Genomic DNA, 57,435 nt, shown 5'->3' on the forward strand with positions numbered 1-57,435 from the left:
ATTATAGGGAGTTATTTCAGGCTGACAAGGGGAAATTTAAAATAATTTTTCGAGTGATTATTTTTTATTCTTTGCGCTTATTTTGGCAACGTTTTGTGGGTTAATTGGGCAATTTCCCGCGCAAAACCCGCGACCTGCTCCCAATCGGTATACACCACTTCTTTATGCGTATCCGTTTCACCGCCAGACATCTTCATTATCAGTTGGATCATCACGCGGTCATACCAGCGATAGCGGGGATACAGCAAAGCGCCGGCAATAACCGCACTGCGATCCGGCCGCCACGGCGAACTCATCAGGAACTTACGCGCATAGCTGTTGGTTTGCGGCGTACGCTTCTCCGGTTTACGGGCAACCAGGTTAACGGAGTAGAACGCACTCGGCATCGCGTTCAGCCGCGTGGCATGCTTTTTCACAAACTCCTGAAAAGCGGCATGGTAATGACCATAGCGAATCGAGGCGCCAATCACCACGCTGTCATAATTTTGCCAGTCAGGCTCCGCGGTACGATGCAAATTAACAACATCCGTCCAAACGCCCAGCTCTTTGAGTTCAGAAGCCAGATACTCGGCGATTTCACGCGTTTGCCCGTCCCGGGAAGAAAAAAGAATCAGTGTTTTCACGTGTTACTCCATTATTCACGCCAGAAAGTAGGGGTAAAGAGTACCAGCAGAGTAAAGACCTCCAGACGACCAAACAGCATATTGGCAATCAGGATCCACTTCGCCACGGGATTCATACTGGCAAAGTTGTCGGCGACAACGCCCAGCCCTGGCCCGAGGTTATTCAGCGTCGCCACCACGGAGGCAAACGCGGAAAAGTCATCAACACCGGTCGCAATAATCGCCAGCATACTGATAATAAAGACCAGTGCATAGGCAGAAAAGAACCCCCATACGGCTTCAAGAATTCGCTCCGGCAGCGCACGGTTACCCAGTTTGATACTGTAAACAGCATTCGGGTGAACCAGACGTTTCAACTCGCGGTTACCTTGCTTAAACAGCAACAGGATACGAATCACCTTCAAGCCACCGCCCGTAGACCCGGCACAGCCGCCGATAAAGGCAGAACACAACAACAGCACTGGCAGGAACAGCGGCCAGCGGGCAATGCTGTCGGTGGTAAATCCGGCGGTCGTCGCCATTGATACCACCTGGAAAAAGGCCTGGTTGATGGTCGTGAGCGCTGAACCGTAGGTATTGTGTATCCACAGTACCAGCGTACAGACAGCCACCAGCGTCAACTGCACGCCGATGAACATGCGAAATTCCGGATCGCGCCAGTAGACCTTCAGACTACGGCCGCTTAATAAAGAGAAGTGCAGGCCATAGTTACAGCCGGAGATCAGCAAGAAGATAGCAATGATGGTGTTGATCGTGGGACTGTCGAAATATCCCACGCTGGCATCGTGCGTGGAAAAGCCGCCAATCGCAATCGTGGCAAAGCTGTGCCCAATGGCGTCAAACGCTGGCATCCCGGCAAACCATAGCGCCAGTGCACATGCCACCGTCAGCAATACATAGATAAGCCACAGGGTTTTCGCCGTTTCGGCAATACGCGGGCGCATTTTATTATCTTTCAGCGGCCCCGGCATTTCTGCCCGGTAGAGCTGCATCCCCCCGACGCCAAGAATAGGCAGAATAGCCACCGCCAGCACGATGATCCCCATCCCGCCGAACCATTGCAGCATCTGCCGATAAAAGAGGATAGCGTGTGGCAATGAATCCAGCCCCACCAGCGTTGTTGCCCCGGTGGTGGTCAATCCGGAAAAGGATTCAAAAAATGCATCGGTAATCGTCAGGTTAGGGCTTTCCGCAAAGATGAACGGCAGCGCACCCACGCTACCCAGCACGGTCCAGAACAAGACGACAATCAGAAAACCTTCGCGAGATTTCAGCTCGCCTTTCTCTTTGCGGTTCGGCCACCACAGCATGGAGCCGATCGCCAGAGCAACGAAGAAAGTTTGGGTAAATGCACGCCCTGCCCCATCGCGATAGATGAGAGCCACCAGTCCGGGGATAATCATTGTTCCCGAGAATAAGATGACCAGTAGTCCAACGATTCGGGTAATGGCGCGAAAATGCATCTCTACCGCTTCCTTAGTTCTTTAAAATGAGGTGGGGATTATTCTTCAATCGCTAACAATTGCAATGAACCACGACTAAAATCCGCCAGTTTTGCCGAAAATTCATCCACTTTGGCATAAGGAAGCGCCACCCTGAGCCGAACAAAAGCCAGGTAATCACTGGCAACGACTTTACCGTCAAACTGACCCAGCAAAGCTTCTATGCCTGCCAGCTGACCGTACTCACACTGCAAAGTATATTCGGTTAATGGCGTCTTGCGCTGTGTCGTTAACTGACGCAACGCCTGATTCACACCGCCACCGTAGGCTTTTACCAGCCCACCCGTACCGAGAAGGATACCGCCGTAGTAGCGCACCACCACCGCGGTAATCTCACCGACACCGCTGCCCATCAACTGCGCGAGCATCGGTTTGCCTGCCGTTCCCGCCGGTTCACCATCGTCTGAAAAGCCCAACTGCTGCGAGTCATTCGGCGCACCCGCCACCCATGCCACACAATGGTGGCGGGCGTCCGGGTATTCCGCTTTGACGGACTCAACGAATGCTTTCGCCGCTTCTACGCCGTCCGTATGAGCGAGCAGCGTAATGAAGCGGCTTTTTTTGATCTCTTCAACGACGCTAACCGGCGCCGCAGGGATTAACCAACTGTCCATTACGCCAGTTTTAAATCCCGCGTCATGTTCTCGATATTGTTCTCGTGGACCACCACGTTGTCTTCAATACGAATACCGCCGAACGGTTTCAGAGCTTCAATTTTCTGCCAGTTGAAGTGTTTACTGAACTGCCCTTCACGCCACGGCGCCAGCAGTGATTCAATAAAGTAGATGCCCGGTTCGATGGTCAGAACCATACCCGGCTGCAGAACACGGGTGCAGCGCAGGTAAGGATACTTCGACGGGGCAGCAAGGTGGGTACCGCTGTCATCCTGCATAAAGCCAGCGACATCATGCACCTGCAGACCCAACGGGTGACCAATACCGTGCGGCATAAACGGTCCAGTAAGATCGTTTTCCACCATCGCCTCTTCACTCATATCAGTGATGATTTGATGCTTACGCAGCAGCTTCGCGATGCGCTGATGGAACTGAATGTGGTAATCCACGTAGCTGGTGCCCGCTTTCATGGTAGCGATAAGCGCCAGCTCTTCGTCGTTAACATCTTTCACCAGATGCGCATAGTCATTGTCGCTTTTCGCCGACCAGGTACGCGTCAGGTCTGCCGCATAGCCGTTATATTCCGCACCAGCGTCCAGCAGGAAGCTACGGATTTCAGACGGGGCCTGATGATCCAGTTTGGTGTAATGAAGAACCGACGCATGCTCATTAAGCGCAACAATGTTGCTGTATGGCACGTCGGTATCGCGGTGACCGGTTGCGGTCAGATATGCCAGGTTGATGTCAAACTCGCTCATCCCGGAACGGAATGCTTCTTCCGCGGCACGGTGTCCATTCACCGCCATTTTCTGCGCTTCGCGCATACAGGCCAGTTCGTAATCCGTTTTAAAGGCGCGGTAATAATGCAGGTAGTCAATCACCCCTTTCGGGTTGATGTTGCTGGCCGCGATGTCCAGTTGCAGCGCACGTTCCGGAACCGGACCGATATAACCGATATTGCTGCGAGCAGCAGGCAGCTGGCTACCGATACCGTCCGCTTTTGGCAGCGCGATGATCTCGATTTCTTCCGTCCAGAATGAGGTCGGCAGCGGCTCAACGTTATGCCAGTAATCGACCGGCAGATAGAACCACAATTTTGGCTTATTCACACCATCCACCAGCAACCAACAGTTAGGAACCTGCGTCACAGGTACCCAGGCTTTGAATTGCGGATTGACCTTAAACGGGTACGGATGGTCGTCAAGAAAGACGTTAACAAGTTCGCCAGAGTGAATAAGTAACGCATCCAGCTTGAAGCGTTCCAGCGCGTCGCGCGCCCGCTCTTGTAAGGTAACAATATGATTTTTATAGAGTGCGGCCAGTGATTCCATTTTCTATCCTTCTGTTTTTGACCTCAAGACTTCGCATCTTAGCACATCGCTTTGTGAGTGCGTGATTTCTGCCGAGCGTGATCGAATCGTCATTTCTTTAATCATTCATTTGCATTTTTTTAACATAAAACACACACTTCGATTCATCTGGTATGACCAGATCACCTTGCGGATTCAGGAGACTGACATGCTTTACAAAGGCGACACCCTGTACCTCGACTGGCTGGAAGATGGCATCGCCGAACTGGTGTTCGATGCCCCTGGTTCGGTCAATAAACTCGACACGGCCACCGTTGCCAGCCTGGGCCATGCGCTTGACGTGCTGGAAAAACAACCGAATTTAAAAGGGTTGCTGCTGCGCTCTAACAAAGCAGCCTTTATTGTCGGTGCCGATATCACCGAATTCCTTTCACTGTTCCTCGTGCCTGAAGAACAGTTGAGCCAGTGGCTGCACTTTGCCAATAGCGTCTTTAATCGTCTGGAAGATCTGCCTGTTCCGACCCTCTCAGCGGTAAATGGCTATGCGCTAGGCGGCGGCTGCGAGTGTGTGCTGGCGACCGATTACCGTCTGGCAACGCCGGACCTGCGCATCGGTCTGCCGGAAACTAAGCTGGGCATTATGCCAGGCTTTGGCGGATCCGTGCGTATGCCACGTATGCTGGGTGCGGACAGCGCGCTGGAAATCATTGCTGCAGGTAAAGATGTTGGTGCTGAGCAGGCGCTGAAAATCGGCCTGGTCGATGGCGTCGTGAAACACGAGAAACTGCTTGATGGCGCAATCGCGATATTACGTCAGGCGATTAACGGCGATCTCGACTGGAGAGCCAAACGCCAGCCGAAACTGGAACCGTTGAAACTCAGCAAAATTGAAGCGGCGATGAGCTTTACTATCGCCAAAGGAATGGTGGCGCAGACGGCCGGGAAGCATTATCCCGCACCAATGACTGCCGTGAAAACGATTGAGGCGGCAGCCCGCTTTGGCCGTGAAGAAGCGCTGAACCTGGAAAACAAAAGTTTTGTTCCACTGGCGCACACCAGTGAAGCTCGCGCATTGGTTGGGATCTTCCTTAATGATCAGTTCGTGAAAGCCAAAGCCAAAAAGCTCACCAAAAATATTGAGACGCCAAAGCAAGCGGCGGTGCTGGGCGCGGGCATTATGGGCGGCGGTATCGCTTACCAGTCGGCCTGGAAAGGCGTGCCGGTTGTCATGAAAGATATCAACGACAAATCATTAACGCTGGGCATGACCGAAGCCGCCAAGCTGCTGAACAAACAGCTTGAGCGCGGCAAAATTGACGGTCTGAAAATGGCGGGAGTGATTTCCACTATTCATCCAAGCCTCGACTATAGCGGTTTCGAGCGTGTGGACGTGGTAGTCGAAGCGGTCGTGGAAAACCCGAAAGTGAAAAAAGCGGTACTGGCGGAAACCGAAGATAAGGTACGCCCGGACACCGTACTGGCTTCGAATACCTCTACCATTCCAATCAACGAACTGGCCAGCGTGCTTAAACGCCCGGAAAATTTCTGTGGTATGCACTTCTTTAACCCGGTGCACCGCATGCCGTTGGTTGAGATCATTCGCGGCGAGAAAAGCTCAGATGAAACCATCGCTAAGGTTGTCGCCTGGGCAAGCCAGATGGGCAAAACGCCAATTGTGGTCAATGACTGCCCTGGCTTCTTCGTCAACCGCGTGCTGTTCCCCTATTTTTCCGGTTTCAGCCAGTTGCTGCGCGACGGAGCGGATTTCCGCAAAGTCGACAAAGTGATGGAAAAACAGTTTGGCTGGCCGATGGGTCCGGCTTATCTGCTGGACGTGGTGGGGATTGATACCGCGCATCACGCACAGGCGGTGATGTCTGCGGGCTTCCCACAGCGTATGCAGAAAGATTATCGCGATGCGATAGACGCCCTGTTTGATGCTAACCGTTTCGGACAGAAAAATGGTCTCGGGTTCTGGCGCTATAAAGAAGATAACAAGGGCAAGCCGAAGAAAGAAGAAGATGCCGCCGTTGATGGTCTGCTGGCAGAGGTCAGCCAGCCGAAACGCGACTTCAGCGATGAAGAGATTATCGCCCGCATGATGATCCCAATGGTCAACGAAGTGGTGCGTTGTCTGGAAGAAGGCATTATCGCCAGCCCGGCAGAAGCCGATATGGCGCTGGTGTATGGCCTGGGCTTCCCTCCGTTCCACGGCGGCGCGTTCCGCTGGCTGGATACGCTCGGCAGCGCGAAGTATCTCGATATGGCTCAGCAGTACCAGCACCTTGGCCCACTGTATGAAGTTCCGGCCGGTCTGCGTGATAAAGCGCGCCATAACGAACCGTATTATCCCCAGGTTGAGCCTGCCCGCCCGGTTGGCAGCCTGAAAACGGCTTAAGGAGTCACAATGGAACAGGTTGTAATTGTTGATGCGATCCGTACCCCGATGGGCCGTTCGAAAGGGGGCGCATTTCGTAACGTGCGGGCAGAAGATCTCTCCGCACATTTAATGCGTAGCCTGCTGGCGCGTAATCCAGCGCTGGAGCCATCCGCACTTGATGATATTTACTGGGGCTGTGTGCAGCAAACGCTGGAGCAGGGCTTCAACATCGCTCGTAACGCGTCACTACTGGCGGAAATCCCGCATTCAGTACCGGCAGTGACCGTTAACCGTCTGTGTGGTTCATCCATGCAGGCGCTGCATGATGCAGCACGGATGATCATGACCGGTGATGCTCAGGCGTGTCTGATTGGCGGCGTAGAACATATGGGCCATGTGCCGATGAGTCACGGCGTTGATTTCCACCCGGGTATGAGCCGCAACGTGGCGAAAGCCGCGGGGATGATGGGCTTGACGGCGGAAATGCTCTCCCGCATGCACGGTATTAGCCGTGAAATGCAGGACGCCTTCGCCGCACGTTCACACGCTCGCGCCTGGGCCGCGACCCAGTCTGGCGCATTTAAAAATGAAATCATCCCGACTGGCGGTCATGATGCAGACGGCGTGCTGAAGCAGTTTAACTACGATGAAGTTATCCGCCCGGAGACCACGGTTGAAGCGCTTTCTACTCTGCGCCCGGCATTCGATCCGGTTAGTGGCACAGTGACGGCCGGTACCTCCTCCGCGCTTTCCGATGGTGCTGCCGCGATGCTGGTCATGAGCGAAAGCCGTGCCCGTGAGCTGGGTCTGACGCCGCGTGCCCGAATTCGTTCAATGGCCGTTGTCGGCTGCGACCCTTCCATCATGGGCTACGGTCCGGTTCCGGCTTCAAAGCTGGCACTGAAAAAAGCGGGACTCTCCACCAGCGACATCGGCTTGTTTGAGATGAATGAAGCTTTTGCCGCCCAGATCCTGCCGTGTATTAAAGATCTGGGGCTGATGGAGCAGATCGACGAGAAGATCAACCTCAACGGCGGGGCGATCGCATTGGGTCACCCGCTGGGCTGTTCCGGTGCGCGTATCAGCACTACCCTGCTCAACCTGATGGAACGCAAAGACGTACAGTTTGGTCTGGCGACGATGTGTATCGGGTTAGGTCAGGGTATCGCGACGGTATTTGAGCGAGTTTAATCAAAGATAAATTCCCCTAAATAATTCGCGCTGCATCGCGGCGGCAACTGAGCGAATCCCCGGGAGCATAGATAACTATGTGACCGGGGTGAGCAAAGGCAGCCAACAAAGAAGCAGTGTGAATTATGACGGGGAAAGGTTTAGTTGCCGTTCTTCCCGCCTGTCAGGGGCGGGTTTTTTATTTCCCTGAACTACCACGTACCACTAACTGCACCGGCAGCAGCAGATTCTCTTCCTGTTTCTCTTCCAGCAGTAAACGCAGCGCTTCCCGACCCAGTTGTTGCTTATCAACCGCGATAGTGCTCAGCGGCGGATGTGACCAGGCTGCGGCATCGATATCATCAAACCCTACCAGCGCAAGATCTTCCGGGATACGTATACCCTGCTGCGCACACACTCTTTGAACAACCATCGCTGCCGCATCGTTATAGGCAAAAATGGCGTCGGGTGGCTCCGGCAACTTGAGCAGCTCATTAACCGCCTCTACCAAAGATTGCTCAGTATCCAGCAACGGCGGCGCGATGGCTTCGTACTCTGGTGGCATCAGCAACCGGGCTTCATACAATGCCTGACGATAGCCCTTCTCACGCTGGCGAATACTGTAGTGAGAAAGTGTACTGGCAAGAAAAGCGATGCGGTTGCGACCTTGTGCAATCAGGTGTTGCGTGGCCAGATAGCCGCCCTGGGTGTTGTCCGGATTGACGCAGGGCAGGCCAGGCGCCCAGAGATCCACCAGCACCAACGGCAGTTTCATCTGTTGCAGCAGCCCAAGCAATTCAGGCTCAAAAAATCCGGCGCAGATCAGCGCATCCGGCTGGTGCAGCAGCACCTGCTCACTCACTGCATCACCCGGACCAATAGACAGAAAGCTCAGCGCAATGCCGTTCTCACGACAAAGATCTTCTATGCCTAACAGCAACTGAGAGTAAAACGGCAATGCGTGGCTGATATTGTGCTGACGATGCAGCAAAAACAGGACACGTTTGATCTTGTCGCTGCGCAGGCGGGAAAAATCATAACCTTGCTGCTGAGCCACAGAAATAATGCGCAACCGGGTATCTTCACGCAGCCCCGGCTGCCCTTTTAACGCACGGGAAACAGCGCCAACTGAGACCCCACACGCTTCGGCAATGTCTCTGATACGTACAGGTTTCGTCATTTCACTCTCATTGATTCTACGCTGGCTTGTTGTGCCCCCAGCCAGGCGGCACCGCGGACGCCGCTACTGTCACCGTGTCGGGCCTGAACGATCGGTGTACGGCACTGTTTACCAAATACGTACTGTGCTACTCGCGCCTGCAAGCCAGAATACAGTAAATCGATATTAGATACCCCGCCCCCCAACACAATGACATCGGGATCGAGCGTATTCACCACGCTTGCCAACGCACGCGCCAGTTGATCGCAATAGCGTTCCCATAACAAACAGGCATCTGCATCACCCGATTCTACCTGTCGCATAATTTGTGGCACACCCGCATGTTGCGCGGTGTGATTCAAATACTGGCGTTCCAGGCCGCTGCCGGAAATAAAGCTCTCGATGCAGTTCAACTGCCCACAATAGCATGTCACTGCGGCCCCATCCCGGGATTCATGATAACGCGGCAAGGCATTATGCCCCCACTCGCCTGCACAGGCGTTAGGACCGGAAATCAGACGGTTATCGATACACACACCGCCGCCACAACCGGTACCGAGGATGACGCCAAAAACGACGCTGTGTCCATACCCGCTGCCGTCCATCGCCTCTGACAGCGTAAAGCAATTAGCATCGTTGGTGACGGGCACATCCATCCCTAACGCTTGCTCAAGATCTTGCGCAAAGGCCTGCTGATTCAGCACCAGAATGTTGGAGTTTTTGATTAACCCTTCGCTATCCACCGCACCGGGCACCCCAACGCCAACCGAGAAAGGCTGATTAACGGCCTGCCTGGCCTTGGCAATCATCTCCGTTACGGCCTGGAAAAAATCGCCATAGCTCTGCTTTGGGGTTGCGCATCGCTCGCGATAAACAATTTCACCCGTATTATCAATCACTACCGCTTCGATTTTAGTCCCGCCAATATCCAGGCCAAGCCTCATGGTTTCCCTCGTTTGCGCCTTGTAATGTGATACTGCATAGCTTGCCCATTTTGTTTACTAAACAAAAAGAGTTCCGTCACAAAAGCTTATTTTTATGATTAATAGATAGCGAGAAATGTTTACTAAAAAACAGTGAGAAAAGAGAGGCGACGAGACCGGGCTTGCACCCTGTTAGTAGAAGTAAAGTGAGTGATGGATGCGCCGGAAAGGCTCCGGCGCACAGCGCTTAAATAAATGCGAACGCGTCACCAAACAGGCGATCTTCACGCGCACTGCGTTCATTGCAGAACAGATCGCGCGCGATTTTAGCCATTTCAAAACGTCCGGCAATGTAGATATCGTGTTCCGCCAGGGTACCGTAATCCTGTAATACTGCCGTTAATACGGTGCCCGTACGGCCACGCCAGCCTTCTTCAGGCTGTTCCACCACTGGCTCAACGCGCAGGTTCGGGTGATTTACTGACAGTGCTTCCAGCTCAGAGAGATCGTAGAGATGCTTCTCTTCGCGCCCGCCCCAGTAAATGGTGATATCGCGGTTTGGATTACGCGCCAGCGCGGTAAGCAGAATGGAACGCGCATAAGAGAATCCCGTCCCGCCGGCAATCAGGATCAGCGGGCGATCGTCCTCATCACGCAGCCAGGCTTCGCCATGCGGAATGTCGACCTTAATTTCCCGGTCTTTCAGAATGCGATCCATTACGGCCATGGCATACAGATTTAGCTCAGAAGCGCCAACGTGCAGTTCAATGAACCCCTGCTCGTCCGGCGTAGATGCCATGGAGAACGGACGCTTATCTCGTTCGTCCATTACGACCATTAAATACTGGCCGGCACGAAAGGAAAACGCCGCGTCTGGCACTAAACGAACGCGATATACGGTGTCAGTGATAGCTTCTACCGAGGTCACTTTACAGCTTAAGGTTGTCATGCGCTCTCTCTGTCGGATCAATAGGCAAAACGATCGCGCCTCAGGCGCTTTTGCCGTCATTAAAGATGGCCAGTTCATCCCAAATTGCGTCAATGCGCGCAGTGACTTCAGGATCTTTTTTTATCGGACGTCCCCATTCGCGCTGGGTTTCGCCCGGCCATTTATTGGTGGCATCCAGCCCCATTTTTGAACCAAGACCGGAAACCGGCGAGGCAAAGTCCAGGTAATCAATGGGTGTATTCTCTACCAGTACAGTATCCCGGGCCGGGTCCATACGAGTCGTAATCGCCCAAATCACATCATTCCAGTCGCGTGCGTTGACGTCATCATCACAGACAATAACAAATTTGGTGTACATAAACTGACGCAAAAACGACCAGACCCCCATCATGACGCGTTTGGCATGACCGGCGTACTGTTTTTTTATCGTCACTACGGCCAGACGATATGAACAACCTTCCGGCGGCAGGTAAAAGTCGACGATTTCCGGAAACTGCTTTTGCAGAATAGGCACGAAGACTTCATTCAGCGCTACGCCAAGCACTGCGGGCTCATCCGGTGGGCGTCCGGTATAAGTAGAGTGATAAATTGCATCTTCGCGCTGGGTAATGTGCGTGACGGTAAAGACCGGGAAGCTATCTACTTCATTGTAATAACCGGTATGATCGCCATACGGTCCTTCCGGGGCCATTTCACCCGGTTCGATATAGCCTTCCAGCACAATTTCAGCACTGGCAGGCACTTCCAGATCGTTGGAAATACATTTGACCACTTCAGTTTTGGTGCCACGCAACAGCCCGGCAAATGCGTATTCAGATAACGTATCCGGGACAGGGGTAACAGCACCCAGAATTGTCGCCGGGTCTGCTCCCAAGGCCACAGAAACCGGGAACCGTTCACCAGGATGCGCCGCGCGCCACTCCTGGTAATCAAGCGCGCCGCCTCGATGGGAAAGCCAGCGCATAATAAGCTTGTTTTTGCCAATCAGTTGCTGACGATAGATACCGAGATTCTGCCGCTCTTTGTGCGGGCCGCGCGTAACGGTCAGCCCCCAGGTAATCAGCGGCGCAGCATCCTCTGGCCAGCAGGTCATAATCGGAATACGGTTTAAGTCGACTTCATCGCCTGAATAGATTTTTTGCTGGCACGGTGCGCCGCGTAACCGCTTAGTCGGCATGTTCAACACCTGCTTAAACTGCGGCAGCTTATCAAACAGATCGCGAAATCCTTTCGGTGGCTCAGGCTCTTTCAAAAACGCCAACAGCTTACCGACTTCCCGTAGCGCCGAGACATCTTCTTGCCCCATCCCCATCGCCACACGCTTCGGTGTGCCAAACAGGTTACACAGCACCGGCATTGAATAGCCTTTAGGATTTTCAAACAGTAACGCAGGCCCACCAGCACGCAGAGTGCGATCGGCAATTTCAGTGATCTCCAGGTGGGGATCCACCTCAAGCGAAATGCGTTTGAGCTCGCCTTGCTGTTCAAGCAGCGTCAGGAAGTCGCGTAAATCGTGATATTTCATGGCGTCCATTGTGGCCTCTTCGTAAGCGCTTCATTATACGGCGTTCATCATTGTGATGCTGTATTTTTGTTAAATTAGCGTGAACTCTGGCGATACATATAAGCCCCAGGAGTATATACCCATTGGGTTTCAGCCTGCTTTGCGGCGGGTATAATTAACTTAACTCATGGCTTTTGCTATGCTGGCGCTCAGAACAAGCGGATAAGAGTTATTATGCAAGCCTGGTATTTACTGTACTGCAAACGTGGGCAACTTCAGCGAGCCCAGGAACACCTGGAAAGACAGGCGGTGAACTGCCTGACGCCTATGATCACCCTGGAAAAAATGGTGCGCGGTAAACGTACCACAGTCAGTGAACCCCTATTCCCTAATTACATGTTTGTCGAGTTCGACCCGGAAGTGATCCACACCACCACCATCAATGCCACGCGTGGTGTCAGCCATTTCGTCCGTTTCGGTGCGACGCCGGCGACCGTTCCTTCTCCCGTCATTCATCAACTTTCTGTCTACAAACCTGAAGGTATTGTTGACCCTGAAACCCCTCATCCGGGGGACAGTGTAATTATTACTGAAGGTGCGTTTGAGGGGTTGAAAGCGATCTTTACCGAACCCGATGGCGAAGCGCGTTCCATGCTGCTGCTTAACCTGTTGAATAAAGAGGTTAAGCAGAGCGTGAAAAATACCGGCTTTCGAAAAATTTAAATAGCCTTAGAAGGTCACTTCAAACAGCGTTCTGACGTTAGCATCAATGGTTGCTGACAACCATTGCGGATCCTCGCCGCGCCAGTGGGCAATACGCTCAAGAATATGTGGGAGGTGCGCAGGTTCATTGCGCCGTGACGCTGGTTTAGGCGTTAAATCCCGGGGAAGTAAGTAAGGCGCATCGGTTTCGATCAGCAATCTCTCAACCGGGATAAAGGGCAGCAGCTCACGCAGTTCCATGCCCCGGCGCTCATCACAGACCCACCCGGTGATACCAATATAAAGCCCGCGGTCTACACAATCCTGCATCTCCTGGCGCGTGCCGGTAAAGCAGTGCAGCACCGCACCGGGCAGGCTATCCAGCCACGGATCCAGCAACGTCAGAAAACGCTCATGGGCATCCCGACAATGCATGAAAACCGGCATCTGCAGTTCAGCAGCAATGCGCAGTTGCGCCTCAAAAGCACGCTCCTGCTCCTGCGGCGTGGAGAAATTGCGATTGAAATCCAGGCCGCACTCACCAATAGCGACCACCTGCGAATGGTTTGCCAGTGCGATAATCTCTGCTTCTGTTGAGGACTGCCATTGGCTGCTGTCATGCGGGTGCACGCCAGCCGTGGACCAGCAATGTGGATAATGCTGCGCCAACGTTAAAGCCTGCTGGCTTTCGTGCAGGTTTGTTCCGGTCAGAAGCATACCGTTTACGCCCGCAGCAAAGGCGCGCGCCACGACCTCATCCCGGTCTTTCGTAAATTGTGAACTGGTTAAATTAACGCCAATATCAAACATGCTTCCTCCCATATGACAACCGCCCTGACGGGCGGTTGCGTTTATTCTTCAGTTTTCTCGGCGGCTTCGGCTTCTTTTGCTTCTTCAGCCTCGTTATCCTCATCTCGCGTACGTCGCTTACCGACATAGAATCGAGAGAAGAACACACCCACCTCGAACAGGCAGTACATCGGTATCGCCAACAGCGTTTGCGAGAAGACATCTGGCGGGGTCAATAGCATCCCGACGACAAATGCGCCGACTACAACGTAAGGACGTTTCTTACGTAAGTCTTCAGGCGTCGTAATGCCCATCCAGCATAGCAGCACAATGGCGACAGGAACCTCAAAAGAGACACCGAAAGCCATAAACAACGCCATTACGAAGCTGAGATAGCTGGCAATGTCTGTCGATACCTGTACGCCTTGCGGAGCCGTGTTGGCAAGGAAACCAAACGCCAGCGGGAAGACGACAAAATAGGCGAATGCCATACCGATGTAGAACAATAACGAACTGGAGACCAGCAGCGGCACAACCAGGCGACGTTCATGTTTGTACAAAGCAGGCGCAATGAATGCCCAGACCTGGTAGAGGATCACTGGCGCTGACAGAATCAGCGACACCATGAAGGTTAACTTTATCGGGGTAAAGAACGGCGAGGCCACATCGGTGGCGATCATCGTTGCGCCCTGCGGCATCTGTTTGATCAACGGCGCCGCAACCATATGGTAAATGTCGTTGGCAAAGTACACCAATGCCAGAAAGATCACGAATACCGCAATAATGCAGTTCAGGAGTCGCTTACGCAGCTCAATAAGATGCGTGATGAGCGGTTGGGTATCTTCTACAGCCATGTTTACGGTTTATCACTCGACGAGGGGGAGGATTCGACAACAGGTGCGGCAGCTTTCTTTTCTGCATCCATCAACGTGGCGGAAGCGTTTTCCGTCGGCTCTGGCTTTTTAGCACCCGTGGATTCCGGTTTTTGCTCCGGCGAACTGGCCTGGTTTTCAGCGGCAGCTGGGGTGACCCCTTCTCGCTGTGCTTCACCGTCTTTCACCACCGGATTATGGATAGTGTGCGCTTCATCGCTGGCTTTCTCAGGATCGTGCACGCTATAAGAACGCTTCATCGACTCCGCCGCTTCACGCAGCTCATCCATTGATGCTTTCAGCTCCGGGGTCAGATTTGTCAGGCTCGCTTTTTCTACTTTCTTCAGGCTGTCCTGGAATTCCTGAAGCTTAAGCTCCTGGGTCAGTTCGTTCTGAACAGTAGTCGCAAGGGAACGCAAAGCGCGAACCCAGCCAGCAACCGTTTTTACCGCTACGGGTAAACGCTGCGGCCCCAAGACAATGAGGCCGATAACGAACACCAATAACAGCTCGCTAAAACCGATATCAAACACGGATTATACCTGCTCTTTATCTTGGCTTTTGGCGTCTTCCTTTTTCACTTCGCCCTGCTTATCGGTGATGGATTTAGCAGTAAAATCAGCATCCTGGCTGGTTTTATCTTGCTTAGGTTCATCATCACCCATCGCTTTTTTGAAGCCTTTAATAGACGCGCCAAGATCGGAACCGATGGAGCCGAGTTTCTTGGTGCCAAATAGCAGTACAACGATGACGGCAATGATCAACAACTGCCAAATACTGATACCACCCATACATGTTCCTCTGTCATAGATGATGAATTAATAAGGCCGTAGTATACGTTACACGGCCTGCCTTGGGCGATGAAAAATTCAGCGCATTTTGCGCCAGCCGATTAGCCAGGCTATGACGCCTCCCGCCATTAACCAGCCTGGCATAAGCCCCCACTCAGGACGGCTTACCAGCAGGAATGTTCCACTTAGCAACAATGTTGCGCCAATGCCCAATAAATAACGGGATTGTCCCTGACGCACATGATTAGCGTGAAGCTCGCGGGCAATCTTATCAACACTGTGCTGTAAATATTTGCCCTGGCGCAAACTGTCATACACCAGTTCAGGTATTTCTGGCATTTTTTCGACCCAGAACGGAGCTTTTTCTTTAAATGCCCTGACGAGCGCCGGAATACCGACCTGATCTTTAATCCAGGATTCGAGAAACGGCTTAGCCGTTTTCCACAAATCTAACTGTGGGTAGAGCTGTCGTCCGACACCTTCAACATACAGCAGCGTCTTCTGGAGCAAAACCAGCTGGGGCTGGACTTCCATGTTGAATCGACGCGCGGTGTTAAACAGATTCAACAGCACGTGACCAAAGGAAATCTCCGCCAGCGGTTTTTCGAATATCGGTTCGCACACGGTACGAATGGCGAATTCAAACTCTTCAACGTTGGTATCGGGCGGAACCCAACCTGAATCCACGTGCAATTCGGCAACTTTGCGGTAGTCTCGGTTAAAGAACGCGATGAAGTTTTCAGCCAGATAGCGCTTATCTTCTTTATTTAAAGAACCCACAATCCCGCAATCAATACCAATGTACTTCGGGTTTTCAGGGTGCTCATAACTGACGAAAATATTCCCAGGATGCATGTCCGCATGAAAAAAACTATCGCGAAAGACCTGAGTAAAGAAGACCTGCACACCGCGTTCAGCCAACAACTTCATGTTGGTGCCATTCTTCTCAAGCGTTGCGACATCCGATACGGGGATACCATATATGCGCTCCATCACCATCATGTTCTGACTGCAATAGTCGGAATACACTTCCGGGATGTACAGCATCGGGCTATCTTCAAAATTACGTCGCAGCTGAATTGCGTTCGCCGATTCGCGCAGCAGGTTCAGCTCATCAATCAACGTTTTTTCATACTCGCGGACCACTTCTGTTGGTCGCAGGCGACGGCCATCCGGCAGCAGGCGAGGAACCCAGCGCGCAAGGCGGTAGATCAGTTTTAAATCCGCTTTAATCACCGGAAGTATGTCCGGGCGGATAACTTTGATCACCACCTCTTTACCATTGGATTTCAATCGCGCGGTATGGACCTGGGCAATAGACGCAGATGCCAGCGGCGTGATCTCAAAATCATCAAACCACTCCTCGACGGACAGCCCGCCCATGGCTTCTTCGATTTGTTCTTTCGCTCGCTGCCCATCGAATGGGGCAACGCGATCCTGCAATAGCGCAAGCTGATCGGCGATGTGCGGTGGGAAAAGGTCACGGCGAGTGGAGAGCATTTGCCCAAATTTAATCCACACCGGGCCGAGTTCCTGTAAAGCCAGTCTCAGCCTTTCTCCCAGCGGTTTGTCTTTATGCTGATTGGGCATCCAGAACAACGAGTAACGCCACAACCGAAGCGGCAGCGTAATACGCATTTTGGGGATGAGTTCATCAAGACCGTAGCTTAAAAAAGTGCGAATGATGAAATAAAGGCGCCGTACTTCACCTGGCGTCATTTGGCCTCCAGTTTTTCCAGCCGTTTGGCCAGAGATTCGACCGCGCGTTCAATGGCTGCCGTTTCTTCTGCAAACCATGCAACCTCAAGCGGACCGGGAGCCATACGCCACTCTTCGGTGATCGCTTCGGCTACATAGCGCTGCTGGCGCTGAATGTTATGGCGCAAGAACTTCGCGCCACCACGCAAGACTTTGCTGACCCCCTCCGCGACGATATCGCCGGTATAGGGCGCTAACAATTCTGCGGGATCAAACTCAGCCAGATCGGCCAGAGCAACAAAATTCTGCACCACCTGGATATCACCCTGAACTTCCAGCTCACCGCTGCGAATAAGCGTGGTAAGTTGCTGGCGGTCGCGTAATTTCGGCAACACGCTGGCATGTGTGATTACTGTGCAATCGGCTTCGCCTTCCCATGCCCCCAGCACATCGACCTGGCGTTCACTAAACACCAGGACTAAAGGTGTTGAAAATCCTTTAAGATCAACACGCAGCACCTTGCTCTGTAAACGTGTTCTGGCTGACTTCAGCGCAGGAGAACGATACAGAAAGGTATTGAGCAGATTTTCAACGCCTGCGGTCACTAAGGGTTTTAAAGGCATCCCCAATCTCCTGTCAGAACTTGTAACCACGATGCAGCGCAACGACACCAGCCGTCAGGTTGTAGTAATCAACGCTTTCGAACCCGGCATCTTGCATCATTGCTTTTAGCGTGTCCTGATCGGGATGCATGCGAATGGACTCCGCCAAATAGCGGTAACTGTCCGCATCGCTTGCGACCATGGAACCTATGCGCGGCAGAACATGGAAAGAATAAGCATCGTAGGCCTTGCTCAGCGGTTCGATAATCGGTTTGGAGAACTCCAGCACCAGTAAACGTCCGCCCGGCTTCAACACGCGATACATGGATCGTAAAGCTTTGTCTTTATCCGTTACGTTGCGCAGACCGAAAGAAATGGTAATGCAGTCAAACGTGTTGTCAGGGAAAGGCAGTGCTTCCGCGTTCGCCTGAACGTACTCAACGTTACCCACTACGCCGATATTACGCAGCTTTTCGCGACCCATTTTGAGCATTGAGTCATTGATATCCGCCAGTACGACTTTACCGGTTTCACCCACCATGCGAGAGAATTTCGCCGTCAGGTCGCCCGTACCGCCTGCCAAATCCAGAACGGTTTGACCGCGACGCACGCCACTGCAATCAATGGTGAAGCGCTTCCACAAACGATGAATGCCAAATGACATTAAGTCATTCATAACGTCATATTTCGAGGCCACAGAATGAAAAACGTGGGCCACCATGTCAGCTTTCTGCTCTTTAGCGACGGTCTGAAAGCCAAAGTGCGTCGTTTCTTGTGAATTATCCACCATCTCAGTGCCTGCTCATTCAAAAAATGTTCAAGAAGTGTAACAGATTGGGCCAATTTGCCCTACCCTTCTACAGGGTTCAACTACCCCAAACGGACTAGTTTGATTGCTGATTTACTGCTTCATCATCAGGGTAAGGCTCATCCTGTTGCGTCTCAGGGACCGCGCGCAACCGGTACTCTTCATCCTGCGTAGTGGCTTGTTCAGCCAGCTCAGGATTTATCTCACGCTTAATTTCCACACCTAAACTGCGAAACGCTTCTGCCTGTGACAGGACGTTTCCACGGCCCGAAGAGAGCTTTTTCATCGCTTGTCGGTAGTTGTCCTGGGCTTTATCCAGACTTTGGCCAATCGCCGACATATCATCCACAAACAAGCGCATCTTGTCATAAAGTTTGCTGGCTCGATCGGCAATTTGTTGCGCATTACGGCTCTGATGCTCGTAGCGCCACAGGTTGGCGATCGTGCGCAATGCCACTAACAACGTGGTGGGACTGACCAGCATAATATTATTTTTAAGCGCCTCGGTTATCAGTTCGGGTTGTCTGTCCAGCGCCAGCAAAAAAGCGGGCTCGACGGGAATAAACATCAGCACATAGTCAAGCGAACGCAGCCCGGGAAGCTGTTGATAATCTTTACGGCCCAACAGACGAATATGGTTTCGCACCGAGGCGATATGTTCCTGCAACGCAGTCTCGCGGGTATATTCATCTTCCGCGTTAAAATAGCGCTCATAGGCAACCAACGTCATTTTTGCGTCGATTACCACATCTTTACCCTGCGGTAGCCGGACAATGACATCGGGTTGCATTCGCGAACGGGCATCGTTTTCAATGCTAACCTGGGTTTCGTATTCATAACCTTCACGCAGACCGGAGGCTTCAAGTACCCGCGTCAGTACCACCTCACCCCAGTTACCCTGCGTTTTATTATCGCCTTTTAAGGCCCGCGTCAGGTTTACCGCTTCCTGCGCCATCTGCGCGTTAAGTTGCTGGAGATTACGAATTTCGTGCGCCAGGGTATGGCGCTCTTGCGCCTCTTTACCGAAGCTATCCTGAACCTGACGTCGAAAACCGTCCAGTTGTTCGCGAAGCGGTGTCAGAAGGCTGTTCAGACTTTGACGGTTTTGCTCATCTACGCGGCGGTTGCTGTGCTCAAAAATGCGATTCGCCAGGTTTTCAAACTGTTCACTCAGGCGTTGTTCGCTGTTGATCATCTGGCGGATTTTATCTTCCGCATGCTGCTGCGTCGCTTCCAGCCGGGTAGTGACTTCACGGAGATCGGCTTCCAGAGAGGTATTGATGCTGTGCAGGCTGCGTAATTCGTTATTGAGTAGTTCGCACTCGTCGCGCCAGTGGGCTTCCTGTGCGAGTTGTTGGCGGGCAGCGCTTAACGCAATATCCAGTTCACGTCGCTCTTCGATGAGGTCGGCACGGATCTGATCGGCCCGCGCTTTTGTCGCCAGCCACCCCACCAGCAGCCCTGCGGCTAATGCCAACACGGCACTCATCATAATTGTAATATCCACAACGCCCCCTTACAGCAACGGCTTACCCGCACAAAATAGAATTGTGCTGTATAAACGTCCAGTTTAAAAGGAATTTCCTGCGAGGCACTACGCAAAATAAAAAGGCCGAACGCGTCGGCCTTTTTGAACAGACGGGAGAATTACAGTAAACGGCGGGCAGCTTCCACCACGATTTTCACCGCGTGGCTTTCCGTTTGTTTCATCGTTTCCGCATTAGGAATCTCTTGCTGAGTACGGTTCACGATAACGCCAGCAACCATACCTGCACGCAGGCCCTGGCTTGCGCACATGGTCAGCAACGTTGCGGATTCCATTTCGTAGTTCATGACGCCCATGGACTGCCACTCTTCCATTGAGCCTTTGAAACGGCTCACTACGCGACCAGAGAAGGTGTCATAACGCTCCTGGCCCGGGTAGAAGGTGTCAGAAGACGCGGTGACACCCACGTGGGTAGTCGCACCGATAGATTTCGCCGCTTCCACCAGCGCAGTGGTGCACTCGAAGTCAGCAACGGCCGGGAATTCCATTGGCGCGAAGTGCAGGCTTGCGCCATCCAAACGGACAGACGCAGTGGTGACCAGCACATCACCCACATTGATATGCGGCTGTATAGCGCCAGTCGTACCGATACGCAGGAAGGTACGAATGCCCAATTGCGCCAGTTCTTCTACGGCAATAGAGGTGGACGGGCCGCCGATACCGGTAGAGCAAACGATCACGGCTTTACCATCCAGCTCAGCACGCCAGGTCGTGAACTCGCGATGGGATGCCAGCTTAACCGGCTTATCCATCAGCGCGGCGATCTTTTCCACACGCTCCGGGTCGCCAGGGACGATAGCAAGCGTAGCCCCTTGTAAATCGTTCTTAGTGAGGCCGAGATGAAAAACATCAGACTTAGACATAAAAACTCCTCTGTGAATCGGTTTTGTCAGAAGAAGCAAAAACACACTTTACCGAAGGCATAAACAAATTTTCGTGACAGACATCACCATGATGTAAATAAATTGCATTCGATTGCCATCAAATAGTGACGGATATCACATAAACAGCGTGATGTAAGGACTCCTTGCACAAAAGATAGACCGTTTAAGGCAATGTGGTACGTTGCATATGTCTATAGTTAATAATGCGCTTTTTGGCTGAATATTTAAGGGTACGGAGAATACCATGACGACACGACAATCTGGCTTTGCACCTGCTGTATCTCCACCGACGTCTACCACGGTTCACACACCGGATAACGCAATTATCGCCGGTGTAACGTCCATACCTTCACAGGGCGATGATATGCCAGCGTATCACGCACGACCAAAACAGACCGATGGCCCCCTGCCCGTGGTTATTGTCGTGCAGGAGATTTTTGGCATTCATGAACACATTCGTGATGTTTGCCGCCGTCTGGCCCTGGAAGGATATCTGGCTATTGCACCAGAGCTCTACTTCCGCGAAGGCGATCCCAATGACTTTGCCGATATCCCCACGCTGCTCAGCGGCCTTGTCGCCAAAGTGCCTGACTCTCAGGTACTGGCCGACCTGGACCACGTCGCCAGTTGGGCCTCCCGCAACGGTGGGGATGCTCATCGATTAATGATCACTGGTTTTTGTTGGGGTGGACGCATCACCTGGCTGTATGCCGCACACAATCCGCAGTTAAAAGCAGCGGTAGCGTGGTATGGCAAACTGGTGGGTGATAAGACCCTCAACTCGCCGAAACATCCCGTTGATATCGCCACCGATCTTAACGCCCCCGTCCTGGGACTTTATGGTGGTCAGGACACCAGTATCCCACAGGATACCGTCGAAACGATGCGTCAGGCGCTACGCGCCGCCAATGCTAAAGCGGAAATTGTGGTTTATCCCGATGCCGGGCATGCATTTAATGCCGATTACCGCCCGAGCTACCACGAAGAGTCGGCCAAAGACGGCTGGCAGAGAATGCTGGAGTGGTTCGCGCAATACGGCGAGAAGAAGTAAGTATCGCCAGGCAAACCGATCATCAAAACGGAGGCTAACGCCTCCGTTTTGTTTTTACGCCTGACGCAAGTTCTGCGCGGCCTTCACCATGTTAGCCAGCGCGGCACGGGTTTCCGGCCAGCCGCGGGTTTTCAAGCCGCAGTCCGGGTTCACCCACAGACGTTCCGCCGGAATACGCTGCTCGGCCTTCTTCAGCAGAGTCTCAATCCACTCCACGCTCGGGACGTTCGGCGAGTGTATGTCGTAGACGCCCGGCCCGATTTCGTTCGGATAGTCGAACTCTTCAAACGATTCCAGCAGTTCCATATCAGAGCGAGAGGTCTCAATGGTGATCACGTCCGCGTCCAGCGCCGCAATGGAATCCATGATGTCATTGAACTCGCAGTAACACATGTGGGTATGGATCTGGGTTTCATCCTTCGCCACTGCCGCGTTAATGCGGAAGGCTTCTACCCCCCACGCCAGATACGCAGCCCAATCACTGCGGCGTAGCGGCAGACCTTCGCGCAGCGCCGGTTCGTCAATCTGAATAATACCGATACCCGCCGCTTCCAGATCCGCCACTTCGTCACGCAACGCCAACGCAATCTGCTTCGCGATGGTTTCACGCGTCACGTCTTCACGCGGGAACGACCAGCAGAGAATGGTCACCGGACCGGTCAACATGCCTTTTACCGGCTTGTCGGTCAGCGACTGCGCGTACTTCGCCCACTCCACGGTGATCGCTTCCGGGCGGCTGACGTCGCCAATCACCACCGGCGGCTTCACGCAGCGAGAGCCATAGCTCTGCACCCAACCGTTCTGGGTAAAGACGAAACCGTCCAGGTGTTCGCCAAAATATTCCACCATGTCATTACGCTCGGCTTCACCGTGTACCAGCACGTCAAGCCCCAGACGTTCCTGCTCAACAATCGCCTGTTTGATATGCTCCGCAATACCGGTGCGATAGTGGGCAGCATCAAGATTGCCTTTTTTGAAGTCCAGACGCAGACCGCGAATTTCGGTGGTTTGCGGGAATGATCCGATAGTCGTGGTCGGCCATGCCGGCAGATTAAAACGGGCACGCTGTGCTTCAGCGCGAACCGGGTAAGCGTTGGCACGCTGGCTGTCCTGCGCGGTGATCGCCGCCAGACGTTTTTCCACCGCGGCGTTATGTACGCGGGTAGAGTGGCGACGCGCCTGGATCGGTGCGCTCCATTCCACAATTGCCGCCGTATCGCCGCTGTTCAACGCATCGCGCAGCAACGCCAGCTCGCCGCATTTTTGCAGCGCGAAGGCAAACCAGCTCTTCACTTCCGCATCAAGCCGGGTTTCCACGCTCAAATCAATCGGGCTGTGCAGCAGAGAGCAGGAAGAAGCCACCCACAGGTCACGTTTCCCGACGATGTCTTTAACTTGCGCATATTTTTCACTGAGATCGGCGCGCCAGACGTTACGACCGTTTACCAAACCGGCTGACAGCAGCCAGTCGGCAGGCAGACGTTGGTGCAGCTCGGCAACGTCATCTTTGCCATGAACGAAATCAACGTGCAGACCCTGCACCGGCAGCGCGGTAATGGTATCCAGGTTCGGCGTTACGCCTTCAAAATAAGTGGTCAGCAGTAATTTTACCTGCCCTGCCAGCGCATCATACGCGGGTTTGAAGGCGTTCAGCCAAACCTGCGGCAGCTCCAGTACCAGCGCGGGTTCATCAATCTGTACCCACTCAATACCGCGTTTCGCCAGCTCAGCCAGCACCTGCTGGTAAACCGGCAGAATGTCATTCAGCAGGGTCAGGCGGTCAAACTGTTCGCCCTTCACTTTCCCCAGCCACAGGTAAGTTACCGGCCCAAGCAGCACAGGCTTCACCTTGTGGCCGAGCGCCAGCGCTTCGTCCACTTCATCCAGCAGTTGGGTCCAGGTCAGTTTGAACTGCTGACCTTTGGTGAATTCCGGCACCATGTAGTGATAGTTGGTATTAAACCATTTGGTCATTTCTGCCGCCGCCGCGGGCTCACCCGTCGGGGCGCGGCCACGGCCAATGCGGAATAAAGTATCGATATCAACCGAGCCGTCTTTATTTTGATGACGCGCCGGAACGTTGCCGAGCAGCAGGCTGGTGGTTAGCACGTGATCGTACCAGGCAAAATCGCCCACCGGCAGCAGGTCAATGCCCGCCTGCTTCTGCTGATCCCAGTGGCGGGCGCGCAGCTCGCGGCCAACGGCCAGCAATTCTTCACGGGAAGAATTTCCCGCCCAGTAGCTTTCTTGCGCTTTCTTCAACTCGCGACGCAGGCCAACGCGAGGGAAACCGAGGGTGTGATTCAATATTGTCATTTTTCTTCCTCTCTTATTTTATTGAATCTGAAGCAAAAACTCTAAATAGTTCGGTTTGCAGGAAGGCGGCGACACAGCGCATCCCCAGGAGCTTACTGAAGTAAGTGACTGGGGTAAGCGAGGAAGCCAACGCATCTGCAAGCCGAAATACGACAAGTTTTGGACGTCCAGATGTTTACACATCCATAATTGGCGGTTACTGTATATTCCTCAAGCGCAATTTGTTCATGCCGAAGTGAAGGACTTTCATGATCGAGATTAAACACCTGAAAACGCTCCAGGCGTTGCGGAATAGTGGTTCGCTGGCAGCCGCAGCGGCGACGTTGCATCAGACCCAATCCGCCCTTTCTCACCAGTTCAGCGATCTGGAGCAACGCCTCGGCTTTCGTCTTTTTATCCGTAAAAGTCAGCCTCTGCGCTTTACGCCGCAGGGCGAAATTTTGCTGCAGCTGGCAAACCAGGTGTTGCCGCAAATCGGTCGCGCGCTACAGGCCTGCAACGAACCGCAGCAAACCCGGCTACGCATCGCGATTGAATGCCACAGCTGTATCCAATGGCTGACGCCCGCGCTGGAGAATTTTCGTGCCAACTGGCCGCAGGTGGAAATGGACTTTAAATCCGGCGTGACGTTCGATCCGCAACCTGCGCTACAGCAGGATGAATTGGATCTGGTGCTGACCTCCGACATTCTGCCGCGCAGCGGATTGCACTACTCGCCGATGTTTGATTTTGAAGTACGCCTGGTCCTGGCGCCGGACCATCCGCTGGCCAGCAAAACCCAAATCACCCCGGAGGATTTAGCCAGCGAGACGCTGCTTATTTATCCGGTACAACGGAGTCGGCTGGATGTCTGGCGGCATTTCCTGCAACCTGCGGGCGTTAGCCCGTCGCTGAAGAGTGTGGATAACACCTTGCTGCTGATTCAGATGGTTGCAGCTAAAATGGGTATCGCGGCTTTACCACACTGGGTAGTGGAGAGTTTTGAGCGCCAGGGCCTGGTGGTAACCAAAACCCTGGGTGATGGATTGTGGAGCCGACTGTACGCCGCCGTGCGCGATGGCGAGCAGCGACAACCGGTCACGGAAGCGTTTATTCGCTCAGCGCGGAATCACGCCTGCGATCACCTGCCGTTTGTACGGAGTGCGGAACGACCCACTTTCGATGTACCCACAGTGAGGCCACTATCACAGCCGCACCAATGATGAAGCTCGGCCAGTGAGGCTGTTGATGCCAGATAGCCAGGTTAACCAACAGCCCGGCCGGCACATGCATATTGTTCATGATGCCCAGCGTACCCGCATCCACCTGAGTCGCGCCGTAGTTCCACATAAAGTAACCAATGCCGGACGCCGCCACGCCAAGAAACACCAGGATGCCCCACTGTAGCGTGGTTGCAGGTATTTTCTGCGCATTACCCAGCATGAACCAGGCCACTATCGCCACCATAAATGCCCCCATGTAAAACCAGGCAAAAGCGTTGTGCTGCGGCATTGGCCGTGTTTCCATTAGACGCTTGTAGCCCACCATACCAATGGCAAAGCTGATATTGGATAGCTGTACCAACAGCAGGCCGGTCCAGAAGTGGCTGGTCACCTGGTCGTAACGAATGATCCCCGCACCGATCACCGCCAGCAATGCACTGAAGGCGTAGCTCCAGCGCAGACGACGTCCACTCATCAGGTCATAAATTAGCGTAATGTAGAGCGGCGTTAGTACGGTAAAGAGCAGCAGCTCTGAAACCGTCAGGTACAGATAGGCGTGAAAACTCAGCATATACATAATGCCAAGCTGCATGGCCCCTACCAGCATATACAGCGCGATCGTTTTTACGCTGTGCCCACGGGTACGTAAAAATGGTAGGAACACCAGCGCCGCCAACCCAACGCGCACCAGCACCGCAAAATAGCTATCGACATGACCGGCAAGGTACTCGCCAAACAGGCTAAAGGAAAAGGCCCACAGAATTGTGGTAATGATGAGTAACGCCACAATGGATGTCTCTTAACAAAAGGTACACCCATTGTAGCGAAGTTTTTAGTTGACAACTGGTCAACTAACGAACGATGGCGTTACTGCAAAAAGAGCTTACGCAAATAGTGCGGCACGGCATCATCGGCGTTGAGTCCAATCACGTCCAGTTCCGGATGAAGATCTTTCAGGCGCTGGTGCGCGTTGCCCATGATGCAGCCTTTGCCAGCCATGGAGAGCATTTCCGCATCGTTCATCCCGTCACCGAAAGCGATACAGTCCTTCAGGTTGTAGCCCATCGCTTTCGCCACCGCTTCCAGCGCATGACCTTTCGACACGCCACCAGCCATCACTTCCAGACAGGTAAGCGTAGAGAAGCTGACGTTGACGCGATCGCCCCAGCGAGCGTTAATCGCCTGCTCCAGCGGCAGCAGCCTTTCATGAGAATCGGTGGTAAAAAACACTTTGCTGACGCCTTCAGGCTCCAGTAGCGCAGGTTCAAACAGAGAATAGTTAAATACCGCTTCTTTAAAGAAGCGCATTTCGTCCGGACGATGACGATTCATAAACCATTCATCATCACGATAAACGTTGGTCACGATGTCCGGGTTTGCATTCACCACACCAAACAGGTCGCTGGCAATGTCGCGATCCAGGTTATGGGTAAACACCAGATTCCCGGCAGAATCGTGCACACGCGCACCGTTGGATGTGATCATGTAGGTTTTAATGCCGAGGTTATCGCGAATTTGCCCCACATCAACATGATGACGGCCAGTCGCAAACACGAAGTTAACGCCACGTGCGGTCAATAATTTCAGTGTCTCTTTGGCATAAGGGGACAACGTATGGTCGGGGGAAAGCAGCGTACCGTCTAAATCAGACGCAACAACCTGATACATAAGAAAATTAAACCTCTAGGCAAAGCGGGTTCCGCTGGATGAGTTATGCTTGTCGAAAAATTCGACAATAGCGTTAAGCGCGACTGAGCGCATTGCGTCCTTTTCAAAAAGGATCTCATGGTACGCGCCTTTAATGACAAGCGGCTGACCTCCCTCTACAGGATGGCCCGCTGCGGCGCGGAGTTCACAAAAGCGATCGTGCATACGGTTATCCACCAAACGCTCTTCTTCAGCCTGAATCAGTAATGTTGGCGTCGCGTCATCCCCCGCCCCGGCCAGAACCTGTTCACCCGCCAGAATACCTTCACGTACCCAGTGGTAGGTGGGACCGCCCACGCGCAGCCGAGGTTCATCGGCATAGAAGCGTAGATTGCGCCGATAGCGCTGTCGACTGTGGGTTACCGCATTCATCCCGAATGGCAGCGCCCGCCAGCGCCCGGTCCCCATGGCATAGCCCTCGCGGATCCGTGGATGCCCTTCAGCCCAGTCCAGAATTTGACGCACCATCCAGTCGGGAAAGCGCATCACAATACCAAACATCGGCGCGCAAAGCGCAATGGCATCACACTGATTCGGATGACGCTGCAGGAACAACGTGGCAATCGCCCCGCCCATAGAATGCGCCAGTATATAGCGTTTTCTCCACGGACCGGGTAACACTTCCTGCTGCCAGAAAGCGGTTAAATCGTCGACATAGTCATTAAAGTTATCCACATGACCGCGATGCGGGTCCGAAAGCATACGCCCGGAACGCCCCTGGCCACGGTGATCGATAATGAGAACGTCAAAACCAGAATGAAACAGGTCATACGCCAGTTCAGCGTATTTCACATAGCTTTCAATGCGTCCAGGACAGACGACGATGACACGATCGTTTTTCTCTGCGTGAAAACGAACAAAGCGTACGGGAACATTATCTACGCCCGTAAATTCCGCCTCTTCCCGCTGACGCCAGAAGTCTGTCAGTGGTCCCATGGAAAAAGCAGCAAACGCGTTTTCTCTTGTTTCCCAGTCTTTTTGCTGCTGAAACATCGGGTATCCAGCCTCGTTGACCAAGTAAAATCGTTTTTTTTGCCATGTCTGATACAACGTACCGACAGTAGCGTATTGTGGCATAAAAATAGACAATCCGGGAGTTTCTCATGACCTTTGAATGGTGGTTCGCCTACCTGTTGACCTCTATTATTTTGAGCTTGTCTCCAGGCTCTGGCGCAATCAACACCATGACCACCGCCATCAGCCACGGTTATCGCGGTGCCAGCGCATCGATTGCGGGTCTACAGACCGGGCTGGGCATTCATATCGTTTTGGTTGGCGTAGGGCTGGGAACGCTATTTTCACGTTCAGCGATCGCGTTTGAAGTGCTGAAGTGGGCGGGTGCGGCGTACCTGATTTGGCTGGGGATCCAACAATGGCGCGCGGCGGGCGCTATCGATCTGAACACCATGGCGAATACGCAATCGCGCAGCCGACTGTTCAAACGCGCGGTCTTTGTAAATCTGACCAACCCCAAGAGCATTGTTTTTCTTGCCGCCCTGTTCCCGCAGTTTATCCTGCCACAGGAACCGCAGGTGATGCAGTATGTGGTGCTTGGCGTCACGACTATTGTGGTCGATATCATTGTGATGATCGGTTACGCGACGCTGGCTACGCGCATTGCAGGCTGGATTAAAGGACCAAAGCAAATGAAGGCGCTGAACAAAGTGTTTGGTTCACTGTTTATGCTGATAGGCGCCCTGCTGGCGTCGGCAAGGCATGCCTAGCAAATGGAACGACGCTCGCAATAAAATGCTAACAGCAAGAGCGTTTGGACGTGAGTTCTCGTACTTCGCCGCAAAGGTAGAAAAGCCTTTTATTCTGCACTGTTAGACGTTGATTGCTAATGCCAGAATGCCGCCATATTCACTTCTCACGGATGATGAACGATGGCGGAAGCAACGACACCACATGACGCAGTATTTAAGACCTTCCTCTCCCGCGTGGAAACCGCTCGGGACTTTATCGAACTTCATCTTCCTCCCTCGTTAATCAAAATCTGCAAACTGGAAACGCTCCGTCTGGAATCAGGCAGCTTCGTGGAGGATGATCTGCGCCCCTATTTCAGCGATATTCTCTACTCGCTGGAAACCACCAGCGGGCATGGCTATGTACATGTGCTCATTGAGCATCAAAGCTCACCGGACAAGCATATGTCATTTCGCCTGATGCGCTACGCTATCGCAGCGATGCAACGTCATCTTGAGGCGGGAAACGACACGTTACCGCTGGTTATTCCTGTGCTCTTTTACCATGGTAAGCAAAGCCCATGGCAAGGATCAATGAACTGGCTGGATCACTTTGAGGATTCAGGAACCGCCCTTCAGCTATACAGCACGCCGTTTCCGCTGGTGGATGTAACGGTTATTCCGGATGATGAGATTATGCAGCATCGCAGTATGGCGGCGCTGACGTTGGTACAAAAACATATTCGCCAGCGCGACATGGCGCAGTTGCTGGATAAACTTACCCGCCTGTTTATGCTGAATAAGATGAGCGGACAACAATTAACCGTGCTGGTAAACTACATGGTGCAAGCAGGGAATACACAAGATGTTCAAACATTATTGTATAAGCTGGCACAGCGTGTGCCGCAGCATGGAGACAAACTGATGACAATGGCGGATCAACTAAAACAGATAGGCCGTGAAGAAGGGAGGCGCCTTGCCCTTACTGATGTAGCAAAAGCAATGCTCAAACGGGGTCTTGATACCGACGCAATTATGGAAATGACCGGCCTTTCAAAGGACGAGTTACAGAAGCTTGCGCAATAAACCGCATTCCGCCTGGGACGCCCAGGCGGGTAACAAACTTAACGCGAAATAATCAGGTGGATACCGAAGCCCGCGAACAGCGCGCCGGCAAAGCCATCAATCCACTTCGCCAGACGCTGATAGCCGCGACGCATCTTCGGAAGTGCAAACAGGCTGGCGACCACGGTGAACCACGCCAGAGTTTCCACGATGATCAGCGCGAAAATGCCCCATCGCGCGCCTGTTCCTACGCTATCGCCAACAAACAATGAAAACACGGAGCCAAAATAGATAATGGCTTTCGGGTTGGCGAGGTTGGTCAACAGACCTTTTAAAAAGCTGCGTCCGCTCTGTGCCAGCTCAACCTGTGGGGTAGGGGCCGCTACGTCCTGTTTTTTAAAGGCGCCGCGCAGCATCTGGTAACCCATCCAGCACAGATACAGACCGCCGCCCACCATGATAATGGTATGCAACCAGGCCATTTTTTCGATAATCAGATGCAGGCCAAGCAGCGCCACGCCAGCCCAGACCATGACGCCACAGGTAATACCCAGCACGCCCATCATGGCTTCTTTGCGTGAACGGCTAACGGCCGTTTGAGAAACAAAGAAAAAATCGGGACCGGGACTCATCAGCGCAACGATATGCACCAACGCAACGGTGAAAAATAGCGTTAACATAAAAATGACTCGCGGGGGAATAGTTCAGTGAGTCACCATCCTGGCACTTTTTTGCCTCGCTGACTACTCTTCGTCGTCACCATCAACGTGCGCGCGAATAAGTGCCATAAACTCTTTGCCAAAACGCTCAAGTTTACGCATTCCCACGCCGTTGACGCTCAGCATTTCGCTCGGCGAAACCGGCATCTGCTCGGCCATTTCAATCAACGTGGCATCGTTAAAGACGACATACGGCGGGATATTCTCTTCATCGGCAATCGCTTTACGCAGCTTACGCAATTTGGCAAACAGTTTGCGATCGTAATTGCCGCCGAAGGATTTCTGCATAGCGCGCGGTTTCAGCGCCACGATTCGCGGTACCGCAAGCTGCAACGGGACTTCGCCGCGCAGCACCGGACGCGCAGCTTCAGTGAGCTGTAACGCGGAGTGTTGGGCAATATTCTGTGTTACCAGGCCCAAATGAATCAGTTGACGAATCACACTTACCCAATGCTCGTGGCTTTGCTCACGGCCAATACCATAGACCGGCAGTTTGTCATGGGCCAGCTCACGAATGCGCTGGTTATTCGCCCCGCGTAGAACTTCCACGACGTAACCCATACCAAAGCGTTGGTTAACGCGGTAGATCGTCGACAGCGCTTTGCGCGCATCCATTAACCCGTCGTACTGTTTTGGCGGGTCGAGACAGATATCGCAGTTACCACACGGCTCCTGACGCCCTTCGCCAAAATAATTCAGCAGAACCAGACGACGACAGGTTTGCGCCTCGGCAAACGCCCCCATCGCATTGAGCTTATGACGTTCGATATCCAGCAGCTGTCCGGCAGGTTTCTCTTCGAGGCAACGGCGGAGCCACGCCATATCAGCCGGATCGTAAAACAGCATCGCTTCCGCCGGCAGGCCGTCACGTCCGGCACGGCCGGTTTCCTGATAGTAGGACTCAATGTTACGCGGGATATCAAAATGCACCACGAAGCGCACGTTGGGTTTGTTGATCCCCATGCCGAACGCCACGGTCGCCACCACAATTTGCAGGTCATCGCGCTGGAATTTTTCCTGCACCTCGGCGCGCACGCTGTTTTCCAGCCCGGCATGATAGGCTCCCGCGCTGATGCCACGACTTTGCAGGCGCGCAGCGGTGTCTTCGACTTTGGCGCGGCTGTTACAGTAAATAATGCCGGACTTACCACGCTGTTCCTGCACATAGCGCATCAGCTGATCGAGCGGCTTAAATTTCTCCATCAGCATGTAGCGAATATTCGGGCGGTCAAAGCTGCTGATCTGAATTAACGGATCGTTGAGGCCCAGCAGACGCACAATGTCCAGCCGGGTGGTTTCATCCGCGGTCGCGGTCAGTGCCACAAACGGCAGGGTTGGGAAACGCTGACGCAACTGGCCCAGCGCAGCGTATTCCGGGCGGAAGTCATGTCCCCACTGCGAAATACAGTGCGCTTCATCAACTGCCAGCAGCACCGGATTCCAGTGTCCAAGATGCTCAAGGAAGTTATCCAGCATCAGGCGCTCAGGGGCAATATAAAGCAAGCGAACCTGCCCGCTGCGACAGCCGGCCATCACCTCAAGCTGCTGTTCACGACTTTGGGTGGAGTTCAGGCACGCCGCCGCCACGCCGTTGGCCAGCAGTTGATCGACCTGGTCTTTCATCAGGGAAATCAGCGGCGAAACAACAACGGTGAGTCCGTTGAGTAATAATGCGGGAATTTGATAGCACAGGGATTTGCCGCCACCGGTGGGCATAACGACCAGACAGTCGCGACCAGAGAGCACGGTGTCGATGATTTCTTCCTGGCCTGGGCGAAACTGTTGGTAGCCAAAGGTTTCCTGTAAAACCTGTTTAGCGCCCATTTCCAGATTCAACACTTCCGCCTGCGCCACATTAACCCCATTAACCTGAAATAAAAACAGGCGCTATTTTCAGCGCCTGAGAGAGAAACTGCAATGATTAAAATACTCTCAATATCCGTTAGAAGATATCGTTAAGCATTACGCCGACGCCAACACGGGTTTGATTGAAGTTGTAGTCAATCAGCGATTCGCCGTAACCACTGTAGACCTGGGTGTAGAGACGAACATGCTTCGTAATAGGATAGCTTGCCCCTAACTCTGCGCCGCCGTAGCCGGTGTTCCAGTTGTACTGCCCTTTCACGCTGATAACGGCGTCGCCCAGGTGATACCCCATTTTCAGCTGATAATAGCCCATGTATTTGGTGATGTCGGGGTTATCATCGGTACTGCCAATGACGTACCACGGCTTTACTTCCACCAGCCAGTTGCCGTTTTCTGCCATCAGGCGGGTATACAGGCGGTTCCAGCTACGTGAAGTGGGGTCGGAGCGCCCGTTGGAATCATGGTTGTAACCCATTTCGACATCACGTAGCGTCCACCCGGCAAAGCGATAGTCGGTGGCGAAACCAAGGAACAACTGCGGCTCGTAGTTGGTTTCGCGAAACGGTGAAGATTCTTCACTGTTAGAAAGCTGCCACCAGGATTTCTGCGTATAGGAGCCGCCGAGCACCGAGTTCGGACCAAATATTCCGCGCCAAAGTGGAAATGCCAGGCTTAGCTGAAACTTCACCTCATCTTTGCGCGCATTGTCCGACCAGCTATAGCTGCTGATCGCCTCTTTGTTCATGTCGCTGGTATTGGTGTAGATAAGGTAGTTGGTGTCATAAGGGTAAAGCGTGAAAGGGTTGTCATGCTCTTGCAGCATATTAGCGATAATACTACCCCGAACTGCTGGTGCATCATGAATCTCTTTTACTGTCGCTTCCTGCGCATACGCGGTCAACGGCAGCATGACTGCTGGTAGTAACCATCCCAGAATCGCCCGCATCGGTAATGTTCTCCTGAACCAAAATATTGATGAATTGTATAATTTTCTGACAAGCATTCTATACCCTAAATAATTCAAATTGCAGGAAGGCGGCAAGTCTGTAAACCCCAGGAGCTTACTAAAGTAAGTGACTGGGGTGAGCAGACGCTGCCAACGCACATGCAACTTGAAGTATGACGGGTATACATACTTAGCGATTTCCTCGTTAGTCATCCCGTCCTAAAGTAGAAAACAACAAATAATAAGCATAATATCAACATTTCATTAACCGATAAGGTATTAAGATCGTATGTCTGCTGTACTGACCGCTGAAGAAGCCCTGAAGTTAGTGGGTGAAATGTTTGTTTATCATATGCCGTTTAACCGTGCGCTGGGGCTGGAACTGGAACGCTATGAAAAAGAATTTGCGCAATTAGCGTTTAATAATCAACCGATGATGGTCGGGAACTGGGCGCAAAGCATTCTGCATGGCGGGGTGATCGCCTCAGCACTCGACGTCGCCGCCGGACTGGTGTGTGTAGGCAGCACGTTGACCCGTCACGAAACGATCAGTGAGGACGAACTGCGTCAGCGCATGTCACGTATGGGCACCATCGATTTACGCGTTGATTACCTGCGCCCGGGGAGAGGGAATCGCTTTACCGCTACCAGCAGCCTGCTGCGGGCGGGTAATAAAGTAGCCGTTGCGCGCGTGGAACTGCATAACGAAGAACAGCTCTATATCGCCAGCGCAACCGCCACTTATATGGTGGGGTAAGCGCTTAAAAAAAGGTAAACTGCTGTTACATTTCTGCAATGAGTTTTCCCGATGGATGCTAAACAAACGCGGCAGGGCGTGTTACTCGCTCTGGCTGCCTATTTTATTTGGGGTATCGCTCCCGCCTACTTCAAGCTGATTTACTATGTCCCGGCAGATGAGATCCTGACGCACCGCGTCATCTGGTCATTTTTCTTTATGGTGGTGCTGATGAGCATCAGCCGCCAGTGGTCGGGTGTTAAAACGCTGCTACAAACGCCAAAGAAGATCTTCCTGCTGGCGCTCTCTGCGGTGCTCATTGGCGGAAACTGGCTGCTGTTCATTTGGGCGGTCAATAATCACCATATGCTGGAAGCCAGTCTCGGCTATTTTATTAACCCGCTGGTGAATATCGTGCTGGGGATGCTTTTCCTCGGCGAGCGCTTTCGTCGCATGCAGTGGCTGGCGGTACTGTTAGCCGCCTGCGGCGTACTGGTACAGCTGTGGACCTTCGGCTCGTTGCCGATAATCGCGCTGGGACTGGCGTTTAGTTTTGCGTTTTACGGCCTGGTGCGTAAGAAGATCGCCGTTGAAGCGCAGACGGGTATGCTGGTTGAAACGCTATGGCTGTTGCCGGTCGCCGCGATTTATCTGTTTGGCATCGCCGATAGCCCTACCAGCCATATGGGGCAAAACGCACTATCGTTGAACTTGCTGTTAATGGCGGCGGGTGTGGTCACTACGATTCCGCTGCTGTGCTTCACCGGAGCGGCTACGCGTCTGCGTCTTTCTACACTGGGCTTTTTCCAGTATATCGGCCCAACGCTGATGTTTTTACTGGCGGTGACGTTTTATGGCGAAGTGCCGGGCGCGGATAAGATGGTGACATTTGCGTTTATCTGGGTCGCGCTGGCGATTTTCGTGATGGATGCGATTTATACGCAGCGTAAAAAATAACGCGACTATTATTCTAAATATAATCTGAAAAAATATGCCTCCCCTTGTAAGGGGGGGTAGCATATTGTCATGCTAACGACGTAACCCAACATATGGATGTGAAATTAATGTTAAGTGTTTTTATTCCTTCATCTGAGAGATGTGTTTCCAGATGTCGTTATTTATTATCATTCGCGCTAATAAATATAATATTTTCCATTTTGGTTGGGGTTTTATTATATTTAAGCTTTGTGATACTGGCAATTTTATTCACAATTTTACTACATTATCTCGTCATTAATTTAAACTGTCAGCGATTCAGAGACAGTGGCTTTGAATATATAAAATTCTATGTATGGGGTACGCTTGTAATCTATATTGCCTCCTTCGTGATAATGGTTGCTGAAGATTTCGCTTGCGATGGCTTTGGTATGCCTCTTTTTCTAATCTGGTATTTTGCAACCTTTTCTCTGCTACTTCTGGCTCCCCCGGATTCGAATTCACTCAACAAGTAATTTAATGGAGTTTACATGGACAAGGATTATATTAATGATGGTTCGTTATCTGAAAAATGGAAATACCGTTTTTCATTTTACGATCAACATGGTTTCCCTGGATTTTGGAAAGTAAGCCCAGAATATAAACAGGCATTTAAAGCATTAAAGCCCCGACAACGGTTGACTATTCAAATAAACTTTATTGCCTTTTTCTTCTCATGGATTTATTTGTTTGTACTGGGTCTGTGGAAAAAAGCAATTATAGTTATTTTATTAGGGATCGTTGCAATATTTATTGGAGCATTAATCGGCGTTAACATACTTGGACTTGTTGTCGCAGCTTATGTCGGCGTCAATACAAATAAGTGGTTCTATGAAAAAGAGGTTAAAGGTATCAATACCTGGAGCCTGTAACTTTTCAGGGTGGTTCAGCCGCAGCTGAATCACCCAGGCCTTAATGCTTTACAACCAGTTCTTGCGCTTAAAGTACAGATACGGCGCCAGACCTGCGAGCATCATGAAGACAATCGCGCCAGGATAACCGAAGCTCCAGTGCAGTTCCGGCATAAATTCAAAGTTCATCCCGTAGCTGGAAGCCACCAGCGTCGGCGGCAGAAACACCACCGAGACCACCGAGAAGATCTTGATAATGCGGTTCTGCTCAATATTGATAAAGCCCATCGCCGCCTGCATCAGGAAGTTAACCTTCTGGAACAGCGATTCGTTATGCGGCAGCAGAGACTCGATATCGCGCAGGATCTCACGCGCCTGCTCCAGTTGACCACCCGGCAGACGCGCTTTACGCACCAGGAAATTCAGTGCGCGCTGGGTATCCATCAGACACAGGCGTACCTTCCAGCCGATATCTTCCTGTTCCGCCAGCGTGGAAAGCGCTTCGTCATATTCGTCGCCCTGGCGCCCTTCCATGATCACACGGCTGAGTTTTTCCAGGTCGCTATAGATATTTTCAATCTCATCCGCCAGCTGTTCAATTTTGGTTTCGAACAGGTCGAGCAGCAGCTCGTAAGCGTTGCCATCCACCATCGCCTGGTTACGTGCGCGCATGCGATACAGACGAAACGCCGGCAGTTCGCGTTCGCGCAGGGTAAACAAGCGACCTTCACGAATGGTAAATGCAACGGTTGAGTTACCCGCGTGATCGTCGGCGTCTTCATAGAAGAAGAAGGAGTGAATGTGCAGGCCATCTTCGTCTTCAAAAAAACGTGCGGATGCTTCGATATCTTCCAGTTCAGGGCGCGTGGCCAGGTTCTGGCCCAAGTCCTTTTGCACACGGTTTCGTTCTTCGTCATCCGGCTCGACTAAATCGACCCAAACCGAACTGGCCAGGTGCTCGATCTCGTCTGCCTCAAGGCGAGTTAACCGATTGTTTTCCAGTTGAAATGCGCTCAGCATGACCGGGACTCCCAATGCAAAAAATTATCGGACAGTTCGGAGGGCACACAGAAACAAATTGGGTTTCAGACCATTAAACAGCCTGACTCAGCGCGACGGGAAAAAAACAGAAGGTCGCTGACAACCGCGAAGGCTATCAGCAAAAAGGGATAGCCTTAGGAGTTGATCCTGGATGACAGGATAATGAGCCAGTATCTACTGGGTGTGTCCAAGGCGAATGTCCTCTTAGCGTAATCGTGCGCGCATGTTACGCCAGCAAAATTTTGACGTCAACACGCAACGGATGGCGAAAAAGTAATAATTTCCCCTTATACAGAAAGGTTAGCAGAGGGGAATTATTTATCTATGATTTCAGAATATTAACCGGCAAATAGCCGAATGGCGGCTTCGCCTTATCCGGCCTACAAATCAAAATGTTACCTGGTCACCAGGCCCGATAAGCGCAGCGACATCAGGCGATCACACCGTTTCCAGTCTTGCGTAAGCCGCCACCAGCCATTTGATCCCCTGCCCCTGGAACGCGACCTGCAAACGACTGTGCTCGCCGCTTCCTTCGAGGTTGACGATGGTGCCCTCGCCGAACTTCGCGTGGCGTACCCGCTGGCCAAGTTTGTAGCCGGTATCGTTTTCCGCCATTGGCGTGCCCATCCGCTGATGGCTCACCGGACGGCTAACCGTGGCGCGCAGACGCACCTCTTCAACGCACGCTTCCGGCAGTTCGCCAATAAAGCGCGACGGACGATGGTAAACCTCTTTGCCGTACAGACGGCGCGTTTCGGCGTAGGTAAGCGTCAGCTTTTGCATCGCGCGGGTCACGCCGACATAGGCCAGGCGACGTTCTTCTTCGAGACGTCCGCCTTCATCCAGCGACATCTGGCTCGGGAACATGCCTTCTTCCATCCCCACGATAAACACCTGCGGAAACTCCAGCCCTTTCGCCGAGTGCAGGGTCATCAGTTGTACCGCGTCCTGCCAGGTATCCGCCTGTCCTTCGCCCGCTTCCAGCGCCGCATGAGACAGGAACGCCTGCAGCGGCATTAAGTCTTCGTCTTCTTCGTTGTAGCTGAACTGGCGCGTTGCCGTCACCAGTTCATCTAAGTTTTCGATACGCGTCTGACCCTTCTCGCCTTTTTCCTGTTCGTACATCATGCGCAGGCCGGAATCTTTAATCACCCGGTCAGTCTGCACGTGCAGCGGCATATCGGCAGTCTCTTGTGCCAGCGCGTCAATCAATTCCATAAAGCGCTGTAAGGCGCTGGCGGCGCGACCGGCCAGGGCTTTTTCCTGCAGCAGTTCACGACAGGCCTGCCACAGCGTTAGCTGGCGGTCACGCGAGGTCTGGCGCACCACATCTAAAGTACGATCGCCAATCCCGCGGGTTGGCGTATTCACCACACGCTCAAACGCGGCGTCGTCATTGCGGTTAGCGATCAGGCGCAGGTAGGAGAGCGCGTCTTTGATTTCCTGGCGTTCGAAGAAGCGCATCCCGCCATAGATACGATACGGCATGCTAGCCTGTAGTAAGGCTTCTTCCAGCACGCGCGACTGGGCGTTGCTGCGATACAGAATGGCGCATTGTTCCAGCGCACCGCCGTTGTCCTGCCAGGTTTTGATGCGATTGACCACAAAGCGCGCTTCATCAAGCTCATTGAACGCGCAATACAGCGAGATCGGCTCGCCGTCGACGCCGTCGGTCCACAGTTTTTTACCCAGGCGCCCGTTGTTATTTTCAATCAGGGCGTTAGCTGCGCTCAGAATATTATTAGTCGAGCGATAGTTCTGCTCCAGACGAATGGTTTCTGCGCCCGGGAAATCGTTGAGGAAGCGCTGAATGTTCTCCACCTGCGCCCCACGCCAGCCGTAGATCGACTGATCATCATCGCCCACGATCATCACCTTGCCGGTGTCGCCCGCCAGCAGGCGGATCCAGGCGTACTGAATGTTGTTGGTATCCTGGAATTCGTCCACCAGGATATTGGTAAAGCGTTCGCGGTAGTGCTGCAGAATGTGCGGCTTGTTGAGCCACAGTTCATGGGCGCGCAGCAGCAGTTCGGCGAAATCCACCAGCCCCGCGCGATCGCACGCTTCCTGATAAGCCTGATAGACCTTCTGCCAGGTCTGTTCGACCGGGTTGCCGTAGCTTTGCAGATGGTGCGGGCGCAGCCCTTCGTCTTTCTGGCTGTTGATAAACCACATAGCCTGACGCGGCGGCCACTGCTTTTCGTCCAGGTTCATCGCCTTGATCAGGCGCTTGAGCAGACGCAGTTGGTCCTCGCTGTCGAGGATCTGGAAGTCCTGCGGCAGGTTGGCATCCATATGGTGCGCACGTAACAGACGGTGCGCCAGACCGTGGAAGGTCCCCACCCACATTCCGCCCTGGCTGGTTCCCATGATCTGACCAATACGGTGGCGCATTTCCGCTGCCGCTTTGTTGGTAAAGGTCACCGCCATAATAGAGTACGGCGAGTTGTTCTCTACCGTCAGTAACCAGGCGATACGGTGCACCAGTACGCGAGTTTTACCACTCCCCGCGCCTGCCAGAACCAGCATGTTGCTGCGTGGCGCGGCCACCGCTTCACGCTGTTTATCATTAAGGCTGTCGAGCAGGTAAGAAACGTCCATTGGCACCGCCGCGTAAAAGTAGGTAAGGCGGAGAAGCGTAGCGCCATCCGCCAAAAAGCTGGGTATATATACAGAGTTCTGCTGGTGATTATATCAGCGAGGTCAGAGATGCCAACTGTGAAATTTCGATATGCGGCAGCAAACGGCTGTCTGCAGTTTGCATCAGGTCGGCATTTTCCGGTTTGATCCAGCAAGCCTGCATACCACAACGAATAGCGCCTGCAACGTCTGTCGTCAGGTCATCGCCCACATGCAGAATCTCGCCCACTGGCATTTTCAGTTTATCCGCCGCCAGCGCGTACATGTCGCTGAACGGTTTTGATCGCCCATCGGGACCGGCGCGCAGCACAAATTCAAAGTAATCGCCCAGACCAAACAGCTCCGGCTGCGCGTTACCGTTGGTGATCGCCACCAGCGGCCATTTGCGGGCCAGCGCCTTCAGTGTGTCATGCGTCGATTGCGGAACATCAATGCGGCTACGCCATTTGGCAAAATTCATCATCGCCGCATTCGCCCCCATCAAGGCTTCTGCCGCTGACAGACCAGCCTCCAGCATAGCGCGCTCTACGGCGCGGTGACGCCATTGGGTAACGTCGTGATAGATTTCCGGCTCGGCGTCGCGAACAGCCTGACGTAAGCGCTGTAGGTCGCTATTTTGCAGCGAATTCAACGCCGGGTGGTAATTCTGTACAAACGCGAGCGCTTCCTGCTCGGTGCGTTTGATAACGGGACGGTTATCGTAAAGGGTGTCATCAAGGTCAAAGGTGAGCGCAGAAATACGCCCCAAAGGCCGGTAAAAACGCATTATTTCCCCCGTTTGGCGCGCGGATGCGCCGCATCGTACACTGAAGCCAGGTGTTGAAAATCAAGATGGGTATAGATTTGGGTGGTCGAAAGATTGGCATGCCCCAATAACTCCTGCACCCCGCGCAGATCGCCGCTAGACTCCAGCATATGCGTCGCAAAAGAGTGGCGCAATTTGTGGGGATGGACGTGGCTGTTCAGCCCCTGTTTGATACCCCATTCCGCAAAGCGTTTCTGCACGTTACGCGCAGAGATGCGCTTGCCCAGTTTTGACAGGAACAACGCATCGTCATCCCCGCCAAATAAGCCGCGCAGATCCAGCCAGTGCTCAATCCACGCCACCGCATTGCGGCCAATCGGCAGACGACGTTCTTTACTACCCTTGCCCATCACCCACACTTCGCCGGTGTCGAGATCGAGATGTTTAATATCCAGCCCAACCAGTTCAGATAAACGCAGCCCCGCGCCGTACATCACTTCCAGCATCGCCCGGTCGCGCACGGCAAGGGGATCGTTGAGATCGATATCCAGCAGACGATTAACGTCATCAACGTCGATATTTTTAGGTAAGTGACGTGGCGCTTTCGGCGCGGAAACGCTTTTTGCCGGATTGGCTTTCAGTTCGCCCTGATTAACCAGCCAGTCGAAGAAACTGCGCAACGCGGAGAGGCGCAGCGCCAGACTCGCCGGCCCCAGCCCTTTACGACGGCTGCGCACGGCAAAACTGCGTACCATTGCAGCATCACATTGTTGCCAGCTTTGCAGACCGGTTTCTCCGGCTAACGCAATGATGGCATCAAGCTGACGCTGATAATTAAGCAATGTGATCGGGCTAAGCTGGCGCTCAACGCCCAGATAGCGCAAAAAGCGCGCCACATCCTGAGAAAGGGGGGAATCGGTCATACGCGTTCAATCCAGCGCTCCAGCAGCTCCGGCAACATCAGCGAGATTTCCTGCAATAGCTGCGTACCCTGTCCCTGCTGATAATGATTAACGTCACGACTGCTGAATAACATCACGCCCAAGGAACCATCTTGCCCCAGCATCGACATCGCCACCGAACCTATCGCTTTCGCCTCCGGCATCATGACCAACAGTTCCGGTCCATTGAGTGGGCCAAGATAGTGCTGCGACTGGCCCAGACGCTGAATACGCAACGGTTCAAAGGCCTGGCGGCTTAATGCCAGATGCGTAAATTTTGATGGCGCACCGAGTCGCCACCGGTCCGGAAACAGACGAACCGTCGCGCCGGCCAGCCCTAGTTCACGCGCCCAGCGATGAAATCGCATCAGCATATCGTCAAGACTGCTGGCCGACACCAGGCGGCTTTGCAGATTTAGCAGACGATAGAACAGGCTTTCATTGGCGTTGGCTTGTTCCATCAATAACGCCATGTTCTCTTCAAGCACATTAATATGATTACGTGCCCGCGCCATATGCCATTCAACTAAAGAGATCGTGCCCCGCACCGGGTGTGGGACGCGCATCGCTTCAACTGCCCGGGCATTACGGATAAAAAACTCAGGATTACGTTGCAGGTAATCGACGACCGCTCGATCGTCGAGCTCCATGAGCGTTTCCTGTAGTTCTTCCCCTGGTTGCTTCATAAGTGAATAAATCCGTCGTAGACATGTGCCGCCGGGCCAGTCATATACAGCGGATGACCCGGACCTTTCCAGGCGATATCAAGTCGACCGCCAGGTAACTCCACCCTCACCTCTTCTGCCAGCAGGCCCTGCTGAATACCTACCGCAACAGCGGCGCACGCACCGCTGCCGCAGGCCTGAGTTTCGCCCGCCCCGCGCTCGTAGACGCGCAGCCGGATATGCTCGCGCTTTACCACCTGCATAAAGCCGATGTTGGCACGTTCTGGAAAGCGTTCGTGGTTTTCCAGCACCGGTCCCAGCGTTTCCACAGTGGCCGTATCAACATCATCAACCTGAATTACGCAGTGCGGATTCCCCATTGAAACCACGCCGCACAATACTGTCTGTTCGGCCGCGCGCATAATATAGGTCTTCTCTGCTTTGTTGGCGCGAAACGGAACCTGCGAAGGCTCAAAGTTGGGTTCCCCCATATTCACCCGCACCAGCTCGTCGTCGGTTACGGTTAATACCATACGACCATTCGCGGTACTGACGCGAATATCACGCTTATTGGTCAGCCCTTTCAGGCGAACAAAACGGGCAAAACAACGGGCGCCATTGCCACACTGTGACACTTCACTGCCGTCGGCATTAAAAATACGGTAGTGGAAATCCAGCTCCGGATCATACGGAGGTTCAACCACCAGCAACTGATCAAACCCAACGCCGAGATGCCTGTCGGACAGGCGGCGGATCAGCTCTGGTGAGAAAAAGACATTCTGCGTTACCGCGTCGACGACCATAAAATCGTTGCCAAGGCCATGCATTTTAGAGAATTGCATCATTCACTCCGTTCACGCGGGTACAGAAATGTAAATCTATTCCTGCCGTCAGTAATTCACCTGAGAAGGGCCGTCGCTAATCCCACGATCGTTTTTCTCGGGCGTGGTGGATTGCGATTGCGGCTGAACGCTCTTGGTCGGAGGCGGCGCGGTTTTATCTGCTGGCGGGAAATAGAGCGGGCCTTTTAGCCCACAGCCCGTCAGGCTGAACAGAGTTAAAATGACAGCGAGTGGCTTTAACACGTTTTTCATTATGGATTGCCTGTAAAGTTCATGCTTTCTGTTTTCTATCATCGCAGGAGAAGGCGTAAAAGCAAGAGTTAGCCTGTAATCTGCAACGCGTTTTGTTTCAGGTTATACTGCCCTCATCACGAAAAACAGGATAAGAAAATGAACGACAGTGAATTTCATCGCCTTGCTGACACCCTGTGGATGACCATTGAGGAGCGTCTGGACGACTGGGATGGCGACAGCGATATCGATTGTGAGATCAATGGCGGCGTGCTGACCATCAGCTTCGAAAACGGCAGCAAAATCATTATTAACCGTCAGGAGCCGCTGCACCAGGTGTGGCTGGCGACCAAACAGGGCGGCTACCACTTTGACCTGAAAGGCGACGAGTGGATCTGCGACCGTAGCGGCGAAACGTTCTGGGATTTGCTGGAGCAAGCGGCAACGCAGCAGTCGGGAGAAAAGGTGAGCTTCCGTTGATTTATTTGCCGGATGAGCTGTGCTTATCCGGCCTACTGTAGGCCCGGTAAGGCGTAGCCGCCACCGGGCGAAAAGCCTCAGGAGAAATACTGCTGCAACATCGGCGTGTCGTTATCCTGATTAGCTGGCGGGACTGGGTTGAGCGGCTGGGTACGGAACGGAATCACCTGCGCACGTCCGTCGGTTTTCACAATCTGATAGAACTGCGGCAGGTTAAAGTTGATGAAGCTGGAGCCGTAGGTGAAGCGATCGTGCGACGATGAATAGAAGCGGCTGACATCACGTACCAGCTCTTCTTTGCTTCCCTCGCAGTGGTGATACACCTCCGCACGGTTACTCTCATCCAGTATATAAATATTAAAGCCCTGCTCATCGCCCGTTTCTTCGAAAAAGAACTGAATGATCCCTTCACTGGCAAAGCCGTCCACCACAGAAGGGAGTTTCACATGGTTCGTTTCAACCTGGACGGAAAGGCCGTGCAGTTTGTTGTGTGAAATCGCACCGTAGAATTCGATGGCGTTTTCCAGTTTCTGTACCGATACGTTCAGACGCTCGAAGAACAGTCCCCACGTCTGACCAGACACGCGCAGCGCTTTGAAGCGCCCGGTTTCCTGGCGGGTGCTGGAAAGGCGCAGCTCGATACACTCAGAGACCAGTTGCTGCACGCGGGTACGGATTAATCCACGCAGATGCTGGCTATAGCAGAACACTTCGACGCTATCCGGCGGCGCGGCATCCTGGTGCATTTTGCCCAGAATTGTTTTTAACGCTTCAATCATTGCCTGCTCGCCGTTGAAGTGCAGCGTACGGACTTCATTCCACGAGTTGCGATACAGCAGGTCGACGCTTCCTACCAGGCAATTTTGCTCTTCGCCAAAGCTGAAGACGTCCAGCTTGCGGAAATCAAAATGCACCACCTGATTACGGAATGCGGCCGTTGGGTCATATTCAAGGTTAACGATAATCGCCAGATGGCGAATTTCACACGGGCTGTAGAGCGCTTTCGGCGTGGGTGCCGGCAGGCGCAGCGGGAAGTGGTGCGATACATCGGCGACCATCTCCTGCAACTTCGGCAAATCGACAATGCCGTTGCCTTTAATAAACAAATGCGTACGCGATGTCAGCAGACCGTTGAACCAGGCCCACGCCACCAGCTTATTGAGATAGCGGTTATATTCCAGCGGCTGATGGCTGATGATCGAATCCATATTCGGCGCACGGTTGTAGAGATACCAACCCGAACGGTTGGCGCGGCCCGGCGGCACATGGATAAAGGTCAGGTTCGGTTCTGAGAGGTCCGGAGATATTTGCGGGTTCACCAGCGTTACCTTGCCCGGCAACGCTTCAAACGCGGCATACAGCTTACGGGTCAGCACACCGATATCCTGCGGACTGGCGCTAACGCTGAGGTTATTGCGCCGCGCAAAGCGGATCAGATTACGATAGCTCTGCATCATCGCATCAAGCAGTTCGTTATGCGCTTCACGTACCTGATCAATCTTCCAGTTAGCGCGGTTATCCAGCATTGTCAGACGAGCTTCGTCCCAGCCCCATTCCTGCACTAACTGACTTAATACTTCACGACGCCAGCCCACGCAGGCGCGCTCGCGGCTCAGTTTCTCACATACTTTTAAGTAGAAACATCGACGCACTAAATCCAGACGCGTCGGGTCTTCGATCGCCGTAAGATATTCGGTAACGCGCTCCAGCATCATGCAGTAGGGATCGAGACCAAAAGAGACGATCTCGCCATCGTGCAGGCGCTGTTTAATGTCTTTCGCCAACAGGCGAGGATTGGGATATTCCCAGGAATAGGCTTCCAGCAGCAGCGTCTTTAGCACTGCTTTGTACGGGGAATCGATACTTTTGTACAGCTGCCAGAGGCTGGCGCCAAAGTACTCTTCGGCGGAGAGCGAACTGAGTCCGCCGAGATCCAGCCATTCGTTTGGCGTTAACACCCCCTGTGCGTAGAGCTTCATGACGTAATCGTCGTAATGCTCTTCTTCGTCGCCCGGCACCATATTCCACAGAATACGTTTGCCCGCGAGGCGCACAGCGGTGCGATAGAATTCATCAAGCAACAGGATATGCTGCGTCGAGCCACAGTCTTCACCACCGAGACTTCCGCTTTCATTGTGACGGAAACGGTTTTCATCAATCAGGAAGAAACTGACTTCCACGCCCAGCGAAGCGGCCCAGCTTTCGAGCAGGCTACATTTACGCTGCAACAGCTGGCGCTCTTCGCTATCCAGCCAGGATTGGTGGCAGACCCAGATATCAAGGTCGGAAGAACAGCTTTGCCCTACCGAAGAGGTACTGCCCATTGAGTAAACACCAGTGATCGGCAGTTCGCCCTTGGGAGGTTCCTGCGGTGACATGCCGCGGTACAGTTCCAGTTCGTTGAGGTAGTGGCGTTGGGTTTCATCAGGCGTGTAAAAGCATATGCCTTTGGGAACGTTACCATCGAGGTAACCCGGCATCAGAGGGTGGTGGTAGTGCAATAATGTCGGCAGCAGACTGTATACCTGCTGGAAAGCAGGCCCCATGGCAGCAAGCGCGCGATCCACACGCAGTTGATTTATGGCATCCAGTCTCTGTTTCAGAGTCTCAATATAGAGGTACAAGACGTATCGCCTGATGTTGCTATCCGTCATGTTGTCGATTACTGCGGCGCAAGCGCTCACAATTAATCGTCATCAATTCGGATAAACCGTATGTCAAAAATAACCGTTACCTGTTTTTCGCCCGTATTTTTTTGTGCGGTACAGCCGAAAAAATGGTCTAAAACGTGATCAATTTAACACCTTGCTCATTGACCGTAAAGAAAGATGCGCTACATACAAGTGTAGCACCGTTCGTTACGTGTAAATTCCTTCATACGGTCGGAAGGTTTCTCGTCATTATTCACTGCCACTGATGATGCAGCAGCTTTTCCTCTCACTTACGTTTGAGCGTAACGCTGACATCCCTTTGATAAGGATGTTAGGATGGTCAATGATTGATAATGACGGTAACAAGCATGTTAGACAATGTTTTGAGAATTGCCACACGCCAAAGCCCCCTTGCGCTATGGCAGGCACATTATGTCAAAGACGCTTTAATGGCAAATCACCCCGGTCTGATCGTGGAACTGGTTCCTATGGTAACCCGTGGCGATGTGATCCTTGATACCCCGCTGGCGAAGGTCGGAGGGAAAGGGTTGTTTGTTAAAGAGCTGGAAGTCGCGCTGCTGGAAAAACGCGCCGATATCGCCGTGCATTCCATGAAGGATGTGCCGGTTGAATTCCCTGACGGTCTTGGACTGGTCACCATTTGCGAGCGAGAGGATCCGCGTGATGCTTTCGTCTCAAATAAGTACAACACGTTGGATGACCTTCGCGCGGGTAGTATTGTCGGGACATCCAGTTTGCGTCGCCAGTGCCAGTTGGCAAAGCGTCGCCCGGATCTCGTCATCCGTTCGCTGCGCGGTAACGTTGGTACGCGCCTCGGCAAACTCGATAACGGCGATTATGACGCCATTATCCTGGCGGTGGCCGGGTTAAAACGTTTAGGGCTTGAGTCGCGAGTCCGTACCGCACTGCCGCCGGAAGTCTCCTTGCCCGCAGTCGGGCAAGGCGCTGTTGGCATAGAGTGCCGACTGGACGATATGCGCACTCAGGCGCTGTTAGCGCCGCTCAATCATGAAGAGACCGCACTACGCGTAACAGCCGAACGCGCCATGAACACCCGCCTCGAAGGGGGATGTCAGGTACCTATCGGCAGCTATGCCGAACTCATCAACGGTGAGATTTGGCTACGCGCGCTGGTCGGCGCGCCTGACGGATCGCAGATGGTATGCGGAGAACGTCGCGGCGCCCCGCAGGATGCAGAAAAGATGGGCATCTCTCTGGCAGAAGAGCTACTGGAAAACGGTGCGCGCGCCATTCTGGCTGAAGTTTATAACGGAGAAGCACCCGCATGAGTATTCTGGTCACCCGCCCGTCTCCCGCAGGGGAAGAGTTAGTGAGCCGTCTGCGCACACTGGGGCAGGTGGCCTGGAGTTTTCCGCTCATCGAGTTTTCCCCGGGTCGGGAACTGGCAACACTCGCCTCCCGACTGTCGGCGTTGACGGATAACGATCTGGTTTTTGCCCTCTCGCAGCACGCTGTCACCTTTGCCGATGCCGAACTTCAGCAACAAGGGAAAAGCTGGCCTTCCCTTCCGCATTATTTTGCCATTGGCCGCACAACGGCGCTGGCGCTGCATACTGTTAGCGGCTGCAATATTCACTATCCTCTGGATCGGGAAATCAGCGAAGTCTTGCTACAATTACCTGAATTACAAAATATTGCGGGAAAACGCGCGCTTATTTTACGCGGCAACGGCGGTCGGGAACTGATAGGTGAAACCCTGACGGCGCGCGGAGCCGATGTTGATTTTTGTGAATGTTATCAACGCAGTGCAAAAAATTACGATGGTGCGGAAGAAGCAATGCGCTGGCAATCTCGCGGCGTGACCACGGTGGTGGTCACCAGCGGAGAGATGTTACAACAGCTCTGGTCGCTCATTCCGCAGTGGTATCGTGAGCACTGGTTACTACGCTGTCGGCTGCTGGTCGTCAGTGAGCGTCTGGCGCACCTCGCCCGGGAACTGGGCTGGCAAGATATTAAGGTCGCTGATAACGCCGACAACGATGCGCTACTACGCGCATTACAATAACTCTCATAATGGGATGCCATAATGACGGAACAAGAAAAATCCTCCGCCGTGGTTGAAGAGACCAGGGAGGCCGTGGAAACCACAGCACAGCCAGTCAATACTGAAAAAAAGGCTAACAACAGCACGGCGCTGATTCTGAGCGCGGTGGCGATTGCTATTGCGCTGGCAGCAGGTGTGGGGCTGTATGGCTGGGGGAAACAGCAGGCAACAACGCAGACGGCAACCAGCGATGCGCTGGCGAACCAGCTGACGGCGCTGCAAAAAGCGCAAGAAAACCAAAAAGCTGAGCTGGAAGGCATTATTAAACAGCAGGCAACGCAGCTTGATGAAGCCACTCGCCAGCAGGCCGCACTGGTCAAACAGCTTGATGAAGTTCAGCAAAAAGTCGCCACTATTTCCGGCAGCGATGCCGGGACATGGCTGCTGGCGCAGGCTGATTTTCTGGTAAAACTGGCCGGTCGTAAATTATGGAGCGATCAGGACGTTACCACCGCAGCGGCGTTGCTGAAAAGCGCCGACGCCAGTCTGGCTGATATGAACGACCCGAGCTTAATTTCCGCCCGTCGTGCGATTACTGACGATATCGCGAGCCTCTCGGCGGTAACTCAGGTCGACTATGACGGCATTATCCTGAAAGTGAATCAGCTCGCTAACCAGATAGATAACCTGCGTCTGGCCGACAACGACACCGACGATTCACCGATGGACTCCGACAGCAGCGAGCTGTCCAGCTCAATTAGTGAATGGCGCGTCAACTTGCAAAAAAGCTGGCAGAATTTTATGGACAGCTTTATCACTGTTCGCCGTCGAGATGAAACCGCCGTCCCGCTGCTGGCGCCGAACCAGGACGTTTACTTACGTGAGAACATTCGTTCTCGCCTGTTAGTAGCCGCCCAGGCCGTACCGCGTCATCAGGAAGAGACATACCGCCAGGCGCTGGAAAATGTCTCCACCTGGGTACGCGCCTACTACGACACCGACGATGCAACCACCAAAGCCTTCCTGGAAGAGGTAGACCAGCTGAGCCAACAAAGCATCAGTATGGATGTGCCAGAAACGCTGCAGAGCCAGGCTATTCTCGACAAATTAATGCAGACCCGTGTTCGTAATTTACTGGCGCAGCCTGTCACAGCGCCGGTTGCCGCCGCTCCTGCTCCTTCGGCAGACAATCCGGCAACCGCGCCGCAAGGAGAATAATGATGCTAAAAGTATTATTGCTCTTTGTTCTGTTGATCGCCGGGATCGTCGTTGGTCCAATGATTGCCGGTCATCAGGGCTACGTGCTGATCCAAACCGATAATTACAACATTGAAACCAGCGTGACGGGCCTGGTGATCATCCTGATCGTCGCGATGGTCGTTCTGTTTGCGATTGAATGGTTGCTGCGCCGAATTTTCCGCACAGGTGCGCATACCCGCGGATGGTTTGTCGGCCGTAAGCGTCGCCGCGCCCGCAAACAGACCGAACAAGCGCTGCTCAAGCTGGCAGAAGGCGATTATCAGCAGGTTGAAAAGCTGATGTCGAAAAACGCCGATCATGCTGAACAACCGGTAGTGAATTACCTGCTGGCGGCAGAAGCGGCCCAGCAACGTGGCGATGAAGCGCGCGCGAATCAACACCTTGAGCGTGCCGCTGAACTGGCCGGGAATGATACGATCCCGGTAGAAATCGCTCGCGTTCGTCTGCAACTGGCGCGTAATGAAAATCACGCCGCGCGCCACAGCGTAGATAAGCTGCTGGAGGTGACGCCGCGTCATCCGGAAGTGCTGCGTCTGGCTGAGCAAGCCTACATTCGCACCGGCGCATGGAGTTCGTTACTGGATATCATTCCATCTATGGCTAAAGCGCATGTAGGTGATGAAGAGCACCGCGCAATGCTGGAACAACAGGCATGGGTGGGTCTGATGGATCAGGTTCGCGCCGATCAGGGCAGTGAGGGGCTACGTACGTGGTGGAAAAACCAGAACCGTAAAACCCGTCATCAGGTTGCCCTGCAGGTCGCGATGGCTGAACATCTGATTGAGTGCGACGATCACGATACGGCGCAGCAGGTCATCATTGACGGTCTGAAACGTCAGTATGACGACCGTCTGGTGCTGCCGATCCCGCGCCTGAAAACCAACAACCCGGAACAGATAGAAAAAGTGTTGCGCCAGCAGATTAAGGCCGTTGGCGATCGCCCGTTGCTGTGGAGCACGCTGGGGCAATCGTTAATGAAGCATGGCGAATGGCAGGAAGCCACGCTCGCCTTCCGTGCAGCGCTCAAACAGCGCCCGGACGCATACGACTACGCCTGGCTTGCTGACGCGCTGGACAGACTGCATCAGCCGGAAGAGGCCGCCACCATGCGCCGTGATGGTCTGATGTTGACGCTACAGAACAACAATCCCCCGCAGTAATTCCCTCTTGCCCGGTGGCGCTTCGCTTACCGGGCCTACCGTCTACACAAAATCATTCAAGATGCATAAAAAAACGCCCGCTCGGTAAGGAGCAGGCGTTAAACAGGTCTGTATGACAACATAATGGGTGCTTCACTCAACGTTATGTCCATGGTGTTTGATGAGGCCTGAGCGACATCTGTCTGTGGACGATAAGCACCGTAAACGGCTCTGCATCATTCCTGAGTTTATGAGGCCTGATGGCGAACATAAGAGATGGAATGAGCATCTACCCGTATATTATTGCACAACGCATGCCACGATTGCACTGCAAAAACCAGGTATTCGAACTTTTTAAGACTTCAGGTAATGCGCGGGAATAAGGGCTGTGAAGGGAAATCAGAAAACAAAAAACCCCGCCGAAGCGGGGTTCAAAATTGGTCGGCGAGAGAGGATTCGAACCTCCGACCCACTGGTCCCAAACCAGTTGCGCTACCAAGCTGCGCTACTCGCCGTTTTACTGCTTTTTGAATTTTTAGTTCAATTCTTTAAGTCGTGGTGCGAGGGGGGGGACTCGAACCCCCACATCCTAAGGACACTAACACCTGAAGCTAGCGCGTCTACCAATTCCGCCACCTTCGCATTTCACAACTTTAAATTAATGGGGTGGCTAATGGGATTCGAACCCACGACAACTGGAATCACAATCCAGGGCTCTACCAACTGAGCTATAGCCACCACTGCAAATCTTTTACGCGGTATTAAAACCACCGCAGCTCCGGCACCTAACTAAATGGTGCGCCCGACAGGATTCGAACCTGAGACCTCTGCCTCCGGAGGGCAGCGCTCTATCCAGCTGAGCTACGGGCGCTTAGCGCCGTTGCGGGGCTGGATATTACGGAGGTCTCGGTCTTCTGTCTAGTGCTTTTTTAAAATAAATTATCGTTTGGTCATGGTTTGTGCGTTTTGTCGCTTATTCCCGCAATTTATGGGCTGTGCCATGACGATTCAGGCCAAAAACCTTATAAATGAGCGTCACGCCCAGTAAGAAGATAATGCCAACAAACAGCGACATTCGGGTATCTTCATTGAAGTACATGCCGATTAATACGCAAATCAGGAACGCCATCGTCAAATAATTTGCCCACGGGAACAAAATCGAGCGGAAAGGATGACTGGCGATCGCCGCTTTATGCGCCTGACGGAAACGCAGCTGGCTTATCAGGATCACAAACCACGGCACCATCCCCGGCAGCACGCTGGCGCTATAAACATACACGAACACACGCTGCGGGTTGGGAATGATGTAGTTCAGGCACGAACCAATCAGCAGGATCGCGATAGAAATCGCCACACCAGCAACTGGCACGCCATGGCGAGATACTTTTCCAACAACAGCAGGTAGCTGGCGATTCTTTGCCAACGCGTAGAGCATACGCCCACAGCTGTACATGCCGCTGTTACAGCCTGACAGCGCCGCCGTCAGGACCACAAAGTTAATAATCCCTGCCGCGGCGGTAATACCAATCTTGGCAAAAGTGAGCACAAATGGGCTGCCGTTGCTGCCAATCTCGTTCCACGGGAAAATAGTGACGATAACAAAGATCGCGCCGACGTAGAAAATCAGGATACGCCACAGCACCTTCCCCACCGCGCTACGCAGCGTGACCTGGGGGTTCTTCGCCTCACCCGCAGTAATGCCGATCAGCTCCACGCCCTGGTAGGACGCCACAACAATACACAATGCCGTCAGGAAGCCCTTCCAGCCGCCGGCAAAGAAGCCGCCATGCTCGGTCAGGTTGCCAAAGCCAATCGCCTGGCCGCCATTGCCAAAGCCGAAGAAAATCACTCCTAACCCAATGACGATCATCACAATGATGGTGGTCACTTTGATCATGGCAAACCAGAATTCAATTTCACCATACAGGCGAACCGCGGCGAGGTTTGCCAGCGCAACCAGCCCGACAGCAATCAGGGCGGGTATCCATTGCGCCATTTCTGGGAACCAGAACTGTACGTACACCCCGATAGCGGTAATCTCTGATATCCCTACCGCCATCCACATAAACCAGTATGACCAGGCGGTGAGATAGCCAAAGAAGGGACTCATGTAACGGTGCGCGTAAACAGCGAATGAACCGGCAACCGGCTCGAGGAATAACATCTCCCCCATGGAACGCATAATGAAAAAGACGAACAGCCCCGCGACGATATACGCCAGCAGGACCGAAGGCCCCGCCCATTTCAGGGTACTGGCGGCGCCCATAAACAGTCCGACGCCAATAGTGCCTCCAAGGGCAATTAATTCGATGTGACGAGCCTCCAGCCCACGCTGTAGCTCAGGTTTGTTCTCGGCCATAAATCCTCTTGATGTGTTTGCATGCTGTCCGGTATTACCGGTTCTCGTTATGGGTACATCTTGTTATTCCATAACAGGCCATACGGCACCGACCGCTTAACGGTTGGCGCCAAAACACCACGGCACTGTAATGATTGTTGCGAATGGTTTCCTAAAATCGCTTAAATGGCAATTAAAGCATTCAAAAAATGAATGGATTGTGCGAGAAAGCAGCGATTATGTTGTGAAAAAGTAGCGTGATTAGCAGATCACGCTACTTATCAGAGGAGAGAGCGTCAGAGGTTGCCGGTATAGTGCCAGCGGAGATAGCGCAACAAACGAAGTTGACGGGTGATACGGCTCGGCTGTGACAGTAAGCGATACAGCCACTCCAGCCCCAGATTTTGCCAGAGTTTAGGCGCCCGCTTAACGTGACCGGTAAAGACATCGTAGGTACCACCCACCCCCATATACAGCGCTTCAGGGTGGATCTTCCGGCAATCACGCATAAAAATTTCTTGTTTCGGCGACCCCATCGCCACCGTCACAATTTGCGCACCGCTGGCGTGGATACGCTCAAACAATTCCTGACGCTGCTCCGGCGTAAAATAACCGTCCTGGCTACCCACAATGTTCACATGCCACTGCGCACGCAATTTGGCTTCGGTTTGCGCCAGAACCTCAGGCTTGCCGCCAATCAGGAAAACCGGCGTTCCCTCCTGCCCGGCTCTCGCCATTAGCGCTTCCCAGAGATCGGCCCCCGCTACGCGTGAAACCTGCGCCTGCGGGAATTTTTTACGCACCGAACGCACCACGCTAATGCCATCCGCATATTTGAACTCAGCGGCGTTAATCAGATCCCGCACTTCAGGGTTATCTTCTGCCGTCAGCATTTTCTCGGCATTGATAGCCACCAGCGTCCCAGGCCTGAGGCGTCCTTCGGCAAACAGGTAATTTAGCGCGTGTTGCATATCGCGCCAGCCAATCAGTTGTAACCCGCGCAGCGAATAGAGTGGCGCAGTTGTGTTATCTGTCATTACGATCCTTCAACCTGTGTCCGGGGCAGCGATTTAATTCGTTTATGGATAAGTCCCGCGCTATCGAATAGCCAGAACAGCAATTTTGCCGCCAGCAGACAAACGCCGAAAATCACGAGGAAAAAGACCACTCGCGAGACAAACGAATCCAGTCCTTCACGTGCCAAAACGATCATATTGAAAATGGCGCCAAAACAGAAACTGTGCAAAATGGCCGCCTTGTAGCGATTGGTTTCGCGGTTACCTAATTCATATAGCCAGTCGAACCATTTAATGATTAACCCGACGACAATCGCACCTAACGGTATAAACAGCGCCCCGCCCATCACCACCAGCGAACCAATTAACGTTGGCGAAATCGCCAGCCCCGAGTGGTTGTTCAACACCTCCCAGGTAAAGTAGTTCGCGGAGTTGAGTACGATACTCGGGCGCCCAGGCCACAGCCAGGAGGGGATAAAGACATAGAAATCACGGACGATCGGCGCCAACCCCTGGAACTCAATATTGTGGTAGTTCTGCAGCAACAGCGCCAGATTTTCCCATGGCGAGAAGGTATCACGAGTCAGGTACAGGAACGTATAGAACGCCTCGTCACCGCTCACGTTCATCCCGTAGCGTTTCAGCGCCAGCCAGAACATACCGACGATGCCCAACACGCCTGCGGCGGCCAGCATCCACAGCGAAATCCAACCGCGAATAATGCCGATAAACAGGAAGATGGCAAACGCGATAATAATATTGGCGCGCGTTCCCCCCACAATCATATAGGTCAACAAGCCAAACGCGACTGTGCTTACCAGGAAGAACAGCCACGCTTTGCTGTCCTGGCGCAGGAAGTAGACCACCAACATTGCCGGAATGAAGAAGTAGAAGAAGCGCTTCAACGCCACTCCAGAGACTTCACTGGAAAAAATCTGGCTGTAGGATTGCAGTCTGAACAGCAGGAACCCATTGTGCATAAAGAAGACGCCCACGCTCACCAACGCAATCGCCATCAGGATAACCCAGGTCAAATGGGCCTCCACGCGATTGATAGTAAATAGCGGCCTGCGCGGCTTATTCTCTACGCGCTTACGTAAGCGCGTTTTATACGTCACGTAGTAAACGGCATAGAAACAGGCGGCTGATAGCAAAGCCTGCAGCAGGATCTCCGGTGGTGCTACCGCCACATCAAAACGGAACACCAGGATGCTGGTCAGCGGGAATCCGAAGAAGAACGTCAGCAAAAACAGCAACGAGAAAAAGACGTTGAAGTTAAAACGCACGCGGCGGAATTCAAACCAGGTCAGCGTGGCGATAAACAAAGTGGAGAGCAGCCAGACCACCAGCAGACCGCTGAATTGCATCAGGCTCATTTGGTTTCTCCTGAAGCAATGCGCAGCGCGTGATGCCACGGCTGCAGATAATTCGGGCTAAAGAAGGTGATCGTATTTTTATCTACCAACGCCAGTTGGCGCTGCGCTTCGCGTACGAGACCTTCATTGAGTTGATCTGTCGTAAACAGAACTGGGATATTTTGCTCTGCCATATCCTGCCAGAAAGGATTTTCACGGTTGAGCACGCACGGGATACCGGCCTGGATTAACAAACACAGGGTGCCGATCCCTTGCTGGCGGGCAAAAATAAAGTAGCCCAGATCGCACTGACGCAGTAGTGCCAGATAGGCATCAAACTCCAGTTTTTCACTCAATATTTGCAAATTATCAGCGCTAAATAGTGCCAGACCCGCCTGACGAACCTCATCGATATAGGTCGTATTATTCGCAGGATACCCCATCGGCACTATCACATTCACCGTATCACCAAACTGCTGGTGAACAGCATGTAACGCGGCAATATGCTCATTGCTGCGATCGCCAGAGTTGCCAACCAACACCGTCATCTTACCGCTGCGCTGACTTTCACTGCTCAGATTATTGAGCGAGGGATCCATCCGCGTTGGGAAATAGAGCAGCTCGCCACGAACGTGCGGATGCTGCCCAGCGAAATAACGTAAATCGCCGAGCGTAGCAAACACGCAGCCCACGCGATTCTGCGCCATGCGACGAATCGGGTAAAACAGGCGGAATTTCAGCCCACTGGAAACTTCATATAAATCCGCGCCCCAGATGTGCCAGTAAAACTGCTCCGGTTTAATTCCCCCGCTCAGCAGCGCCAGCCACAGGCTGGTGTTGAACTGACCATGAAAGAAGAAGCGCTGCTGGCGATTCGCTTTCGCCTTCGCAATAACCGCCTGGGCCAGCGCCTTTTTCCCGTCGTAGAAACTCAGCGATAACGCCGGGCAGCTCTCACTGAATCCAGCATCCTGGCCTGCAACCATAAACGTGCGCGCGTGCTCGCTCGTCGCAGCCAGCGAATCGTTAAAAAACCGCAGCACGGTTTGGTTATGGTGAGGGATATCCGATCCCAGAACGTGAATCAGTACAGTCATGCCCGCCTACGCCAGAGTAAAAACACGCCACAACAAAGAGAAAAATAGACGATGTATGTTGCCATATACGCCTGCGCTGCTCCCAGAGCACCGTGTGCCGGGATCAGCCAGTGGGCAAACGCCGTCAATAACATGAACTGGCTAATTTCAGCCAAAATATAAAACCGCAACGACGCTTTCGCGATCACCAGATAACCAAAAACGTAAGCGCCAACTTTCAGTACATCGCCGACCAGTTGCCAGGCAAACAGGTCGCGCATAGCGGTGAATTTTGCGGAAAAGAGCAGCCAGATCGCAAAATCACGCAATAGCCAGACGGTAAAGCTCGCGGCGGCAACCGCCGGCAGTACAAACTTCAACGACTTAATAATCTCGCGGGTAATGTCACGCTTTTCGGTCAGCCGCGACAACGTCGGCAGCAAGTAAACGCTGAATGAGGCGGTAATAAATTGCAGATAGGCATCGGAGATACTGCTGACTCCCTGCCAGATCCCCACATCATCCCAACTGTACTGCGCCGCCAGCAGGTTTCGCATCATCACGTATGCCACAGGCAGCGTCACAGAGGTAATCAGCGCCATCAGCGTAAACTTGCTTAGCTGCCCGGCCAGACCATGGTCCCACGAGGGCTTCAGGTAATGCAGCGGAATAGTTCCACGCTTAAGCAGCATAATGATGGCAGGGATAACGACCAGCGCAGGCACCAGGGCCAGACCCAGCAAGGCGCCTTCATAGCCCCCCAGGCGATAGCAGCCATAGTAAGCTACTACGCCCACCAGGCTACCCACAATCAGCGACAGCGCGTTGCCTGCCGCATCGCGGAAGCCTTTCATCAGCGCCAGCAGCAGGTTAGCCCAGGCGATGCCCATCTGCACCAGCGCAACCAGTCGAACCAGCCCCTGATAATGCGTATGGCCAAACAACCCCTGACTGATCGGCGCGGCCGCCAGCAGAAAAACCGCCGCCATCAGCGTAGAAAATCCCATTACCATTGCGGAAGATGTACCGACCACCTTACGGAGC

Annotated in this window: 53 protein-coding genes, 4 tRNA genes and 1 pseudogene (1 of these 58 only partly in view); 16 read left to right on the plus strand and 42 right to left on the minus strand. The window is 53.2% G+C overall.

The window, feature by feature from the left end; genetic code table 11:
- Window positions 1-77 precede the first annotated feature (77 nt).
- The 4 genes from hemG to pepQ are packed head-to-tail and all read right to left on the minus strand — an operon-like array spanning window position 78 to window position 4,070.
- On the minus strand, window positions 78-623 hold the full coding sequence (gene hemG, locus FDW96_RS11930; protein ID WP_038634428.1) for a menaquinone-dependent protoporphyrinogen IX dehydrogenase: 546 nt from the start codon (window positions 621-623) through the stop codon (window positions 78-80).
- A gap of 11 nt (window positions 624-634) precedes the next feature.
- A complete protein-coding gene (gene trkH / locus FDW96_RS11935; protein WP_003017848.1) occupies window positions 635-2,086 on the minus strand; it encodes a Trk system potassium transporter TrkH in 1,452 nt (483 codons plus the stop codon).
- Between the two features lie 38 nt (window positions 2,087-2,124).
- Window positions 2,125-2,739, minus strand: a complete 615-nt coding sequence (locus FDW96_RS11940) for an IMPACT family protein (protein WP_137365746.1) — start codon at window positions 2,737-2,739, stop codon at window positions 2,125-2,127.
- Window positions 2,739-4,070: a Xaa-Pro dipeptidase gene (pepQ, locus tag FDW96_RS11945; RefSeq protein WP_042313952.1), complete on the minus strand. Its 1,332-nt coding sequence runs from the start codon at window positions 4,068-4,070 to the stop codon at window positions 2,739-2,741. Before pepQ ends, FDW96_RS11940 begins: the two co-directional genes overlap by 1 nt.
- A 187-nt stretch (window positions 4,071-4,257) precedes the next feature.
- On the opposite strand from pepQ, the gene fadB reads away from it, so the two are divergent.
- The gene (gene fadB, locus FDW96_RS11950) at window positions 4,258-6,447 is read left to right on the plus strand and encodes a fatty acid oxidation complex subunit alpha FadB (protein ID WP_137365747.1); all 2,190 of its coding nucleotides are present in this window, start codon (window positions 4,258-4,260) and stop codon (window positions 6,445-6,447) included.
- Window positions 6,448-6,456: 9 nt separating this feature from the next.
- Window positions 6,457-7,620, plus strand: coding sequence for an acetyl-CoA C-acyltransferase FadA (fadA, locus tag FDW96_RS11955; RefSeq protein ID WP_038634440.1), 1,164 nt, complete (start codon window positions 6,457-6,459; stop codon window positions 7,618-7,620).
- 178 nt (window positions 7,621-7,798) lie between these two features.
- Here the strand turns inward: fadA and FDW96_RS11960 are convergent, their stop codons facing one another.
- The 4 genes from FDW96_RS11960 to ubiD all read right to left on the minus strand — a co-directional run bounded on the left by FDW96_RS11960 (window position 7,799) and on the right by ubiD (window position 12,164).
- Window positions 7,799-8,779 carry a LacI family DNA-binding transcriptional regulator gene (locus FDW96_RS11960; protein WP_042313957.1) on the minus strand — a complete coding sequence of 327 codons (981 nt, stop codon included), beginning with the start codon at window positions 8,777-8,779 and terminating at the stop codon, window positions 7,799-7,801.
- A complete protein-coding gene (locus tag FDW96_RS11965; RefSeq protein WP_137365748.1) occupies window positions 8,776-9,702 on the minus strand; it encodes an ROK family protein in 927 nt (308 codons plus the stop codon). The genes FDW96_RS11960 and FDW96_RS11965 overlap by 4 nt, the downstream gene beginning before the upstream one ends.
- A gap of 226 nt (window positions 9,703-9,928) precedes the next feature.
- Window positions 9,929-10,630 carry an NAD(P)H-flavin reductase gene (fre, locus tag FDW96_RS11970; RefSeq protein ID WP_042313965.1) on the minus strand — a complete coding sequence of 234 codons (702 nt, stop codon included), beginning with the start codon at window positions 10,628-10,630 and terminating at the stop codon, window positions 9,929-9,931.
- 40 nt (window positions 10,631-10,670) lie between these two features.
- Window positions 10,671-12,164, minus strand: coding sequence for a 4-hydroxy-3-polyprenylbenzoate decarboxylase (ubiD, locus tag FDW96_RS11975; protein WP_042313967.1), 1,494 nt, complete (start codon window positions 12,162-12,164; stop codon window positions 10,671-10,673).
- 204 nt (window positions 12,165-12,368) lie between these two features.
- Between ubiD and rfaH the strand changes: the two genes are divergently transcribed.
- Entirely contained in the window at window positions 12,369-12,857 is a 489-nt protein-coding gene (gene rfaH / locus FDW96_RS11980; protein WP_042313969.1) for a transcription/translation regulatory transformer protein RfaH, read from the plus strand.
- Window positions 12,858-12,863: 6 nt separating this feature from the next.
- Here the strand turns inward: rfaH and tatD are convergent, their stop codons facing one another.
- The 9 genes from tatD to udp all read right to left on the minus strand — a co-directional run bounded on the left by tatD (window position 12,864) and on the right by udp (window position 20,805).
- Window positions 12,864-13,646 carry a 3'-5' ssDNA/RNA exonuclease TatD gene (gene tatD, locus FDW96_RS11985; protein WP_137365749.1) on the minus strand — a complete coding sequence of 261 codons (783 nt, stop codon included), beginning with the start codon at window positions 13,644-13,646 and terminating at the stop codon, window positions 12,864-12,866.
- A 41-nt stretch (window positions 13,647-13,687) separates the two neighbouring features.
- The gene (tatC, locus tag FDW96_RS11990) at window positions 13,688-14,479 is read right to left on the minus strand and encodes a Sec-independent protein translocase subunit TatC (protein WP_042313973.1); all 792 of its coding nucleotides are present in this window, start codon (window positions 14,477-14,479) and stop codon (window positions 13,688-13,690) included.
- A 2-nt stretch (window positions 14,480-14,481) separates the two neighbouring features.
- Entirely contained in the window at window positions 14,482-15,030 is a 549-nt protein-coding gene (gene tatB, locus FDW96_RS11995) for a Sec-independent protein translocase protein TatB (protein ID WP_042313975.1), read from the minus strand.
- A 3-nt stretch (window positions 15,031-15,033) separates the two neighbouring features.
- Window positions 15,034-15,288, minus strand: coding sequence for a Sec-independent protein translocase subunit TatA (gene tatA / locus FDW96_RS12000; protein ID WP_003017888.1), 255 nt, complete (start codon window positions 15,286-15,288; stop codon window positions 15,034-15,036).
- A 78-nt stretch (window positions 15,289-15,366) separates the two neighbouring features.
- Window positions 15,367-17,007, minus strand: coding sequence for a ubiquinone biosynthesis regulatory protein kinase UbiB (gene ubiB / locus FDW96_RS12005; RefSeq protein ID WP_042313978.1), 1,641 nt, complete (start codon window positions 17,005-17,007; stop codon window positions 15,367-15,369).
- Window positions 17,004-17,609, minus strand: coding sequence for a ubiquinone biosynthesis protein UbiJ (ubiJ, locus tag FDW96_RS12010; RefSeq protein WP_061381040.1), 606 nt, complete (start codon window positions 17,607-17,609; stop codon window positions 17,004-17,006). The genes ubiB and ubiJ overlap by 4 nt, the downstream gene beginning before the upstream one ends.
- Window positions 17,610-17,622: 13 nt before the next feature.
- Entirely contained in the window at window positions 17,623-18,378 is a 756-nt protein-coding gene (gene ubiE, locus FDW96_RS12015) for a bifunctional demethylmenaquinone methyltransferase/2-methoxy-6-polyprenyl-1,4-benzoquinol methylase UbiE (protein ID WP_003017897.1), read from the minus strand.
- A 94-nt stretch (window positions 18,379-18,472) separates the two neighbouring features.
- Complete coding sequence (gene rmuC, locus FDW96_RS12020; protein ID WP_137365750.1) at window positions 18,473-19,903, minus strand: DNA recombination protein RmuC; 1,431 nt, start codon at window positions 19,901-19,903, stop codon at window positions 18,473-18,475.
- A gap of 140 nt (window positions 19,904-20,043) precedes the next feature.
- The gene (udp, locus tag FDW96_RS12025) at window positions 20,044-20,805 is read right to left on the minus strand and encodes a uridine phosphorylase (protein ID WP_003828923.1); all 762 of its coding nucleotides are present in this window, start codon (window positions 20,803-20,805) and stop codon (window positions 20,044-20,046) included.
- 265 nt (window positions 20,806-21,070) lie between these two features.
- On the opposite strand from udp, the gene FDW96_RS12030 reads away from it, so the two are divergent.
- Window positions 21,071-21,877 (plus strand): dienelactone hydrolase family protein, encoded by an 807-nt coding sequence (locus tag FDW96_RS12030; protein ID WP_061381042.1) that lies wholly within the window; start codon window positions 21,071-21,073, stop codon window positions 21,875-21,877.
- Between the two features lie 54 nt (window positions 21,878-21,931).
- Here FDW96_RS12030 and metE read toward each other — a convergent pair whose 3' ends face one another.
- Complete coding sequence (gene metE / locus FDW96_RS12035; protein WP_137365751.1) at window positions 21,932-24,193, minus strand: 5-methyltetrahydropteroyltriglutamate--homocysteine S-methyltransferase; 2,262 nt, start codon at window positions 24,191-24,193, stop codon at window positions 21,932-21,934.
- A 248-nt stretch (window positions 24,194-24,441) separates the two neighbouring features.
- Between metE and metR the strand changes: the two genes are divergently transcribed.
- A complete protein-coding gene (metR, locus tag FDW96_RS12040) occupies window positions 24,442-25,395 on the plus strand; it encodes an HTH-type transcriptional regulator MetR (protein WP_038634477.1) in 954 nt (317 codons plus the stop codon).
- Here the strand turns inward: metR and FDW96_RS12045 are convergent.
- The 3 genes from FDW96_RS12045 to pldB all read right to left on the minus strand — a co-directional run bounded on the left by FDW96_RS12045 (window position 25,283) and on the right by pldB (window position 28,095).
- Window positions 25,283-26,182, minus strand: coding sequence for a carboxylate/amino acid/amine transporter (locus FDW96_RS12045; protein WP_042313989.1), 900 nt, complete (start codon window positions 26,180-26,182; stop codon window positions 25,283-25,285). The genes metR and FDW96_RS12045 overlap by 113 nt on opposite strands.
- Window positions 26,183-26,262: 80 nt before the next feature.
- A complete protein-coding gene (gene yigL / locus FDW96_RS12050; RefSeq protein ID WP_042313992.1) occupies window positions 26,263-27,063 on the minus strand; it encodes a sugar/pyridoxal phosphate phosphatase YigL in 801 nt (266 codons plus the stop codon).
- Window positions 27,064-27,078: 15 nt separating this feature from the next.
- Window positions 27,079-28,095: a lysophospholipase L2 gene (gene pldB, locus FDW96_RS12055; protein WP_137348865.1), complete on the minus strand. Its 1,017-nt coding sequence runs from the start codon at window positions 28,093-28,095 to the stop codon at window positions 27,079-27,081.
- Window positions 28,096-28,205: 110 nt separating this feature from the next.
- Here pldB and rhtB point away from each other — a divergent pair, with 110 nt between their 5' ends.
- Window positions 28,206-28,826, plus strand: coding sequence for a homoserine/homoserine lactone efflux protein (rhtB, locus tag FDW96_RS12060; RefSeq protein WP_042313996.1), 621 nt, complete (start codon window positions 28,206-28,208; stop codon window positions 28,824-28,826).
- A gap of 162 nt (window positions 28,827-28,988) precedes the next feature.
- Window positions 28,989-29,873, plus strand: a complete 885-nt coding sequence (locus FDW96_RS12065; RefSeq protein ID WP_061381046.1) for an Rpn family recombination-promoting nuclease/putative transposase — start codon at window positions 28,989-28,991, stop codon at window positions 29,871-29,873.
- A 38-nt stretch (window positions 29,874-29,911) separates the two neighbouring features.
- Here FDW96_RS12065 and rhtC read toward each other — a convergent pair whose 3' ends face one another.
- From rhtC to pldA, 3 genes are all read right to left on the minus strand, one after another.
- Window positions 29,912-30,532 carry a threonine export protein RhtC gene (gene rhtC, locus FDW96_RS12070; RefSeq protein WP_061381047.1) on the minus strand — a complete coding sequence of 207 codons (621 nt, stop codon included), beginning with the start codon at window positions 30,530-30,532 and terminating at the stop codon, window positions 29,912-29,914.
- 63 nt (window positions 30,533-30,595) lie between these two features.
- The gene (gene recQ / locus FDW96_RS12075) at window positions 30,596-32,425 is read right to left on the minus strand and encodes an ATP-dependent DNA helicase RecQ (protein WP_042314000.1); all 1,830 of its coding nucleotides are present in this window, start codon (window positions 32,423-32,425) and stop codon (window positions 30,596-30,598) included.
- Window positions 32,426-32,513: 88 nt separating this feature from the next.
- On the minus strand, window positions 32,514-33,383 hold the full coding sequence (pldA, locus tag FDW96_RS12080; RefSeq protein WP_042314001.1) for a phospholipase A: 870 nt from the start codon (window positions 33,381-33,383) through the stop codon (window positions 32,514-32,516).
- A 289-nt stretch (window positions 33,384-33,672) separates the two neighbouring features.
- Here pldA and yigI point away from each other — a divergent pair, with 289 nt between their 5' ends.
- From yigI to FDW96_RS12100, 4 genes and pseudogenes are all read left to right on the plus strand, one after another.
- Entirely contained in the window at window positions 33,673-34,140 is a 468-nt protein-coding gene (gene yigI, locus FDW96_RS12085; RefSeq protein WP_003017917.1) for an acyl-CoA thioesterase YigI, read from the plus strand.
- 51 nt (window positions 34,141-34,191) lie between these two features.
- Window positions 34,192-35,076, plus strand: coding sequence for an EamA family transporter RarD (gene rarD / locus FDW96_RS12090; RefSeq protein ID WP_137365752.1), 885 nt, complete (start codon window positions 34,192-34,194; stop codon window positions 35,074-35,076).
- Window positions 35,077-35,110: 34 nt separating this feature from the next.
- Window positions 35,111-35,570 (plus strand): annotated as a pseudogene (locus tag FDW96_RS12095) (hypothetical protein).
- Between the two features lie 15 nt (window positions 35,571-35,585).
- Window positions 35,586-35,966 (plus strand): DUF2628 domain-containing protein, encoded by a 381-nt coding sequence (locus FDW96_RS12100; protein WP_000356594.1) that lies wholly within the window; start codon window positions 35,586-35,588, stop codon window positions 35,964-35,966.
- 48 nt (window positions 35,967-36,014) lie between these two features.
- Here FDW96_RS12100 and corA read toward each other — a convergent pair whose 3' ends face one another.
- From corA to FDW96_RS12135, 8 genes are all read right to left on the minus strand, one after another.
- Entirely contained in the window at window positions 36,015-36,965 is a 951-nt protein-coding gene (gene corA / locus FDW96_RS12105; protein WP_038634499.1) for a magnesium/cobalt transporter CorA, read from the minus strand.
- 155 nt (window positions 36,966-37,120) lie between these two features.
- Window positions 37,121-37,177, minus strand: coding sequence for a YsgD/CorL family protein (ysgD, locus tag FDW96_RS25230; protein ID WP_212723238.1), 57 nt, complete (start codon window positions 37,175-37,177; stop codon window positions 37,121-37,123).
- Window positions 37,178-37,424: 247 nt separating this feature from the next.
- Window positions 37,425-39,587 (minus strand): DNA helicase II, encoded by a 2,163-nt coding sequence (uvrD, locus tag FDW96_RS12110; RefSeq protein ID WP_038634502.1) that lies wholly within the window; start codon window positions 39,585-39,587, stop codon window positions 37,425-37,427.
- Window positions 39,588-39,675: 88 nt separating this feature from the next.
- Window positions 39,676-40,392 (minus strand): 5-amino-6-(5-phospho-D-ribitylamino)uracil phosphatase YigB, encoded by a 717-nt coding sequence (yigB, locus tag FDW96_RS12115; RefSeq protein WP_042314011.1) that lies wholly within the window; start codon window positions 40,390-40,392, stop codon window positions 39,676-39,678.
- Window positions 40,392-41,294 (minus strand): tyrosine recombinase XerC, encoded by a 903-nt coding sequence (gene xerC, locus FDW96_RS12120; RefSeq protein ID WP_006686068.1) that lies wholly within the window; start codon window positions 41,292-41,294, stop codon window positions 40,392-40,394. The genes yigB and xerC overlap by 1 nt, the downstream gene beginning before the upstream one ends.
- A complete protein-coding gene (locus tag FDW96_RS12125) occupies window positions 41,291-41,998 on the minus strand; it encodes a DUF484 domain-containing protein (RefSeq protein WP_038634510.1) in 708 nt (235 codons plus the stop codon). Before FDW96_RS12125 ends, xerC begins: the two co-directional genes overlap by 4 nt.
- Window positions 41,995-42,819: a diaminopimelate epimerase gene (gene dapF, locus FDW96_RS12130; protein WP_042314013.1), complete on the minus strand. Its 825-nt coding sequence runs from the start codon at window positions 42,817-42,819 to the stop codon at window positions 41,995-41,997. Before dapF ends, FDW96_RS12125 begins: the two co-directional genes overlap by 4 nt.
- Before the next feature lie 48 nt (window positions 42,820-42,867).
- Complete coding sequence (locus FDW96_RS12135) at window positions 42,868-43,071, minus strand: lipoprotein (protein ID WP_032940199.1); 204 nt, start codon at window positions 43,069-43,071, stop codon at window positions 42,868-42,870.
- A 138-nt stretch (window positions 43,072-43,209) separates the two neighbouring features.
- On the opposite strand from FDW96_RS12135, the gene cyaY reads away from it, so the two are divergent.
- On the plus strand, window positions 43,210-43,530 hold the full coding sequence (gene cyaY, locus FDW96_RS12140) for an iron donor protein CyaY (protein ID WP_061381051.1): 321 nt from the start codon (window positions 43,210-43,212) through the stop codon (window positions 43,528-43,530).
- Between the two features lie 77 nt (window positions 43,531-43,607).
- On the opposite strand, the gene cyaA is transcribed toward cyaY, so the two are convergent.
- The gene (cyaA, locus tag FDW96_RS12145) at window positions 43,608-46,154 is read right to left on the minus strand and encodes a class I adenylate cyclase (protein ID WP_079225747.1); all 2,547 of its coding nucleotides are present in this window, start codon (window positions 46,152-46,154) and stop codon (window positions 43,608-43,610) included.
- 395 nt (window positions 46,155-46,549) lie between these two features.
- Between cyaA and hemC the strand changes: the two genes are divergently transcribed.
- From hemC to hemY, 4 genes are read left to right on the plus strand one after another with little or no spacing between them, the layout of a single operon-like run.
- Window positions 46,550-47,491: a hydroxymethylbilane synthase gene (gene hemC, locus FDW96_RS12150; RefSeq protein ID WP_137365753.1), complete on the plus strand. Its 942-nt coding sequence runs from the start codon at window positions 46,550-46,552 to the stop codon at window positions 47,489-47,491.
- Window positions 47,488-48,228 carry a uroporphyrinogen-III synthase gene (gene hemD / locus FDW96_RS12155; RefSeq protein ID WP_042314019.1) on the plus strand — a complete coding sequence of 247 codons (741 nt, stop codon included), beginning with the start codon at window positions 47,488-47,490 and terminating at the stop codon, window positions 48,226-48,228. The genes hemC and hemD overlap by 4 nt, the downstream gene beginning before the upstream one ends.
- Window positions 48,229-48,249: 21 nt before the next feature.
- Window positions 48,250-49,425 (plus strand): uroporphyrinogen-III C-methyltransferase, encoded by a 1,176-nt coding sequence (hemX, locus tag FDW96_RS12160; protein WP_042314020.1) that lies wholly within the window; start codon window positions 48,250-48,252, stop codon window positions 49,423-49,425.
- Between the two features lie 2 nt (window positions 49,426-49,427).
- Entirely contained in the window at window positions 49,428-50,627 is a 1,200-nt protein-coding gene (gene hemY, locus FDW96_RS12165) for a protoheme IX biogenesis protein HemY (RefSeq protein WP_038634530.1), read from the plus strand.
- A gap of 417 nt (window positions 50,628-51,044) precedes the next feature.
- Here hemY and FDW96_RS12170 read toward each other — a convergent pair.
- From FDW96_RS12170 to wzxE, 9 genes are all read right to left on the minus strand, one after another.
- Window positions 51,045-51,121, minus strand: a tRNA-Pro gene (locus FDW96_RS12170).
- A gap of 41 nt (window positions 51,122-51,162) precedes the next feature.
- A tRNA-Leu gene (locus FDW96_RS12175) sits at window positions 51,163-51,248 on the minus strand.
- A gap of 20 nt (window positions 51,249-51,268) precedes the next feature.
- Window positions 51,269-51,344: transfer RNA gene (locus tag FDW96_RS12180), tRNA-His, on the minus strand.
- Between the two features lie 56 nt (window positions 51,345-51,400).
- Window positions 51,401-51,477 (minus strand) — tRNA-Arg (locus tag FDW96_RS12185).
- Between the two features lie 102 nt (window positions 51,478-51,579).
- Window positions 51,580-52,965 (minus strand): amino acid permease, encoded by a 1,386-nt coding sequence (locus tag FDW96_RS12190; RefSeq protein ID WP_061381052.1) that lies wholly within the window; start codon window positions 52,963-52,965, stop codon window positions 51,580-51,582.
- Between the two features lie 275 nt (window positions 52,966-53,240).
- Window positions 53,241-53,981, minus strand: coding sequence for a lipopolysaccharide N-acetylmannosaminouronosyltransferase (wecG, locus tag FDW96_RS12195; RefSeq protein WP_042314029.1), 741 nt, complete (start codon window positions 53,979-53,981; stop codon window positions 53,241-53,243).
- A complete protein-coding gene (gene wzyE, locus FDW96_RS12200) occupies window positions 53,981-55,336 on the minus strand; it encodes an ECA oligosaccharide polymerase (protein WP_061381053.1) in 1,356 nt (451 codons plus the stop codon). Before wzyE ends, wecG begins: the two co-directional genes overlap by 1 nt.
- Window positions 55,333-56,412: a TDP-N-acetylfucosamine:lipid II N-acetylfucosaminyltransferase gene (locus tag FDW96_RS12205; RefSeq protein ID WP_137365754.1), complete on the minus strand. Its 1,080-nt coding sequence runs from the start codon at window positions 56,410-56,412 to the stop codon at window positions 55,333-55,335. The genes wzyE and FDW96_RS12205 overlap by 4 nt, the downstream gene beginning before the upstream one ends.
- Window positions 56,409-57,435: the 3' portion of a lipid III flippase WzxE gene (gene wzxE / locus FDW96_RS12210; protein WP_042314038.1), read on the minus strand. The gene runs 224 nt beyond the window's last position; only the last 1,027 of its 1,251 coding nucleotides appear in the window; the start codon falls outside the window, past its right edge; its stop codon occupies window positions 56,409-56,411. Before wzxE ends, FDW96_RS12205 begins: the two co-directional genes overlap by 4 nt.

The organism is Citrobacter sp. TBCS-15, from assembly GCF_005280815.1.
Taxonomy (GTDB): domain Bacteria; phylum Pseudomonadota; class Gammaproteobacteria; order Enterobacterales; family Enterobacteriaceae; genus Citrobacter; species Citrobacter werkmanii.

Bases quoted from the DNA above. Each gene is read 5' to 3' on its own strand.
- wecG (WP_042314029.1), bottom strand. From the start codon at position 53,981: ATGACAGATAACACAACTGCGCCACTCTATTCGCTGCGCGGGTTACAA.
- rarD (WP_137365752.1), top strand. From the start codon at position 34,192: ATGGATGCTAAACAAACGCGGCAGGGCGTGTTACTCGCTCTGGCTGCC.
- fadA (WP_038634440.1), top strand. From the start codon at position 6,457: ATGGAACAGGTTGTAATTGTTGATGCGATCCGTACCCCGATGGGCCGT.
- FDW96_RS12135 (WP_032940199.1), bottom strand. From the start codon at position 43,071: ATGAAAAACGTGTTAAAGCCACTCGCTGTCATTTTAACTCTGTTCAGC.
- ubiD (WP_042313967.1), bottom strand. From the start codon at position 12,164: ATGGACGCCATGAAATATCACGATTTACGCGACTTCCTGACGCTGCTT.
- hemC (WP_137365753.1), top strand. From the start codon at position 46,550: ATGTTAGACAATGTTTTGAGAATTGCCACACGCCAAAGCCCCCTTGCG.
- pldB (WP_137348865.1), bottom strand. From the start codon at position 28,095: ATGTTTCAGCAGCAAAAAGACTGGGAAACAAGAGAAAACGCGTTTGCT.
- ubiB (WP_042313978.1), bottom strand. From the start codon at position 17,007: ATGACGCCAGGTGAAGTACGGCGCCTTTATTTCATCATTCGCACTTTT.
- tatA (WP_003017888.1), bottom strand. From the start codon at position 15,288: ATGGGTGGTATCAGTATTTGGCAGTTGTTGATCATTGCCGTCATCGTT.
- rfaH (WP_042313969.1), top strand. From the start codon at position 12,369: ATGCAAGCCTGGTATTTACTGTACTGCAAACGTGGGCAACTTCAGCGA.
- yigI (WP_003017917.1), top strand. From the start codon at position 33,673: ATGTCTGCTGTACTGACCGCTGAAGAAGCCCTGAAGTTAGTGGGTGAA.
- FDW96_RS12030 (WP_061381042.1), top strand. From the start codon at position 21,071: ATGACGACACGACAATCTGGCTTTGCACCTGCTGTATCTCCACCGACG.
- hemY (WP_038634530.1), top strand. From the start codon at position 49,428: ATGCTAAAAGTATTATTGCTCTTTGTTCTGTTGATCGCCGGGATCGTC.
- ubiE (WP_003017897.1), bottom strand. From the start codon at position 18,378: ATGGTGGATAATTCACAAGAAACGACGCACTTTGGCTTTCAGACCGTC.
- rhtB (WP_042313996.1), top strand. From the start codon at position 28,206: ATGACCTTTGAATGGTGGTTCGCCTACCTGTTGACCTCTATTATTTTG.
- pepQ (WP_042313952.1), bottom strand. From the start codon at position 4,070: ATGGAATCACTGGCCGCACTCTATAAAAATCATATTGTTACCTTACAA.
- FDW96_RS12205 (WP_137365754.1), bottom strand. From the start codon at position 56,412: ATGACTGTACTGATTCACGTTCTGGGATCGGATATCCCTCACCATAAC.
- hemD (WP_042314019.1), top strand. From the start codon at position 47,488: ATGAGTATTCTGGTCACCCGCCCGTCTCCCGCAGGGGAAGAGTTAGTG.
- FDW96_RS11940 (WP_137365746.1), bottom strand. From the start codon at position 2,739: ATGGACAGTTGGTTAATCCCTGCGGCGCCGGTTAGCGTCGTTGAAGAG.
- xerC (WP_006686068.1), bottom strand. From the start codon at position 41,294: ATGACCGATTCCCCCCTTTCTCAGGATGTGGCGCGCTTTTTGCGCTAT.
- pldA (WP_042314001.1), bottom strand. From the start codon at position 33,383: ATGCGGGCGATTCTGGGATGGTTACTACCAGCAGTCATGCTGCCGTTG.
- FDW96_RS12190 (WP_061381052.1), bottom strand. From the start codon at position 52,965: ATGGCCGAGAACAAACCTGAGCTACAGCGTGGGCTGGAGGCTCGTCAC.
- metE (WP_137365751.1), bottom strand. From the start codon at position 24,193: ATGACAATATTGAATCACACCCTCGGTTTCCCTCGCGTTGGCCTGCGT.
- hemX (WP_042314020.1), top strand. From the start codon at position 48,250: ATGACGGAACAAGAAAAATCCTCCGCCGTGGTTGAAGAGACCAGGGAG.
- FDW96_RS11960 (WP_042313957.1), bottom strand. From the start codon at position 8,779: ATGACGAAACCTGTACGTATCAGAGACATTGCCGAAGCGTGTGGGGTC.
- udp (WP_003828923.1), bottom strand. From the start codon at position 20,805: ATGTCTAAGTCTGATGTTTTTCATCTCGGCCTCACTAAGAACGATTTA.
- dapF (WP_042314013.1), bottom strand. From the start codon at position 42,819: ATGCAATTCTCTAAAATGCATGGCCTTGGCAACGATTTTATGGTCGTC.
- rhtC (WP_061381047.1), bottom strand. From the start codon at position 30,532: ATGTTAACGCTATTTTTCACCGTTGCGTTGGTGCATATCGTTGCGCTG.
- cyaY (WP_061381051.1), top strand. From the start codon at position 43,210: ATGAACGACAGTGAATTTCATCGCCTTGCTGACACCCTGTGGATGACC.
- wzyE (WP_061381053.1), bottom strand. From the start codon at position 55,336: ATGAGCCTGATGCAATTCAGCGGTCTGCTGGTGGTCTGGCTGCTCTCC.
- uvrD (WP_038634502.1), bottom strand. From the start codon at position 39,587: ATGGACGTTTCTTACCTGCTCGACAGCCTTAATGATAAACAGCGTGAA.
- ubiJ (WP_061381040.1), bottom strand. From the start codon at position 17,609: ATGCCTTTAAAACCCTTAGTGACCGCAGGCGTTGAAAATCTGCTCAAT.
- tatD (WP_137365749.1), bottom strand. From the start codon at position 13,646: ATGTTTGATATTGGCGTTAATTTAACCAGTTCACAATTTACGAAAGAC.
- yigL (WP_042313992.1), bottom strand. From the start codon at position 27,063: ATGTATCAGGTTGTTGCGTCTGATTTAGACGGTACGCTGCTTTCCCCC.
- FDW96_RS12125 (WP_038634510.1), bottom strand. From the start codon at position 41,998: ATGAAGCAACCAGGGGAAGAACTACAGGAAACGCTCATGGAGCTCGAC.
- FDW96_RS12065 (WP_061381046.1), top strand. From the start codon at position 28,989: ATGGCGGAAGCAACGACACCACATGACGCAGTATTTAAGACCTTCCTC.
- yigB (WP_042314011.1), bottom strand. From the start codon at position 40,392: ATGCGTTTTTACCGGCCTTTGGGGCGTATTTCTGCGCTCACCTTTGAC.
- fre (WP_042313965.1), bottom strand. From the start codon at position 10,630: ATGACAACCTTAAGCTGTAAAGTGACCTCGGTAGAAGCTATCACTGAC.
- fadB (WP_137365747.1), top strand. From the start codon at position 4,258: ATGCTTTACAAAGGCGACACCCTGTACCTCGACTGGCTGGAAGATGGC.
- corA (WP_038634499.1), bottom strand. From the start codon at position 36,965: ATGCTGAGCGCATTTCAACTGGAAAACAATCGGTTAACTCGCCTTGAG.
- metR (WP_038634477.1), top strand. From the start codon at position 24,442: ATGATCGAGATTAAACACCTGAAAACGCTCCAGGCGTTGCGGAATAGT.
- FDW96_RS11965 (WP_137365748.1), bottom strand. From the start codon at position 9,702: ATGAGGCTTGGCCTGGATATTGGCGGGACTAAAATCGAAGCGGTAGTG.
- tatC (WP_042313973.1), bottom strand. From the start codon at position 14,479: ATGGCTGTAGAAGATACCCAACCGCTCATCACGCATCTTATTGAGCTG.
- trkH (WP_003017848.1), bottom strand. From the start codon at position 2,086: ATGCATTTTCGCGCCATTACCCGAATCGTTGGACTACTGGTCATCTTA.
- FDW96_RS12100 (WP_000356594.1), top strand. From the start codon at position 35,586: ATGGACAAGGATTATATTAATGATGGTTCGTTATCTGAAAAATGGAAA.